At 49.7% G+C, this 41,338-nt stretch carries 33 protein-coding genes; 21 read left to right on the plus strand and 12 right to left on the minus strand.

The window, feature by feature from the left end; genetic code table 11:
- Positions 1–174: 174 nt before the first annotated feature.
- From QVO99_RS05550 to QVO99_RS05560, 3 genes are all read left to right on the plus strand, one after another.
- Entirely contained in the window at positions 175–720 is a 546-nt protein-coding gene (locus QVO99_RS05550) for an RNA polymerase sigma factor (RefSeq protein ID WP_022316611.1), read from the plus strand.
- A gap of 14 nt (positions 721–734) precedes the next feature.
- On the plus strand, positions 735–1,079 hold the full coding sequence (locus QVO99_RS05555) for a hypothetical protein (protein ID WP_022316612.1): 345 nt from the start codon (positions 735–737) through the stop codon (positions 1,077–1,079).
- A 118-nt stretch (positions 1,080–1,197) separates the two neighbouring features.
- Positions 1,198–1,644 carry a hypothetical protein gene (locus tag QVO99_RS05560; RefSeq protein ID WP_022316613.1) on the plus strand — a complete coding sequence of 149 codons (447 nt, stop codon included), beginning with the start codon at positions 1,198–1,200 and terminating at the stop codon, positions 1,642–1,644.
- A gap of 201 nt (positions 1,645–1,845) precedes the next feature.
- Here QVO99_RS05560 and QVO99_RS05565 read toward each other — a convergent pair whose 3' ends face one another.
- Positions 1,846–3,288 (minus strand): lipopolysaccharide biosynthesis protein, encoded by a 1,443-nt coding sequence (locus QVO99_RS05565; RefSeq protein ID WP_022316614.1) that lies wholly within the window; start codon positions 3,286–3,288, stop codon positions 1,846–1,848.
- A 155-nt stretch (positions 3,289–3,443) separates the two neighbouring features.
- On the opposite strand from QVO99_RS05565, the gene QVO99_RS05570 reads away from it, so the two are divergent.
- The 3 genes from QVO99_RS05570 (at position 3,444) to QVO99_RS05580 (ending at position 6,173) form a co-directional block, all read left to right on the plus strand.
- Positions 3,444–4,316 (plus strand): LicD family protein, encoded by an 873-nt coding sequence (locus QVO99_RS05570; RefSeq protein ID WP_022316615.1) that lies wholly within the window; start codon positions 3,444–3,446, stop codon positions 4,314–4,316.
- A 94-nt stretch (positions 4,317–4,410) separates the two neighbouring features.
- On the plus strand, positions 4,411–5,127 hold the full coding sequence (locus QVO99_RS05575) for an IspD/TarI family cytidylyltransferase (RefSeq protein WP_022316616.1): 717 nt from the start codon (positions 4,411–4,413) through the stop codon (positions 5,125–5,127).
- A gap of 11 nt (positions 5,128–5,138) precedes the next feature.
- Positions 5,139–6,173, plus strand: a complete 1,035-nt coding sequence (locus QVO99_RS05580) for an NAD-dependent epimerase/dehydratase family protein (protein ID WP_022316617.1) — start codon at positions 5,139–5,141, stop codon at positions 6,171–6,173.
- Positions 6,174–6,185: 12 nt separating this feature from the next.
- Here the strand turns inward: QVO99_RS05580 and QVO99_RS05585 are convergent, their stop codons facing one another.
- The 5 genes from QVO99_RS05585 to ftcD form a co-directional block, all read right to left on the minus strand.
- On the minus strand, positions 6,186–7,280 hold the full coding sequence (locus QVO99_RS05585; RefSeq protein WP_022316618.1) for a glycosyltransferase family 4 protein: 1,095 nt from the start codon (positions 7,278–7,280) through the stop codon (positions 6,186–6,188).
- A 230-nt stretch (positions 7,281–7,510) separates the two neighbouring features.
- On the minus strand, positions 7,511–8,746 hold the full coding sequence (hutI, locus tag QVO99_RS05590) for an imidazolonepropionase (RefSeq protein WP_022316619.1): 1,236 nt from the start codon (positions 8,744–8,746) through the stop codon (positions 7,511–7,513).
- A gap of 25 nt (positions 8,747–8,771) precedes the next feature.
- A complete protein-coding gene (gene hutH, locus QVO99_RS05595; RefSeq protein WP_022316620.1) occupies positions 8,772–10,247 on the minus strand; it encodes a histidine ammonia-lyase in 1,476 nt (491 codons plus the stop codon).
- A 120-nt stretch (positions 10,248–10,367) separates the two neighbouring features.
- On the minus strand, positions 10,368–12,383 hold the full coding sequence (locus tag QVO99_RS05600; protein ID WP_022316621.1) for a urocanate hydratase: 2,016 nt from the start codon (positions 12,381–12,383) through the stop codon (positions 10,368–10,370).
- Between the two features lie 91 nt (positions 12,384–12,474).
- Positions 12,475–14,187, minus strand: a complete 1,713-nt coding sequence (ftcD, locus tag QVO99_RS05605; RefSeq protein ID WP_022316622.1) for a glutamate formimidoyltransferase — start codon at positions 14,185–14,187, stop codon at positions 12,475–12,477.
- Positions 14,188–14,440: 253 nt separating this feature from the next.
- Here ftcD and QVO99_RS05610 point away from each other — a divergent pair, with 253 nt between their 5' ends.
- The 10 genes from QVO99_RS05610 (at position 14,441) to ispF (ending at position 25,512) form a co-directional block, all read left to right on the plus strand.
- Entirely contained in the window at positions 14,441–14,998 is a 558-nt protein-coding gene (locus tag QVO99_RS05610; RefSeq protein ID WP_022316623.1) for a serine acetyltransferase, read from the plus strand.
- A gap of 385 nt (positions 14,999–15,383) precedes the next feature.
- Positions 15,384–15,845 (plus strand): 50S ribosomal protein L13, encoded by a 462-nt coding sequence (gene rplM / locus QVO99_RS05615; protein WP_022316625.1) that lies wholly within the window; start codon positions 15,384–15,386, stop codon positions 15,843–15,845.
- Positions 15,846–15,856: 11 nt separating this feature from the next.
- Positions 15,857–16,243, plus strand: coding sequence for a 30S ribosomal protein S9 (gene rpsI, locus QVO99_RS05620; protein ID WP_022316626.1), 387 nt, complete (start codon positions 15,857–15,859; stop codon positions 16,241–16,243).
- A gap of 126 nt (positions 16,244–16,369) precedes the next feature.
- Entirely contained in the window at positions 16,370–17,191 is an 822-nt protein-coding gene (rpsB, locus tag QVO99_RS05625) for a 30S ribosomal protein S2 (protein ID WP_022316627.1), read from the plus strand.
- 110 nt (positions 17,192–17,301) lie between these two features.
- On the plus strand, positions 17,302–18,294 hold the full coding sequence (tsf, locus tag QVO99_RS05630) for a translation elongation factor Ts (protein WP_022316628.1): 993 nt from the start codon (positions 17,302–17,304) through the stop codon (positions 18,292–18,294).
- 114 nt (positions 18,295–18,408) lie between these two features.
- Positions 18,409–19,440: a hypothetical protein gene (locus tag QVO99_RS05635; protein WP_022316629.1), complete on the plus strand. Its 1,032-nt coding sequence runs from the start codon at positions 18,409–18,411 to the stop codon at positions 19,438–19,440.
- 27 nt (positions 19,441–19,467) lie between these two features.
- Positions 19,468–20,085 carry a fumarylacetoacetate hydrolase family protein gene (locus tag QVO99_RS05640; protein WP_022316630.1) on the plus strand — a complete coding sequence of 206 codons (618 nt, stop codon included), beginning with the start codon at positions 19,468–19,470 and terminating at the stop codon, positions 20,083–20,085.
- Positions 20,086–23,658 carry a type IX secretion system sortase PorU gene (gene porU, locus QVO99_RS05645; RefSeq protein WP_022316631.1) on the plus strand — a complete coding sequence of 1,191 codons (3,573 nt, stop codon included), beginning with the start codon at positions 20,086–20,088 and terminating at the stop codon, positions 23,656–23,658.
- A 171-nt stretch (positions 23,659–23,829) separates the two neighbouring features.
- Complete coding sequence (gene porV / locus QVO99_RS05650) at positions 23,830–25,014, plus strand: type IX secretion system outer membrane channel protein PorV (RefSeq protein WP_022316632.1); 1,185 nt, start codon at positions 23,830–23,832, stop codon at positions 25,012–25,014.
- An 18-nt stretch (positions 25,015–25,032) separates the two neighbouring features.
- Positions 25,033–25,512: a 2-C-methyl-D-erythritol 2,4-cyclodiphosphate synthase gene (gene ispF, locus QVO99_RS05655; RefSeq protein WP_022316633.1), complete on the plus strand. Its 480-nt coding sequence runs from the start codon at positions 25,033–25,035 to the stop codon at positions 25,510–25,512.
- A gap of 157 nt (positions 25,513–25,669) precedes the next feature.
- On the opposite strand, the gene QVO99_RS05660 is transcribed toward ispF, so the two are convergent.
- Positions 25,670–26,161, minus strand: coding sequence for a DUF805 domain-containing protein (locus tag QVO99_RS05660; RefSeq protein WP_022316634.1), 492 nt, complete (start codon positions 26,159–26,161; stop codon positions 25,670–25,672).
- A 191-nt stretch (positions 26,162–26,352) separates the two neighbouring features.
- Between QVO99_RS05660 and QVO99_RS05665 the strand changes: the two genes are divergently transcribed.
- The gene (locus QVO99_RS05665) at positions 26,353–27,114 is read left to right on the plus strand and encodes a four helix bundle suffix domain-containing protein (RefSeq protein WP_022316635.1); all 762 of its coding nucleotides are present in this window, start codon (positions 26,353–26,355) and stop codon (positions 27,112–27,114) included.
- 139 nt (positions 27,115–27,253) lie between these two features.
- Here QVO99_RS05665 and QVO99_RS05670 read toward each other — a convergent pair whose 3' ends face one another.
- The 4 genes from QVO99_RS05670 to QVO99_RS05685 all read right to left on the minus strand — a co-directional run bounded on the left by QVO99_RS05670 (position 27,254) and on the right by QVO99_RS05685 (position 32,828).
- On the minus strand, positions 27,254–29,146 hold the full coding sequence (locus QVO99_RS05670) for a MutS-related protein (protein WP_022316636.1): 1,893 nt from the start codon (positions 29,144–29,146) through the stop codon (positions 27,254–27,256).
- A 225-nt stretch (positions 29,147–29,371) separates the two neighbouring features.
- Positions 29,372–29,731 (minus strand): 50S ribosomal protein L19, encoded by a 360-nt coding sequence (rplS, locus tag QVO99_RS05675; RefSeq protein ID WP_022316637.1) that lies wholly within the window; start codon positions 29,729–29,731, stop codon positions 29,372–29,374.
- A 379-nt stretch (positions 29,732–30,110) separates the two neighbouring features.
- Positions 30,111–31,418, minus strand: coding sequence for an L-fucose:H+ symporter permease (gene fucP, locus QVO99_RS05680; protein WP_022316638.1), 1,308 nt, complete (start codon positions 31,416–31,418; stop codon positions 30,111–30,113).
- Between the two features lie 228 nt (positions 31,419–31,646).
- Positions 31,647–32,828 carry an iron-containing alcohol dehydrogenase gene (locus QVO99_RS05685; RefSeq protein WP_022316639.1) on the minus strand — a complete coding sequence of 394 codons (1,182 nt, stop codon included), beginning with the start codon at positions 32,826–32,828 and terminating at the stop codon, positions 31,647–31,649.
- Positions 32,829–33,169: 341 nt separating this feature from the next.
- Here QVO99_RS05685 and QVO99_RS05690 point away from each other — a divergent pair, with 341 nt between their 5' ends.
- The 4 genes from QVO99_RS05690 to QVO99_RS05705 all read left to right on the plus strand — a co-directional run bounded on the left by QVO99_RS05690 (position 33,170) and on the right by QVO99_RS05705 (position 39,912).
- Complete coding sequence (locus tag QVO99_RS05690; RefSeq protein ID WP_022316640.1) at positions 33,170–34,507, plus strand: ATP-binding protein; 1,338 nt, start codon at positions 33,170–33,172, stop codon at positions 34,505–34,507.
- Positions 34,508–35,358: 851 nt separating this feature from the next.
- The gene (gene dapF, locus QVO99_RS05695; RefSeq protein WP_022316641.1) at positions 35,359–36,204 is read left to right on the plus strand and encodes a diaminopimelate epimerase; all 846 of its coding nucleotides are present in this window, start codon (positions 35,359–35,361) and stop codon (positions 36,202–36,204) included.
- A 117-nt stretch (positions 36,205–36,321) separates the two neighbouring features.
- Positions 36,322–37,557, plus strand: a complete 1,236-nt coding sequence (locus QVO99_RS05700; RefSeq protein ID WP_022316643.1) for an LL-diaminopimelate aminotransferase — start codon at positions 36,322–36,324, stop codon at positions 37,555–37,557.
- Between the two features lie 165 nt (positions 37,558–37,722).
- Positions 37,723–39,912 (plus strand): glutamine synthetase III family protein, encoded by a 2,190-nt coding sequence (locus tag QVO99_RS05705; RefSeq protein WP_022316644.1) that lies wholly within the window; start codon positions 37,723–37,725, stop codon positions 39,910–39,912.
- 321 nt (positions 39,913–40,233) lie between these two features.
- Here QVO99_RS05705 and QVO99_RS05710 read toward each other — a convergent pair whose 3' ends face one another.
- Positions 40,234–41,067 (minus strand): hypothetical protein, encoded by an 834-nt coding sequence (locus QVO99_RS05710; protein ID WP_022316645.1) that lies wholly within the window; start codon positions 41,065–41,067, stop codon positions 40,234–40,236.
- Positions 41,068–41,338: the final 271 nt, after the last annotated feature.

The raw sequence follows: 41,338 nt of genomic DNA on the forward strand, positions 1-41,338 counted from the left end.
GGTTTCTTAGGCATATTCGGCAAAAAAAAGGATAAAAAAACGGTTTAATTACAATTTCTTATTAAACATTCCACAAGGTTGTCCGTCCTATAAACAGAAAGCCGACAAACAATACGGCAGACAAGCATCATACAGTTTATAACAACAAAACATCACTACAGGCAACAAGGCAAAATGAATATCGACAACAACGAAATAACGAGGACCATAGCCCAAGACAAGGAAAAGGGGTTCCGACTGCTGATGGCGAAATTCAGTGAGCCGCTATACTGGCACATCCGCCGTCTGGTGGTGAGTCATGATGATGCACAGGACGTCGAACAGGAGACGTTTATCAAAGCATACCGTTCCATCGACAGACTCGACAACAAGGATGCCCTGACGGCATGGATATACCGCATCGCCACGCGTCAGGCACTGACATTGTTGGAACGGAACAAGAAGACAACACTGATGAGCGAAGCGCTCGGCGAACAGGATGCCATGGCAGATATGACTGCCGACAGCTACGTTGACTTCTCCGACCTCGAAGCCGTAAGGCTGCAAAAGGCGATACTCTCGCTGCCACGCAAGCAGCAGCTGGCATTCAACCTGAGATACTACGACGAGATGGACTACGACCAGATAGCCCAAGTGGCGGAGACTACTGCCACGACGGCGAGAGTGAACTACCATCTGGCTAAGGAAAAGATAAAAAGATATATGCAACAAGAACTCTAAAAGGAATTTGAGATATGGAAAAGAACTTTGATTTCAAGACCGTAGGAAAGAGAATGCCCTACGTCATGCCGGAAGGATTCCTTGCGGATATGGAAAACAGGGTGATGGAGAGCTTAGAGGCGAAGACCGCCTCAAGAGGCAAGTGCCGCATCTACAATCTGTTCCGCAGCATGGTGGCAGCGGCAGCAGTGGCAACACTCTTCATAGTATGCCACAGCGCACTACAGCCCAGAAACATGAATGTATATTCTGATCTGGACCAGGCGTTCGACAATCTGAGCTACGATGACCAACAGTTCATGATCGACGCCTACGACAACGACGTATTTCTGTCGGACACATATAATTCAAACCTATAGATAGCGCTATAACATAAAAAATAACAAACCGAAGTTCCGGATGTCCACGAATGTTGCCGGCAGACGATTCGACAAATGACAAGAAGGAACTTCAAAATCTAAAAGAAAGGAAAAAAATATGAAGACAACAAGAACGATAATCCTGACGCTGATGCTGGTGTTCACAGCCTTCGGCACACAGGCGCAGAATGCAAAGCAGCGTATGTCGAGAGAGCAGATGGCGGAAACGCAGGCCAAGCACATCGCTGCCGACCTGAACCTCACGGGCAAGACCTACGACCGCTTTGTGGAGACATACGAGAACTACAAGAAGGAGTTATGGCAGACCGCACCCAAGTGCCGCAAGAAGAACTGCCGCAACAGCGAGACTGAAGAGCAGGCTGCCGAGAAAATGCGCAAGCGCTTCGAGAGAAGCCAGAAGGTGCTCGACATCAGGAACAAATACTATCAGGAGTTCAGCAAATTCCTCACTCAGAAGCAGATAGAGCAGATGTATGAGAAGGAGCGCAAGATGATGAAGAGACTGAGCGAGCGCCGCAGGGCCAACCACGGCAAAAGGAGATGACAGCAAGTTTACAACGGCCTAATGACCGTTTGGGGGTGAACGGCCTAATGACCGTCTTCGGGTTAAAATAAAGCAATAAGAACAAGCGATTTTATATAGAATAAGTGTTGGTTTTTTTCTGGAGGTTGGCATCCGTGAGGATGTCAGCCTCTCGTTTTTTTTCATCGGTCATCAGAACTTGTGCGGACTTCGTCGGGGAGCTTATTTCTTCTTCCTTACAAACCGCAGACACTCGTTGAGAATCTCCACCTTTGCTATCTTCATTATGGCGAGATAGAGAAGCGAGGCGATGATGATGCGGGAGAGAAGGAGGAGGGCAAGGTTAGGAATACAGCGTGTGGCGAAATGGGTCACCGCCATCACCGCTGCTGCCGAAAGCATGAACGGCATGGTGTCGGCAAATACTTCAGCGATGCGGATGCCGATAAGGCGATGCGCCTGCCACTGCCACACGGCAAGCCACAACACGGTGAAGATGGTGTATGCCACCACCATGACATATATGCCATAGCTGCAAGTGAGCAGTATCAGCAATATCTGCATCACAATCTGTGCGATGTTGCACCACATGTATATGTCTGACCGTCCGCCACTGATGGCGAGCTGCTGGTACATGGTGTTGAACGAGAAGAAGGCACCACCCACACACAGCACCTGGAGCAACGGAATGCAGTCGGTCCATTTCTCCCCTATCGTGAGCAATATGAACTCATTGGAGACGAGCGACAGTCCGAACATGGCAGGGAAAGACAGGAACGCCGTGAAGCGCATCAGCTTGCGGAACACCCGTTTCTCCCTCTCGCTGTCGTCGGCAATCTGCGCCAGCACGGGCTGTGCCACCTGGTCTATGGTGCCGGATATCGTGCTGTATGCCATGGTGTTCCATTTATTTGCCTGGGTGAAGTTTCCCACTGCCGCCATCGGGAACTTATGTCCGATGATGAAGGTGAGTACATTGCCGTTGATGGTGTTTACGATAGAGGTGATGAGAATCTTGACGCTGAACGAGAACATCCGCCTTATCGGACTGAAGTCGATATGGAATGTGGGGTGCCATTTGCGGAAGGTGTAGTAGTAGCGGCAGATGTTCTGTATGAAGACGAAGAGCACCGACTGCCATGCGAGGCTCCAGTATGCCATGCCATTGCATGCCATCACCACTCCGCAGATGCCTGAGAGGGAGAGGGCGATGAGTCCTGTCATGGTGCGCTCCTTTGCCATGATGTTCTTGAACATATAGGCGTGGTGGGCGATGCCGAACGACGACAGGAAGAAGGCGAGAAACACGAAGCGCGACAGCTTGGTGAGCACCGGCGAATGGAAATACCAGGCGATGAGGGGCGCCGAGAAGAAGAGGATAACGTAGAGGATGGCACTGGCGATGATATTGAACCAGAACACGGCATTGTAGTCGTTTGCCGTTGGATTTTTGATATTCGTGAGCCCCTGGGTGAAACCGCTGCTCTGCAGATTGCCGGCAATGAGAGTGAAGATGGTGAGCACGCCCACCACGCCGTAGTCGCCAGGCGAGAGCTGCTTGGCAAGCACGATGCCGAACACGAGGTTAAGCATCTGTATCGTACCACTGTTCACCGCTCCCCAAAAGAGCCCCTTGGCTGTCTTCTCCTTCAATGATTCCGTCATCGTTTCGCTGTTTCTTTTCGTTGTTTCATAATGCGACCGCCACTAAAGTCTGCACGGGGTTTCGCATGTGGCGGTCTTAAGATTATGCAAAAATACAACTAAATGTTTTCTTTCCTTGTCTCTTTCGCTTTTTTTTAACTACCTTTGTAAATGGTATGGACATAAAAGATATAAAAAAAGAGTGGAACGCCAAGATTCTGGATATTCTGAAGGCGTTGACACGCATCTGCGAGGATCACGGACTTACCTTCTACTGCTGTGCAGGAACGGCAATCGGTGCGGTGAGACATCATGGCATCATCCCTTGGGACGACGACATCGACGTGATAATGCCGCGCCCCGACTACGACCGTCTGCTGGAGATAGCCAAGAAGGAGGATTTCGGGAAGTATGAACTTGTGACGCCCTACGACAATGAGGCGTACCCTCTGTATTTCTCAAAGTTGTCTGACAAGACGACGACTCTCGTGGAGGAGCGCGAGCGCCCGTGTGTCATCGGTCTGTTCGTGGACATCTTCCCCCTCGACGCCACCGACGATGACATAGACAAGGCGCACAGGCTGAAAGACAGATACACGAAGATCATCAACCGTCTCAATGCCATATCCACACGCAACACCTTCGGCGAATACATGCAGCTGCTGACAAGCACAAAAACGTGGGGACGCTTCGCCATAAAGACTCTGGCATTCTTCTGCCGGTCGGCGATCCGCCGCAGACTGATACGACAGATGGACGGGATGAGCCATCTCTACGACTATGAGAAGGCGAAGAACGTGCAGGTGTATACCGGGTCTTACGGCTACCGCGAGGTGTTCCCCAAGGAATGGCTCGGCAAGGGAAAGACGTTCCCCTTTGAAGACACCACAGTGTTGCTGCCCGAGAGATACGACGAATATCTGCGGCATTTCTTCGGCGACTACATGCAGCTGCCGCCTGTGGAACAGCGGATAGAGAAGCACAACAGGGCTTATCTGAACATGAACGCCAGAGAACCGATAGAGGAAGTAAAGAAAAAGCTGGGATAAACGATCTCATCGAGACAACAATCCTCTTCGAGACAAAAATCCTCTTCGAGACAAAAATTCCATAACAATAAAGACAAGAATAAATACAGATACTATGAACTATGCACTCATAATAGCCGGTGGTTCCGGCAACAGAATGGGACAAGACATCCCAAAGCAATTCATGCACGTGGACAACTGTCCGATAATCATCCACACGCTGCTCGCCTTCCAGCGTCATCCCGACATCGACGGCATCGCCGTGGTGTGTCTCGACGGATGGCAGACGGTATTGCAGTCGTATGCCAACCAGTTCTCGGTGACTAAGCTGAAATGGATTTTCATGGGCGGAGACAACGGACAGCATTCGATACGCAACGGTGTGTATGGACTGAAGGAGAACGGTGTGAATGATGATGACCTCGTGTTGGTCCACGATGCCGTGAGACCTCTGCTGTCGCAGGACATCATATCATCCAACATCGCCACATGCAAGAAATACGGATATGCCATAACGGGAATAAAATGCCGCGAGGCGATACTTGAGAGCGAGGACGGATTCAGTACACGCACCAGCATTCCGCGCGACAAGCTGATACGCACGCAGACGCCACAGACTTTCAGACTGAAGAACCTCGTGGCTGCCCATGAGGAGGCTAAGGAGAAGGGCATCACCAACTCCGTGGCTTCTTGTACGCTGATGGCGGAACTGGGCGGCAGGGAGATGCATATCGTGCCGGGATCGGAGAAGAACATCAAGGTGACGACTGTGGAGGATCTGGAAATTCTGAAGGCTCTCATGCATGTGCACAAGGAGTCTTGGCTGAAATAACGACATCTATCATGACAGAATACAGAAAGGACATTATCAACGCCGCTGCCGCTGCGCTGCCCTGGGAGAAGCTGGAAGACAGGAACATTCTCGTGACGGGGGCCACGGGCCTCATCGGGGGGTGTCTTGTTGAAATACTGATGGCTCACCGGGAGCGCTCATACCATGTATTTGCCGCCGGACGCGACGAGAAGAGGGCGCATGCACGCTTTGCCCGCTACTGGCACGACGAGCGGTTCCACTTCATAAAATTCGATGTCAGCGAACCGCTTGCCGGTGACGCTGTGTTCCACTATATCATCCACGCCGCGAGCAACGCCAGTCCGGTGTTCTTCGCCAAGAGTCCGGTGGAGATAATAAAGTCTAATGTTTATGGCACCGCCAATCTGATAGACTACGGCAGGAACCACGGCATGGAGAGATTCCTTTATGTCTCGTCGGGCGAAATCTACGGACAGGGCACCGGCGAAAAGGCGTTTACCGAGACAGACAGCGGATATGTGGACTGTGCCACGCCGAGGGCTTGTTACCCGTCGTCGAAGCGTGCGGCAGAGACTCTCTGTGTGGCGTATGCCGAGGAGTATGGCGTGGATGCGGTGATAGTGAGACCGTCGCACACCTACGGTCCGCATTTCACAGGCAGCGACAACCGTGTATTCTGTCAGTTCATCCGCAACGTGCTGCGCGGTGAGGACATAGTGATGAAGAGCGACGGCAGTCAGATGCGGTCGTGGTGTTATGTGGCTGACTGTGCCCTGGCGATGCTATACGTGCTACTGAATGGCGAACGGGGAAATGCCTACAACATCGCCGACACATCATCGGTGTTCTCCATCAGGGAGATGGCAGAGACGCTGGCTCACCAGGCTGGCAGGAAGGTGGTGTTCGCCATCCCTGAAGATGCCGAGAAGAAGGTTTTCACGAAGATTTCCTATGCCGTGTTTGCCACCGACAAGCTGGAGGCGCTGGGATGGAAACCCCTTGCCGGCGACTGGCAGCAGAAGCTGCAGACCACGATACGGGAGGAAATGGAGAAGGCAAATTAAATGCCTCAACGACTACCCAAGATAAAGCTTCTCATATTTCCGCTGCATCTGTTCCACGCCGAAGCGGACTGCAACGAACTGGCGGGCTTGCTGCGACAGCATCGTGCGGTCGGCATTGGGGATAACGCTGCGGAAGATATGGAAATACTGTTCGTGGCTGTTGTCGTGGGCCACGAGAGGCCAGTCTTTGGGGACGGTCTCATTGAGTCCCTTGCAGTCGCTGCATACCACCGGCAGACCGGCAAACGCCGCTTCTACCGACATCAGCGGAAGGCCTTCGAATTCGGAAGGCATAAACATATAATCAAAGGAGGCGAGATAGCCGGAGATGCCATACAGGGGCGGACGGACGGTGACGTTTGGCAGTCCGCCGAGCTCTCTGTCCACCATTTCCTGTAGTCTGCCGCCGCCGATGACATGGAAATGATACTGCGGCATATCCTGCAGACCTTTTATCACGGCAACGAGATGCACGATGCCCTTCTGGTCATCAAACCGTCCGGCAAAGAGGATGTTCGTCTTTCCGGCTTTCAACCCGTCATACGCTTTTTGTTCCACCTCCGGCACACCATTGTATATTATCGGCGGCCGACTGCCGTATTCCCTCGTATAGCAATCGAGCACCGACTGCGAGATAGCGACATTGGCATCATGGCGCTGATAGAAGCGCTCCACCTTTCTGCCAAACCGTTTCAGTCCGGTCCAGAGACAGGTGTTATGGATGGTGCGCACGAGCTTTACGCGACGCAGTATCCATGGAAAGACGCGCGAGATTGCCCACACGCACATATCCGGCACTTCGGTATGGGCATGCACCACATCGGGTCTGTATCTGAGCCAGAGCAGCAGAAAGCGAAAGGGAAAGAGCATGGCGGCGATACGTTCGGCGATGAAATGAAAATGGAAAGCGGGCATGACAGACCGGTGACAGGTAACGCCGGCAGACTGCAGTTCATCGAGGAACCCATGGGTGAATGAGGAATCGCCACGCAACACCTCCACCACATGATATTCAAAGTCGTCGTTTCCTGACTTGGCGATGTTGGCGGCAACCCGTTCCGCACCGCCAAGGTCGAATTTGGATATTATATGGAATACTCTTTTCATGATATTTCCCTTTTTCTTTAGTTATGCATATATGCCAGGGCATGCCTGATTACATACGCCATACTATAACATATTGCAAAAGTACGGCATTTTTCCCACTAATCAATGAAGGCATGTGAAAATATTGGTAAGTTATTTTTTCACCGTCACTAAAGAAAAAAACTAAAGCGCTGCCCGCAACAATATGCAAAGGCAGCGCTACATGAAAAGGTATTACTATTGAGAAGTCATCAACACTCTTTTCCGCCCAGGAACACACGCTCTACGATAGGTGTGGTGTAGGCGTATGGCACGAAGCTGACCGACGGTATAGGACGGGTGATGAAGAAGTTCGCCACCTTGCCCTTGGCAATGGAACCATACTGCTGGCTTTCGCCCATGGCGCAAGCACCGTTGAGCGTTGCGGCATTGATAGCTTCCTCAGGCAGGAGCCTCAACTTGATGCATGCCAACGACACCACGAACTTCATGTCGCCCGACGGTGTGGAACCGGGGTTATAATCACTCGCCACGGCAACCGGGAGTCCGGCGTCTACCATCTGGCGCGCCTTGCCATAAGGCAGGTTGAGGAAGAACGATGTGCCTGGCAGCACGGTAGGCATGGTAACGGTGTCTCTGAGAATCTCTATCTCCTCCACTGTCATGCTTTCGAGATGGTCTACAGAGAGTGCGCCATGGGCCACACCCACTTCTACTCCACCCGACGATGCCAGTTCATCGGCATGAATCTTCGGTTTCATACCCCATTTGTCGGCAGCCTCCAGGATGCGTGCCGTCTCTGCAGGAGTGAAGAATCCTTCATCGCAGAACACGTCAACGAAATCGGCAAGTTTCTCCTTGCCCACCTCCGGTATCATCTCGTTGACCACCAGGTCAACATAGTCAGGCTGCGTCATTCCCCTGCCCACAGCATGGGCGCCGAGGAAGGTGGACTTCACGCGCAGCGGTGAATTCTCCTTTATTCTCTTTATCACGTGGAGCATCTTCAGCTCGTCGGCGGTGTTGAGTCCGTAGCCGCTCTTTATCTCCACACAGCCGGTTCCCTTGCGCATCACTTCTTCCATGCGCACCATGGCCTGCCGGTAAAGCTCGTCTTCAGAAAGCGTATGCAGCAAGTCGGCGGAATTGAGGATACCGCCTCCGCGCTTGGCAATCTCGGCATAGCTGAGACCGCGGATCTTGTCAACGAATTCCGCCTCACGGCTTCCGGCAAAAACGATATGGGTATGCGAGTCGCACCATGATGGCAACACAGCACCTCCTCCGGCATCCACATGCTCATCGGCTGCTATTCCCTCTGCCGGCATCTCAGCTCTCGTGCCCCATGCCGCAAAGCGCCCGTCCTCAACGAGGAGCCATGCGTCATTCAATATGCCGAGGCTCTGCATCTCTTTGCCACAGAGCCTCTGCTTGCCATGAGAATCGATGCCAGCGAGAATCCCGATGTTTTCTATCAATACTCTCATCTGTCAGTCGGATATGTGGTATGGATTATTTTCTAAGAAACTCTATAGAATGCTGTATGTGGGGATACATCACCTCGTCGTTCACGATGAACGGAACCACCTTGCGATAGTCCTCGAACAGTTTCTCCACTGCAGGAGAAGACTTCAACGGACGACGGAACTCCAATGCCTGTGCCGCATTGAAAAGCTCGATGGCGAGCACGCGCTCCACATTGAGCACCACCTTATAGAGCTTGATGGCAGCGTTGGCTCCCATGCTCACATGGTCTTCCTGTCCCTGGCTTGAAGGTATGCTGTCTACAGACGCCGGTGTGCAGAGGCTCTTGTTCAAGCTTACTACTGAAGCGGCGGTATACTGGGTGATCATGAATCCGCTGTTCACGCCAGGTGTGGCAACGAGGAAGCTTGGCAGGTCTCTTGTGCCTGACACGAGTTTGTATGTTCTGCGCTCGGAGATATTGGCGAGCTCGCTCATTCCGATAGCGAGGAAGTCCATTGGCAATGCTATAGGCTCGCCATGGAAGTTGCCGGCAGAGATGATGAGGTCTTCATCTGGACAAACGGTAGGATTGTCGGTTGCTGAGTTTATCTCGGTGTCGATAACAGACTTCACGTATGCGAGTGTGTCCTTGGCAGCTCCATGCACCTGTGGGATGCATCTGAAAGAGTATGGGTCCTGGACATAAGGTTTCGGTCTGGCTGCTATCTCGCTGCCCTGAAGCAGTTCGAGCATTCTTGCTGCGGTGTCGAGCTGTCCCTTGTGAGGACGCACCACATGAACGGCCTTGGTGAATGGAGAGAGCAGTCCGTAGTAAGCGTCGAGAGACATTGCGGCAATCCTGTCTGCCCAGTCGCTCAACCGCTCGCTCTGAAGCAGAGACCAAACGGCGAAAGCACTCATGTTCTGAGTACCGTTGAGCAGAGCGAGACCCTCTTTAGAACCCAACTGTATAGGCTGCCAGTTCATCTCCTTCAGTACTTCAGCACCTGTCATCACCTTGCCTTTATATTCCACTTCGCCGAGTCCGACGAGAGGCAATGTGAGGTGTGCCAGCGGCACGAGGTCGCCGGAAGCTCCGAGCGAGCCCTGCATATATACTATAGGATAGATGTCGTTGTTGAAGAAGTCGACGAGGCGCTCCACGGTGTCGAGCTTCGAACCTGAATATCCGTAGCTCAGCGACTGTATCTTGAGCAGCAGCATAATCTTCACGATTTCGTTTGGCACACGGTCGCCGACACCGCAGGCATGCGACATCATGAGGTTGATCTGCAGCTGTGCCAGTTGGTCGGCGCCAACGGATACGTTACAAAGAGAACCGAATCCTGTGGTCACTCCATAAACGGGAGCTGTGGTCTCGGCAATCTTCCTGTCGAGGTATTCTCTACATTTGATTATGCGCCGACGTGCGTCGTCGCTAAGTTCGAGTTTGTAACCTTTCTCAATGATTTCGCCGATACGCTCAATCGTAAGATGTTCTGCTGAAATTTTGTGTATCATAGTAGTGTACGATTAATTAAAAAATCGGAAAAGCCCTGAGGACCCAAAAGACCTATGAATATAATACGCCTCCGTTGAGGCTAACAGAGTTCACTCAGGACTTTCCGACTATATTGTGTATTATAAAATGTTATTGATTATCTCGTCGTCAACGATGCTCGGCATCGTAACCTGCAGACCTGGAGTGCGCAGCATCTCGCGCTCGATGCTCGTCATCGAACCAGAGTTGCGTGCCCAACTTCGGCGGGCGATACCGTTGTTCACATCCCACAGGAGCATCTCGCGAATATGACGGTCTGAGTCGGCATCACCGTTGATCACCATACCGAAGCCACCGTTGATGACCTCTCCCCAGCCTACTCCGCCGCCGTTGTGGATAGACACCCATGTAGCACCGCGGAATGAGTCGCCGATGACATTCTGTACCGCCATGTCGGCACAGAACTGCGAACCGTCATAGATATTGCTTGTCTCACGGAATGGAGAGTCGGTACCCGACACGTCGTGATGGTCTCTGCCCAACACTACAGGCTTTGAAATCTCGCCCTTCTTTATCGCCTCGTTGAAGGCGAGGGCTATCTTGGTGCGTCCCTCGCAGTCGGCATAGAGAATACGTGCCTGGGAACCCACAACGAGGTGGTTCTTACCGGCCTCCTTGATCCAGTGGATATTGTCGTCCATCTGGCCCTGTATCTCCTCTGGCGCCTCTGCCTTGATCTGCTCCATCACTTCGGCAGCGATGCGGTCTGTTGTGGCGAGGTCTTTCGGATCGCCGGATGTACAAACCCAGCGGAAAGGTCCGAAACCATAATCGAAGAACATCGGTCCCATTATGTCCTGCACGTAAGACGGATAGCGGAACTTTCCGTCGGGCATCACGATATCGGCTCCGGCACGCTTGGCCTGCAGCAGGAAGGCATTGCCGTAGTCGAAGAAGTACATGCCCTTTGCGGTGAGCTTGTTGATGGCTGCCACCTGACGGCGCAGCGACTCCTGCACGAGGTCGCGGAATTTTTCCGGTTCCTCTGCCATCAGCCGTTTCGACTCCTCAAGCGATACGCCTACCGGATAGTAGCCGCCTGCCCATGGGTTGTGGAGCGATGTCTGGTCGGAACCCAGATCCACATGCATATTCTCGTCAGCGAGGCGTTCCCACAGGTCAACGACGTTGCCCACATAAGCCATGCTCACCGTGCGTTTCTCTTCCATCGCCTTGCGAACGGCAGGAATCAGTTCGTCGAGACTGTAGTGCAGCTCGTCTACCCATCCCTGTGCATGGCGTTTCTCGGCAGCCAGCGGATTGATTTCAGCAACGATGCTCACCACTCCGGCAATGTTGCCTGCCTTTGGCTGAGCTCCCGACATGCCTCCGAGACCAGAGGATACGAAGAGCATTCCGTGGATGTCAGTAGGACCGCCAGGTTTCTTCATCTGCTTGCGGGCAGCGTTGAGCACGGTGATGGTAGTGCCGTGTACGATTCCCTGCGGACCGATATACATATATGATCCGGCGGTCATCTGTCCATACTGGCTCACTCCGAGTGCGTTCATGCGCTCCCAGTCGTCTGGCTTGGAGTAGTTCGGAATCACCATACCGTTTGTCACCACTACACGTGGCGCATTCTTGTGAGACGGGAAGAGACCGAGCGGATGCCCGGAATACATCACGAGCGTCTGCTCGTCTGTCATCTCGCTGAGGTATTTCATCACGAGTCGATACTGTGCCCAGTTCTGGAACACGGCACCATTGCCTCCGTATGTTATCAGTTCGTGAGGATGCTGTGCCACTGCCGGGTCAAGGTTGTTCTGAATCATCAGCATGATGGCGGCTGCCTGCTCAGAGCGGTGTGGATAGTCGCTTATCGAACGGGCATACATCTCGTAGTCAGGACGGTAGCGATACATGTATATTCTACCGTATTCGTGAAGTTCTTCGAGGAACTCAGGTGCGAGTTTCGCGTGAAGATGTTTCGGGAAATAGCGCAACGCATTGCGCAGGGCGAGTTTCTTCTCTTCGTCGGTGAGAATCTCCTTGCGCTTGGGCGCATGGTTTATCTCTTTATCGTATGCCTTCGGTTCCGGCAGAGTGTCGGGGATTCCGATGCGTATCTCCTCTTGGAATTGTTCTTTTGTCATAGTTACTTCGATTTAGACATTTTTATATGATATATGACCGAAAAAGGTGAGGGAGAAAAACGTAATTTCTTCACCCTCACCTTTCGTCATTTTATTTTCTTATCATCTCTTCGACAGTCTGCGTGATTTCCTTCTCCTCAGCATTTGCCTTCTCCACGAGAGCGTCGGCCTCGGCGATGAGCGCTTCTGCCTTCTCACGGTCTTTCAGCGATGCTGCGTTGATCTTCACGTTCATGCCTGCTCCGATTACGGCAGCTCTTGCTGCGAGCGCACCCACTCCTGCATCCGACACGCTGTTAGGATTTCCTGTGGTCACCATCTGGCGGCATACCTCAAATACCTTGTATGATGTCTTCATGGTCTCCAGCGGCACCTCCGTGGCGAAGAGCGTTGCTGCCTGTATGGCATCAGTGCGCAACTGTTTCTCCTCATCGGTGTTCTTAGGCATTCCGAAGGCAGCCATGATGCGGTTGAACGCCTCGGTGTCTTCGTCAACGAGATGCAGAAGCTCTTCCTGCAGCTCCATGCCGCGCTCCGCCCATTGGGCGAACTCGCTCCAACGCTCGTCCCATCCCGGTTTGTGGCTTGAGAGGTTTGCCACCATAGTGGCGAGCGAAGCTCCCAGTGCTCCCATATATGCAGACACGGAACCGCCTCCAGGAGCCGGGCTCTCGCGGCTTGTCTCCTCGGCAAATCCCTTCACCGTGAGGTCTACGAGCTTGTTGCCGCCCTTCTCGCCTGCTGCGAGCAGATATTCGATAACCTTCTCCTCGGGGTTGAACGGACGCAGGTCTTCGAGTCCCATTGACTTGATGGCAATCTTCAGTATGTCTTCCTTAGGAATACCTGCCGAGCGCTGCTGCTTGGCGAGGAAATACTTGCCGGCGTCGAGGAGCGCACACTCTGGGATGAGTCCTACGATCTCCGTTCCGGTAACGCGCAGTCCGCGGTTCTGGGCACAGCGGCACACCTCGTCGAAGGCTTTGTGCAGCGGTGTCTCGTTGATATTGGTGATGTTCATTGACACCTGGGCGATGCCGTATTCGTCGATGAACCATCCGATTGCCTTTGTTCCCTTGAGCGTACCCGGCTGCATCACGACCTTTCCGTTCTCGTCGAGCTTTTTCTTTCCGGTGATAGGATTGCCCTCACGAACCGGGCGGCCCTTCTCTCTCACGTCGAACGCAATGGCGTTGGCGCGGCGTGTAGAAGTGGAGTTGAGGTTGAAGTTCACGGCGATGAGGAAGTCGCGGGCTCCCACTACCGTGCAACCGGTGCGTGCCACCTTCTCGTCGTATGGCCTTGCACCGAAGTCTGGCTTCTCGTTCTCGTCCATAATGCGCTCAGCGATACCCTCATACTCACCTCTGCGCACAACGGCAAGGTTGCGGCGCTTTGGTGTGCGGGCTGCTGCCTCATAGCAATATGTAGGAATCTGCAGTTCGTCGGCGATGCGCTCAGCGAGTTTCTGTGCCAGTTCGGCGCATTCTTCGAGTGTGATGCCGCTTACAGGTACGATTGGCAACACATCGGTAGCACCGATACGTGGGTGTGCTCCGTGATGCTTGCGCATATCGATGAGTTCGCCTGCCTTTGCCACAGCACGGAAAGCTGCGTCTACAACGGCCTCCGGCTCTCCTACGAAGGTTACAACCGTACGGTTGGTGGCTTCGCCCGGATCCACGTCGAGGAGCTTTACTCCCGATGTCTTCTCAATCTCACTGGTTATCTGCTTGATAACGTTCATGTCGCGACCCTCGCTGAAATTGGGCACGCACTCAACAATCTGCTTTTTCTTTGCCATTGCTATGTTTTTTATAGTATCGTTATTTTGTTAGTCAAATTACTTTCCTTGCGGATGTTTTTCAATAGATGTTGCAAATCTACATAAAAAAATTTAATGTTGTAAGGATAAATCAAAAAAAGTTGGATATATTTATCCTTCTTTCATAACTCTTCATTAGATTTGCAGAAAGAAAACGAAAATTAAGCATCTTGATGTAACAATAGGCGCATCATCTAAATAATACAGGTAATACATAAATTAATGTAGGAATATGAATCCCGTCACTCAAACCATAATATTGTCGGCATCCACACTGAGGATGCTGCCGCACATAGCCATTTATCTGCTCCACCGGAAGGATATCGATGCCGACCTGACCCAGGTGCAGGACCGCCGGGCTGGGGTCTTGAACTTCATCAAGGCGTGTACCAGGGAGCGCACGTTCAGGAATCTATTCTACTATCGCATCGGGGAATACCTTTCGGCTCCCATACGCTGGATGCTGCCTGGAGAGAGGACTCTGAACATCTGGTGTCCGAGCATCGGCAAGGGAGCGCATCTGGAGCATGCCTATGCCACGTATCTGAATGCCGAGGGGATAGGCGAACGGTTCTATTGCCTGCAGATGGTGACGCTGGGTAATGGCAAAGGCGGTCGCCCCACGCTTGGCGACGATGTGGAAATATATACCGGCGCCACGGTGTTCGGAGGCGTGAGGATTGGCAACAACGTGACGATAGGTGCCGGAGCGGTGGTGTTCACCGATGTGCCGGACAACTGCACGGCAGTGGGAAACCCGGCAAGGATTATCCCCAAACGGCGGGGTTAAACGCTAACCGTCATCAGTCAGTAGAAATCTCAACCCAATTCACCTCAAATGCCATACTGCCATACAGACAATCCTGCAATATGGCATTCCTGCAAATTACAGTTAAATATTCATAAAAATAAAATTCTAACGAGTCTTGTATTATAAATATAAAGGAAAAATTCATACCTTTGCAATCCGATTATTAAACGGGGAAAGACTTAGAACCCCACGAACGTAGTGTTAATAGTTGTACTTTTGGCCGAGTGCGACGGTTAGTGAATCGACGTTCAAACGGTTTTCATAAACCTCTAACCTTATATTATAAATAGGACAGACGGAATATGAAAAGCGTGAAGAAAGTAATAAAAAAAACGTTTTTTAGTAGTAAAATTAAAACATCAGAATGAACACTTTAAGTTACAAGACTATTTCCGCAAACAAGGAAACAGTCAACAAAGAGTGGGTTGTTATCGACGCCACAGACCAGGTAGTAGGTCGTCTTTGCTCTAAGGTAGCAAAATTGTTGCGCGGTAAGTACAAGCCAAACTTCACTCCTCACGTAGATTGCGGAGACAACGTAATCATCATCAACGCCAGCAAGGCATATTTCACTGGCAAGAAGGAGACCGACAAGGTCTACACACGTTATACTGGCTATCCAGGCGGACAACGCTTCAACACTCCAGCCGAGCTTCGCACTCGCAAGGGCGGTGTTGACAAGATTATCCGTCATGCTGTGAAGGGTATGCTTCCAAAGGGTCCTCTCGGACGCCACATCATGGACAACCTTTATGTATATGAGGGAACAGAGCACAACCACGAGGCTCAGAAACCTAAAGCAATCGATATTAACCAGTATAAATAATTCACACGATAATGGAAGTAATTAACGCAATTGGTCGCCGCAAGAGTGCTGTTGCACGTGTTTACATGAGCGAGGGTACCGGCAAGATAACCATTAACAAGAAAGATATTACTGAGTATTTCCCATCAGCAATCGTACAGTATGTTGTAAAGCAGCCTCTGATGGCTCTCGACGCTGTTGAGAAGTATGACATCAAGGCTAACCTCGACGGTGGTGGCTTCACAGGCCAGAGCCAGGCTCTCCGCCTCGCTATCGCACGCGCACTCGTTAAGGTGAACGCTGAGGACAAGAAGACTTTGAAGGATCACGGATTCATGACTCGCGACTCTCGTGCCGTTGAGCGTAAGAAGCCAGGTCAGCCAAAGGCTCGTCGTCGTTTCCAGTTCAGCAAGCGTTAATCCTCTGGATAGCTGGACAATGTTTAGCATCTAAACCGGCAAGACTCGAATTGCGATTACTCGCCGGCTGATTCTAACAAAAGAATAAAAAAGAAAGTAAACAAACAATTTTAAAAAGAAAAAGAAATGTCAAGAACAAATTTTGATATGCTTCTGAAGGCCGGATGTCATTTCGGTCACCTCACACGCAAGTGGAATCCTGCAATGGCTCCTTATATCTTCATGGAGCGTAACGGTATTCATATCATCGACCTGTATAAGACCGCAGCCAAGATCGACGAGGCTGCAGAGGCTCTTAAGCAGATCGCAAAGTCAGGCAAGAAGATTCTGTTCGTTGCTACTAAAAAACAGGCTAAGGACGTTGTTGCTGACAAGGCAGCTTCTGTAAACATGCCATACGTTATCGAGCGCTGGCCAGGTGGTATGCTCACCAACTTCCCAACAATCCGCAAGGCTGTGAAGAAGATGGCTAACATCGATAAGCTGATGAACGACGGAACATACTCTAACCTCTCTAAGCGTGAGATCCTGCAGATCACACGTCAGCGCGCCAAGCTGGAGAAGAACCTCGGTTCTATCGCCGACCTGACCCGTCTGCCATCTGCACTCTTCGTTGTTGATGTTATGAAAGAGGCCATCGCCGTTAAGGAAGCTAAGCGTCTTGGTATTCCTGTATTCGCTATCGTGGATACTAACTCTAACCCTAAGGACGTAGACTTCATGATCCCAGCCAATGACGACGCAAAGGACAGCATCGACGTTATCCTGTCTGCATGCTGCGAGGCTATCAACGAGGGTCTTGAGGAGCGCAAGGTAGAGAAGGCTGACGAGAAGGCTGCAAAGGAGCAGGCTGAGACAGCTGAGGACAAGCCAAAGCGCGCACGTAAGGCTGCACGCAAGGACGCACCTGCAGAGGCTGCCGCAGAGGAGGCACCAGCAGAGGCTTAATCAATGACAGTATAAAGAGATTAGGAACGTTGAATTAATGACTTACAGAATACTTAATTCAATGTTCCTTTTTCAATATTAATCCAAAACCTAATTCAATATTTAAGACTATGGCTGTATCAATAGCTGATATTCAGAAGCTGCGCAAGATGACTGGCGCCGGTCTTTCTGATTGCAAGAAGGCTCTCACTGAAACAGAGGGCAATTTCGACAAGGCAGTAGAGATTATCCGTGAGAAGGGACAGGCTATCGCTGCTAAGCGTTCTGACCGCGAGACTTCTAACGGTTGTGTTCTCGTTAAATACGCTGACAACTTCGGCGCTATCGTAGCATTGAAGTGTGAGACTGACTTCGTGGCTAACGGAGCTGACTATATCAAACTGACACAGGATATCCTCGACGCTGCTGTAGCTGCAAAGGCTAAGAGCCTCGACGAGGTTAAGGAACTGACATTGGCTGACGGAACAAAGGTTCTCGACGCTGTTGTCGCTCGCTCTGGTATCACCGGCGAGAAGATGGAGCTCGACGGCTACAACTTCATCGAGGGTGAGAACATTTCTACATACGACCACATGGGCAAGCACACTCTCTGCACAATGGTTCAGACCAACAAGGCAGCTGAGGAGCAGGCTCACGCTATAGCAATGCAGGTGGCTGCCATGAAGCCTATGTTCCTTGACGAGGCTTCTGTTTCTCAGGAGTTCATCGAGGAGGAGAAGAAGGTTGCTGCTGAGAAGACAAAGCAGGAGCTGGTACAGAAGGCTGTTGACGCTGCCCTGAAGAAGGCTGGCATCAACCCTGCACACGTTGACTCTGAGGAGCACATGGAGTCTAATATGGGCAAGGGATGGATCACAGCTGAGGATGTTGCCAAGGCTAAGGAGATCATCGCTACTGTATCTGCAGAGAAGGCTGCAAACCTCCCTGCTCAGATGATCGAGAACATCGTGAAGGGTCGTATCAACCGCATCTACAAGGAGAACTGTCTGCTCAACCAGGAGTTCATCCAGGACAGCAAGCTCTCTGTTGCTGACTACCTGAAGGCTGCCGACAAGGACCTCACAGTAGTTGACTACAAGCGCTTCTCTCTGAGCGCTGACTAATCCTGAGGATTAATCACAAACTTAAATATATCAGCCAGGCAAGGGATTCAAGAAATCGTTTGCTTGGCTTTTACTATTTTTTATCTGCCTGTAACCAATAACATTATACTTCGTATGAAAAATCTGAATAATATCATAAAATCACTGCTGCCGGCAATTGTTTCAGTGATATGCCAATGTGCATACAGCCAAATCACTGTGGTTGACGCAAACGACAAGCTGCCTGTCATCTCGGCAAGCATATATAACGGCAACGGAACAGACGTTATAGGCATTACCGACTACGACGGGAAACTACCCAAAACTGCAGAACAGCTACAAAGCATACACATCCAACACATAAACTACATGCCGGCAAACATAAACCTGCAGTCGCTGAAAGACTCTACGATTCTCCTGACGCCCCGCACACACAGGCTTCCTGAAGTGAAAATCTCGAAGCAGGAAGACGCAATGCTCAGGATGAAAGTATATATCAGACACATGACAGTTCTGAACAGCAAGCCTGCAGCAGTAAGCGAAAGCATGGCCTATCTGTATTTCAAAGAAAACAATGACGACGGCAAACCAAATTCATACAAAATACTGTCGGAAGACAAGTTCAAGGACGAAAAGGCTTATGAGGGTGAAAGCAAGATGCTGAAATCACTAGCAGACTTCAGCAATCCTACAGCTTTAGCATTCTTCGACGGATACAAACACTATAACACATTGAAAGGCTCGAGGAGAATGGGAACCAGTTGGAAAAGGGCTGGAGGAATATATTATATGAACGAAGACTCCATAAACAAACGCTGCGAAATAGTAAGAGACAGTTTGTTTTCTGACAAGCCCTTCAAGGTTCCACTCTTCGGATTCGCATTCAGTAACATATACAACAGCGAGACATACAGCACGGAATTGGGTGCTCCGCGATTATACAATCTGATAAACATGACAGACAGATACCGCGTCTACCAGACAAAGACAATGGGTTACGTGGACATGGTTACGGAAATGTATATCCTTGGCATCGACTATGCCTCTAAGGAAGAAATGAAAGCGGACAAGAAACTCAAACTTTCACCTTTTGAAAGACCTGAAGGCATAGTGGCGGCAGGCGACTGGCTCACAACTACTATAAAGGGCATGCAAAGGATAAAATAACAGAACATTAAACAAAACAATTATACAATGAAGATTTTCGCAGTAGGATTGAACTATCCTCAACACAATAAAGAGCTTAACGAAACGTTATACAAGGGAGAAGTCCCCGTGATTTTCACCAAGGCGGACTCGTCGCTGCTGAAGGACGGAAAACCGTTCTTCGTTCCTGACGACATGGGACGCATTGACTATGAAACGGAAATCGTAGTGCGCATCTGCCGACTGGGAAAGGCTATACCTGCACGCTTCGCCCATAGGTATTATGATGCCGTGACTGTGGGCATCGACTTCACAGCTCGCGAACTGCAGGCGGAACTGAGAAAAAAAGGTCTGCCGTGGGAGATGTGTAAGGGATTCGACGGTGCTGCTGCAATTGGTGAATGGGTGAGCGTGGAGAAATTCAGAGACGTGCAGGCTCTGCAGTTCCATCTCGACATCAATGGCAAGACCGTGCAGGAGGGCCGCACAAGCGACATGCTCTTCAAGATTGACGAGATTATTGAATACATCAGCAAGTACTTCACGCTGAAAACCGGCGACATCATCTATACTGGTACTCCTGTGGGCGTGGGACCTGTGAACATCAACGACCACCTCACTGGATATATAGAAGACAGGAAAGTGCTTGAATTTAATATAAAATAAATGATAAGAAATATACTCCTCACCATAGCAGTACTTCTTGCCGGCATGACCGCCAATGCACAGAAGTTCTTCAATCTGACTGCCGACGAAGTAAGAATAGACTCCGTCATACCTTCATTCGGATATTCCAAAGACCTGGGGTCTGCCTACGCAGACTCCACATACACCGTAACGATAGAATATCCGGAATTCATCGACATGCAGAAGGGCGACGTGGAGAAACTGAAGAAAATCAGCAACGTCACCTACCCTGCCCTGCCGGAGATAACGACAAAGACAGTGGTGGAAAGGAAGAAAGGCAGACTGGAAGTATATTTCTCACCTATCGTGATGCGCGACGGAAAATACCAGAAGCTCGTAAGCTTCATGCTGCGCATCACGGCCAAGCCTAAATCGAAATCAACAAGAAAGGCAAATGCCAGGGCTGACAAGACGAAGAGCGAGCGCTGGGCTAAGAACTCGGTGCTGGCAACGGGCAACTGGGCCAAGATACGTGTGCCGTCAACGGGTGTTTACCAGATTACTGACGCCCTGATACGTCAGGCGGGATTCAACGACCTGAGCAAGGTGAAGGTATATGGATATGGCGGAGCGCTACATTCGGAACAGCTGCTCGACAAGAAAATCGCAGAATATGACGACCTGAAAGAGGTTCCGACAGTCACCGTGAATGGCAAGAAGCTTTTCCGTGCCATAGGTCCGGTGTCGTGGGACAGCGCTACAAAGACTTCACGCATACGCAACCCTTATTCTGACTACGGATATTATTTCATCACACAAAGCGAGGGCGAACCGCTGAGCGTGGACTCGGCTGCCTTCGTGTCATCTTTCTATCCTGCCAACGACGACTACCACACGCTATACGAGGTGGATGACTACGCCTGGTTCCAGGGAGGAAGGAACTTGTTTGACACCACTCCGATAAACCCAGGGGCAAGTCTGACATACGAATTGACCACTCCGGCACAGAAGACCGGCGAAGGGACTCTGTTCGTAAGGCTCACCTCATCGTCTGCATCTACGAGCGAGATTGCCATCAACGACTCGGTGGTGGGAACGATAACGACGAAGAATGGCGGCGAATACGACACTGGCGTATTGGCTGAAGGTTCGTTCTATCTGAAGGACATGCTCGCAAGCAGTTCGGCTAAGACAAACAAGGTGAAAATAACAAACAAGTCGAGCAACACGGTGAGACTCGACTACATCACCCTTACCTTCAATGATCCGCGACCGGAGCCACAACTCTCGAAGGCGACGTTCGCCACACCGGAATATGTGTACAACATAACAAACCAGAACCTGCACGGGGATAAGAATTACGATATGGTGATGATAATCCCGGCAAGTCAGAAACTGCTGAAACAGGCTGAGCGTCTGAAGGCTTATCATGAGGAACACGACAAGATGAGCGTTCGTATCGTGCCTGCCGATGAACTGTATAACGAGTTCTCGAGCGGTACGCCGGAGGCTGATGCCTATCGTCTGTATATGAAGATGATGTATGACAGGGCGGAAGACGAGGCGTCGATGCCGAAATATCTGCTGCTCTTCGGCGACTGTAAATGGGACAACAGAATGAAGGTCAGCGCTCTGAGGAACTATAGCCCTGACGACTTCCTGCTCTGTTTCGAGAGCGACAACTCTTTCAGTTACGTGAACAGTTTCATCGACGACTGCTACTTCACCGCTCTCGACGACGGTGAGGGTGCAAACGCATCGGCTTATTCCACCAAATCGGACAAATACGACATCGCTGTGGGAAGATTTCCGGTGAAGACTGCTGACGAAGCGAAGATAATGGTGGACAAGAGCATCAGCTATATGGAGAACAAGATGGCGGGGGCATGGCAGAACGTGGCTCTCTTCCTCGGTGACGACGGCAACAACAACGCTCACGTGACGTCGGTGGACAACACCGCCAAGGCTGTGGAGCAACTCGTTCCGGCAATACAGGCAAAGCGTGTGTTCTGGGACATGTATACAAGGGTATCGTCGGCAACGGGAAACACATACCCTGAGGTGACGAGTCTGTTGAAAAAGCAGCAAGCTGAAGGTGCGCTGCTCTTCGACTATGCCGGACACGGACGCCCGGACATGCTGTCTCACGAGCTTGTATTGTCGTCTGCCGACTTTGCCGCATTCAAGAACAAGGTGCTGCCTCTGTGGATTACGGCATCATGCGACATCATGCCTTACGACGGAACGGTGAGCAACATCGGAGTGAACTCCGTGCTTAATCCTAACGGTGGCACCTTCGCCTTCTACGGCACGGCACGAACGGTGTATATCACGCAGAACCAATATCTCAATGCTGAATACGTGAAGGCGCTGTTCACCAAGACAAACGGCAAGTTCAATTCCGTTGGCGAGGCACAGAGAGTGGCAAAGAACAGAATCATCAGCGATGGCACCGACAGAACGGTGAACAAGCTGCACTATGCCCTGCTCGGCGATCCGGCGATAAGTCTGAAGATAGCGGAGAGCAACGTAGTGATAGACAGCATCAACGGCATATGTCTGGCTGAAGCCACCGAACTGCCACAGATAAAGGCGGGAGCGAAGGTGAACGTGAAGGGACATATCAAGAATGCCGACGGCACCACCGACGAATCTTTCACAGGAACGGTGAACATCGACGTTAAGGACTCCAAGGAGAAACGTGTGGGCAAGTTGAACAGCAAGGATACGGGATATGCATACACCTTCTTCGACTACACCAAGACGATATTCAACGGCAACGACAGCATACGCTCAGGAAAGTTCGACATCACCTTTGCCGTGACGAAAGACATCAACTATACTGACGAGAACGGAAGGATAAATGCCTTTGCAGTGAGCAGTACCGACAACAGGACGATGAACGGATATACGGAGAACTTCATCGTGGGTGGAACGGAAATCGTATCCAACGACTCCAACGGTCCGTCGATATACTGCTATCTTAACTCTCCAATCTTCAGCAACGGAGGCAACGTGAACTCTACGCCTTACTTCGTGGCGGAGATATCTGACAAGGACGGACTGAACACTTCGGGCAGCGGCATCGGCCATGACCTGACACTGGTAGTCGACGACGACCCGATGATGACATTCACTCTGAACGACAACTTCTCGTTCAACTTCGGTTCGTATACCGAGGGAACGACATGGTATAACATCCCGGAACTGGAGAACGGACCGCACAAGCTGAAATTCACCGCATGGGATATCCTCAACAACCCTTCGACAACGACGCTGAAATTCAACGTGGTGAAAGGTCTGACTCCAAACATCACAAACGTCTATTGCTCCAACAATCCGGCAAAGACGAACACTACGTTCATCGTCAGCCACGACAGAAGCGGCAGCAACGTGGAGATGACCATCGAAGTGTTTGACATCAGCGGCAGACTGCTGTGGAATCATACGGAGAACACTCTGGCTGAGTCGGCAACATTCACATACGACTGGGATCTCACCACCGACAGCGGCGGCAGGTTGCAGTCTGGAGTATATCTGTATCGTGTGCGCCTGACAAGCGAGGGAAAGAACGAGGCAACGAAAGCCAAGAAACTGATAGTACTCAACTGAGAATGTAACTCTTTGACTGTCGTCACACAATAATATAACACAAAAAGAGTTATATAGAGGCGTGACGAAGTTTTCATGTAATGTAGGCTGAAATGACAGACTGGCATTGAAGAATTGAGGACCATCACGCAATACATCATAACGAGGATAAAAACAAAAGACAAGATATAAATGAAGAACAGAATAAGAATCATTGCGGCAGTATTGCTCACCGTAATAGCAACTAACGTCAAGGCTCAAGACAAGCGCGAGATGTTTAACCCTATTCATACGGCTCTCGTTTCACAGACCATCGCACCGGATGCACGCGCTGCCGGTATGGGTGACGTGGGTGCCGCCACCGACCCTGACGTGAACTCCCAATACTGGAACCCGGCAAAATATCCTTTCTGTATCAGCCGTGCAGGTCTTGCCCTGAACTACACGCCTTGGCTGCGCTCACTGGTAAGCGACATGGACATCGCCTATCTCGCCGGATACTACCGCATCGGTGACTATAGCGCCGTTTCGGCATCATTGAGATATTTCTCTCTCGGTGAGGTTTACACGAACTACGACGGTACGGGCGACATATCAAACGCACAGACCATCAACCCATACGAGATGTCGTTTGATGTGGCTTATTCTCTGATGCTGAGCGAGAAATTCTCTCTCGCTGCCGGCGTGCGTTTTCTCATGTCCGACATGCAGTACAGTTCTACAGAGGAGCGCTCAGCTTCTAACGCCTTCGCTGCCGACCTCGCCTGCTACTATAACGACTATATCAACATCGGTTCTCGCGAATGTCAGCTCGGCATCGGTCTGAACATCAGCAACATCGGTAGTAAGATAACATTCGGCGGCAGTGACTACAGTGAGTTTATTCCAACAAACATGAGATTGGGTGCTGCCCTAATGGTGCCGATCGACGAATTTAACCGCTTCACGATATCTGCCGACGCAAACAAGCTGCTCGTTCCTTCTTATCCTCAGCAGGAAGAGGGGGAAACGACAGAGGACTACCAGCAGCGTGTGGAGGATGAATACTACAACACGAGCAGCATCTCCGGAATGTTCAAGAGTTTCGGCGACGCTCCTGGAGGTTTCAAGGAGGAACTTGAGGAGATAAACTGGAGTGTCGGTGCTGAATATGTATACAACGACAAGTTCAGCGTTCGCGCCGGTTATCACCATGAGTCGGAGAACAAGGGTAACAGAAAATACTTCACTGTCGGTGCGGGCTTCCGCATGAGCGCCTTCACCCTCGACTGCGGTTATGTCATCGCTACTGCAAAGAGCAACCCTCTCGACCAGACTCTCCGCTTCACTCTGGGCTTCGATATGGACGGACTGAAGGATTTGTTCAAGAGAAGATAATTAAAATGGTAAAAAGTTATGAAGGTACGCGTAGGCTTCGGTTTTGACGTTCATAAGCTCGTTGAAGGACGTGACTTGTGGTTGGGCGGAATAAAGATTCCACACACTCTCGGTCTGCTTGGCCATAGCGATGCTGATGTACTGATACATGCCATCTGCGACGCATTGCTCGGAGCGGCAAACATGAGAGACATCGGTTATCACTTTCCCGACACATCGGCTGACACTCTCGACATAGACAGTAAGATACTGTTGAAGAAGACCATCGACCTGATTGCCACAAAGGGATACAGACTCGGAAACATTGACGCCACGGTTTGTGCCGAGCGCCCTAAGATAAATCCGCATGTTGAAAAGATGAAGGAATGTCTCGCCACAGTGATGAATGCCGATGTTGACGACATCTCCATCAAAGCTACAACAACAGAGAAACTCGGTTTCACTGGCAGAGAAGAGGGCATGAGTGCGTATGCCACGGTGCTGATATACAAAGACTGAGAATCTGAATAAAAATAAGAAATCCTGAGAAAGACAGGAAATCTATACAGGAAACCTAAACAAAGACAGGAAATCCGAATAGAGACTGGAAAATTGAATAAAGGAAAAAAATCTAAATAAATACCCGGAACATTCTATATGATGCTCCGGGTATTTTTTATATCATATTTGCCATCAAAGCTGTATCAGTCATTATGCTTTTCTGTTTCACTTTACTGAAATTACCAATAGTCTTATAGGCAATTAAATCAATCTGTAGGGCATGGTCCGTAAAGGTGTCCATCGGCACACTTGGTGATGCCAAGAAAACCAGAAGGATGATGGGACCGGCAATAGGAATCAGAGACCACCAATAGTGCCAACCTGAACGGCCGGTATCATGAAGACGGCGCACCAGAACCGAAATAGTCGGAACAATGGCAACCAAGCTGTAAATTAGAGACAATACAAGTCCGATTCCCGATCCTGCCAATACACTTCCTGCATCACCGCCGCCGAAAATGCTACCGAGTACTGAACCTATAATCCCGAACACAAGCCATGCCAGACTATTAAACAAATAGAACCACCAAAATTCTGATCGTGATGCACGGCCACTGAATGTGGCAAACTTACTAAACACTGTCTTAACTGATTCTGTAAATCCCATAGTTTTTTGTTTTTATGTGTTAATAATAATTGAAAAAGCGTTCCTTTTTATAAATATTTCGCAACAAAGATATTGATTATTTCAATATAAACAAACTATTTGCTATGAATTATTAAAAATATTAGGTAATTTTGTTCACTGAATGCAAAATGGAATGTTTTTGTTCACTGAATGTAAAAAAACAGAATATTATGACAGACACCGGAAATGACAAAATCAACGTGCTTGGCAAACAAACGAACTGGGAAGATCTGTACTTCTATCAGAAGGCAGACATCGTATACCAGATGTCATTTGCCTTTTGCAACAGATTCATACATCCTTATAAAGACCGCACTCGCGACCAGATAATACAGGCTGCACGGTCATGCAAGCAAAACATTGTAGAAGGTCTTGCCGACGGTGTTACGTCATCTGAGATGCAGATGAAACTGCTCAACGTGGCACGCGCCTCCCTAAAAGAATTACGTGAAGATTTCGAAGACTATCTCAAATCACGGCATCTACAGTATTACATCGCCGGCGAAGAACGGTATAACGTGATGCTCGACTACTGTCGCCATCACAACAGACTTCCTGACTACGAACCATTCTTTGACAAATGGAATGATGAACAGATGTGCAACTATGGACTCACTCTATGCCACATGATAGACAAGATGATGATGTCTTTTATGAAGCGCCTCGAACAAGAGTTCATCACCGAAGGCGGCATCAAGGAGCGAATGCACAAAGCACGTACCGGCTACCGCCAACAACAAGACACACGACTTAAAGAGCTTGAAACCCGCCTTCCTGAACTTGAAAGCGAACTTTTCAAGGTTAACGCCGAAATGATGAAATGGAAATCATCGTATGAAGACCTCCGTCAACGTGCCCTCAAATCCTACTATAAACAACAAGAAGAAATCAGCAGGCTGAAAGCACTAATCGAAGAGATGAAAAAGAAATAACAGTCTATTTCAGCTAGAAATACTAGAAAATCTAGATAGTCTAGAAGGTCTAGATAGTCTAGAAAGTCTAGAAAGTCTAGAAAAACTAGATAGTCTAGAAAAACCTATATAAATAGAAAAGAACCAGAAGCCCCACTCATCATTCCTCTTTCAATATTCCCTTCAAGAGATATGTGGCATTCTGGTTTCTTGCCACGCCGGGAGAAATCTTGTAAGTATAAGTGATGGCATCTGAGAGTTTTATCTCGAAACAGAAGTTATGGAAGCGGGCAGGATATTCATCTGCCATCTTCGACAGTTCCAGGTCGTGGGTGGCAATGATGCCGCTGACAGGCAGTTTGGCAATCGCCTCAAGGAACATACGTGATCCGTTGAGCTTGTCAAGAGAGTTTGTGCCCTTTAATATCTCGTCGAGAATGATGAGAGTATGCGATGCCTGCCGCACATTGTCAAGAAGCTGACGAAGACGAAGCAGTTCTGCATTGAAATAGCTGATGCCATGCGTCAGGTCATCACTGGTGCGCATACTGCTGAAAAGATTGAAGACCGAAACACGCAAGCTCTCTGCAAATACCGGCATACCACACATCGCGAGGATATAGTTCACTCCTATAGACCTCAAGAACGTACTTTTGCCCGCCATATTGGCCCCCGTCACGATATAATAATTACTATCCTGTATAGTAAAATCATTTTTCACCGCTTTCTCTCCGAGGAAAGGATGATACAGTCCTTTAGCCTCAAAAACGACCTCCTCAGAATCTGTAACCACCGGCATGACAGCCTGCGGTTCGTTACAGCGCATTGTCGCCATCGACACCATGGCATCCATCAGGCTCACGGCATCAACCCACCTCTCAAACGAAGCCACATTATCCCGCTGCCAACGCAGATAACGCCTTACGAGAAAGAAGTCACTATATCCCAAAGCATTGAAGATGACAAGACCAAGCACATTTGCCCGTCTGTCGAGAGCATCGAGGATAGCCTTCAGTTCCTTCAATGAATTGAGAGCCTCTGCCCCATTGTTGCCTTTAAGGACAGATGCCACCAGCTTGTTGTCTTCCTCCCGGAATTGCGCTTCGGTGATTATATGCAGCAACGAGACAAACCGTTTTGTGCTGACACTTATTTTCTCCACACTTTTGCTAATCATCTTTATCGCCTTCGCCGATGCTCCGATGCTGACGGCAAGCTGAGCAACAGTCCACAGACAAACGAAGTCGGCCGGGAGCGGCGTGAACACCGTGAGGATAAGTAACACGACGAATATCGCCATCGAAGAAACCACCATTGTCAGCCCTTTCCGAGACAATGCCGCTTCAGGGATTCCCGCCTCTTTCGCCTCATGCAGCGCCTTTAGTATAGCCCCGGTATCGATATTTCCTTTGTAGGCAGCTGAAAGGAAATCAGTTCGCCACTCCTCCATCTCTGCCAATTCCGATATAGCTTTCTGCCTTCTGTCTATTTCTGAAGGAAGAGCAGGAACAGATGTTCCGCAACGCGACGACGGTTTGTCTTGAGAAGCAACAGAACGGTCTGCGGCAGCAGTACGGCATGCAGCACTATCCAGAATCCCGGCAAGCCTGTCTGCCCCACCCGTAGTGACAATACGACAAAGGCGGTTATACAAAGATCCCTTGCCGAAGACGTCCATATCGAAGGAATATTGATGGAATGGATTCTCATATCTCTTGCCATCGTCAAATTGTGAGAAGTCGCCTTCCATATAGCGGATGTTCTGTCTGTAGACATCAATCCTCGCCTCCATCCTGTCAATGGCTACAGAATTCTGTCTGTCGAAAACCTTCACGCCCACAAACGAAGCCAGTGCGATACAGAAAGCCGGAATGAACACTGCCACTGATACATATCCACACAGATATACCACCGCCACGGCAACAGCCACGACAAACAACAGAATCTCTGCCGTTATGATATATTTCACCTTTGCCTTGCGGCTCTGAAGGACTTCATCCAGTCCTGTCATTCTGTCCGTATAATATTCCAACAGTTCTTTCTTGTTTCTCATATCTGTAGTTATGCTTTCCTTTTCAATTGACATATTATTAAATGCGAAACGGCAATTATGCCGTTTAACCCCAACCCTCTCTTCCAAGTGACGGTAAAATACAGAAATCCAAGCAAGTCTTAATGGTAGATTGGGATAACAAAACAAAATGGGCAGCCAATTCAATCTGAACGGACTGCCACATTTATAACTTTTCGTTGTTCTTTAGAACCAAGCAAAGAGTCATTACTTCTTGATGATGACTCTCTTCTCAGCGATACGAGCCTTCTTACCAGTGAGCTTGCGCAGGTAGTACAGCTTAGCGCGACGCACCTTACCAACCTTGTTAAGCTCGATGCTTGCGATGTTTGGAGACTCCATTGGGAAGATACGCTCTACACCAACAGTTCCAGACATCTTGCGTACAGTGAAACGCTTCTTTGTACCCTCACCGTTGATCTTGATAACAACACCACGGTAGAGCTGGATACGCTCCTTAGAACCCTCGATAATTTTGTAGGCTACAGTAACAGTGTCACCAGCCTTGAACTCAGGATACTGCTTCTCGATTGCAAATGCTTCCTCAGCAACTTTAATTAAATCCATTGTAATTTAACTGTTTAAAATTGTTTATCGTTCCAACGCAACATAACAGGCCACTCTTCTTCCTGCCAGCGATTACGCCGAAAAGCGGTGCAAAGGTAGTCATTATTCCCGTAACTGCCAAATAATTCAGCAGTTATCAAACTATTTTAACCCAAAACGGTCATTAGGCCGTTCAATGTAGTATTTTAATAACTGCTTGCAGTCTTTTGCTTTTTATAAGGCGTCTTTTGTCTGTTTTTAATTCGCAATAGCTCGCTATTACTCATTAAAAGTCAAACAAAATCCACTCTTCTAAAATATCAAAACCAAGCAAGCCCTAACGACCGATTTGGGTTTAATTCAAATCAAAGTCTTGATGACCGCTTTGGGGTTAAGAATTTCATTTCGGCCTCCTCATCGTGCGATAGCCGTATACGGATATCACGACAAAGCAAACGAGAGGCAACACGAACGACACGTTCACCGCCGGCATTCCCATCACCTCGTGCATGTCGATGATGCTTGCCTGCATTGCCGGCATCACGCTGCCTCCGAGGATTGCCATTATCAGACCTGCCGCTCCGAACTTGGCATCGTCGCCGAGTCCTTCGAGGGCGATGCCATAGATAGTAGGGAACATCAGCGACATACATGCGCTGACTGCAACGAGACAGTATACTCCCCACACATTCTGCAGCATTATCACTCCCACCACGAGGCATCCGCCCACGATGGCAAGTATCATAAGCAGCTGTCCAGCATTGAGATAGCGCAGCAGGAAGGTACACACGAACCGCGAACAGCAGAAAATGACCATCGCCACGATATTATACTGCTGCGATAGCACCTCTGCATCTATCTCCGTCATCCCCTCGTTCATAAACACCCGCGTGCCGTATTGTATGATGAAGGTCCAGCACATTATCTGCACTCCCACGTAGAAGAACTGTGCCACCACTCCCTCTCTGTAGTGCGGGATGTGGAGGATGCGCTTCAGCGTGGGGATTACGTTGAGAGACTTGTCGTTGTCTCCGTTCTTCGGCATCTTCACCATGCTTATTATGAGAAGCATCGCCAATATCACCGCTCCGATGGCGAGATATGGCATTATGAGCACCGAGAGGTCGTGTTCCTTCAGCACCTCAAACTGCTGGTCGGAGAGCCGTGCCCTCTCTGCCGTGCTCATCGGGTTGAGCTTAGCCTGGATGAAGTTCATCGCCACATACATGCCGAGCAGCGATCCCATAGGGTTAAACGACTGCGCCAGGTTCAGGCGTCGCGTAGCCGACCCCTGCGGTCCCATCGTCAGGATATACGGACTGCATGATGTCTCAAGAAACGACAGTCCGCAAGTGAGTATGAAATACGCCATCAGGAACATGGCATACTCCCCGGTCATCTTTGCCGGGAAGAAGAGAAAGGCTCCCAGGGCATAGAGTGCGAGACCGAGCATCACTCCTGCCTTATACGAAAAACGCCGTATGAACATCGCTGCCGGGAATGCCATCGCGAAGTATCCTCCATAGAAAGCCACCTGCACCAGCGCGCCGTCTGTTGCCGACATGCGGAATATCTTCGAGAAAGCCTTCACCATCGGGTTCGTGATGTCGTTGGCGAATCCCCATAGGGCGAAACACGACGTTATCAGCACGAATGGCAAGACATAGCTCACGCCGTCTTTGCCAAAAATGGAATTGTTGTTTTTCATTATATCAGTCTATAGTTTTACATTTACCTGCAATAATATATTTGTCTATAGTATTTTATTTGTCTGCAATATCATATCTGCCTGCAGCATCATATCTGTCTATAGCAACAGACACCTTTTATTATAATATAGTATTATGACTCCTTCCCCACGCCGCAACAACCGGCGTGGGAAAGGGAAGCATAGTTTTCGTCTTTCTATCATCCGTCATCTCCACAGGATTGGCGCTTATCTTGCCATCTTGTAGATTTCCTCCATGTCATGACGGTCGAGTTTCTTGAATCCTCCGATGGTGCGTCCGTCGTCGTGGCTGCATTTGCGCGCCAGCTCCTTTATCTCGTCGTCGGTGATTTCTCTTCCTATCAGTTCATGGATGTTTGTAGGCATACCGATGGCCCTGTAGAATTTCTCCACAGCCTCAACTCCAGCCATTGCCGTAGCCTTGGTGTCGGTGAAATCGTTGGGCACTCCCATCACGTTCACTGCGAAGCGTGCGAATCTCGACACATTCTCGTCCATCACGTATCTCGCCCACGACGGCCATACTGCGGCAAGTCCGGCTCCGTGTGCCACGTCGAACATGGCGCTCAGCTCGTGCTCTATCTGGTGTGTCGCGAAGTCAGCATAAGAGCGGTCGCCTGTCAGGTCGTTGTGTCCCAGACTCGACGCCCACATTATGCAAGCGCGGTTACGGTAGTCTTCCGGATTCTTGAGCACATGGAACACGCTGTCTTTCACCGTTCTCATGAGCGCCTCGGCGATATTGTCTATCAGTGTCATGTCATCCACCTTTCCGAAGTATCTCTCCATGGTGTGCATCATGATGTCGGTGGCTCCGCATGCTGTCTGATATGGAGGCAGTGTGAATGTGCGCACCGGGTTCATGATTGCGAATTTCGGTCGGCAGATATTATTGGAGTATCCAATCTTCAGGTCGCCGTCTTCTTTCGTTATCACGCTCGAGTCACTCATCTCGCTTCCTGCTGCCGGTATGGTCAGAATCACTCCCACAGGGAGCATCTCCGTGGGCACATATTTCCTTGCGTAGATGTCCCACACGTCACCGTCGTATTTCACTCCGTATCCGATAGCCTTCGACGAGTCTATCACGCTACCGCCGCCTACGGCGAGTATGAAGTCAACATTCTCCTTGCGGCAGAGTTCTATTCCTTCGTGAACGAGTGTGAGGCGCGGGTTGGGCTTCACGCCGCCCAGTTCCACGAACGCTATTTCTGCGGCATTGAGCTTTTCGCGCACTGAGGCGAGCAGTCCTGACCGCTCAGCGCTATGGCCGCCGTAGTGTACGAGCACTTTCTTGCCGCCATACTTGTTTATCATTTCCACAAGATGCTCTTCGGCATCCTTTCCGAACACCACTTCGGTTGGTGCATAATACTTGAAGTCTTGCATTTCTGATTTTATTTAAATAACAGACCGCTAATGTAGTCATTATTTTTGTATTCTTCAAGCATTTCATGAATTTAGTGACGGTAATATAACAACTTGGTGCAATTTGAGTGAGGAATGTAACATACCTATATAGTGTCAGACCATAAAATCAAAGAAAAAGATTTCGGTGTCAAGCTATAAAAACACGAAAAAGATTTTGGTATTAGGCTATAAAATCAAAGAAGAGATTTCGGTGTCAGGCTATAAAAATACGAAAAAGATTTCGGTGTCAGGCTATAAAATCGAGAAATAAATTTTGGTATCAGGCGATTTTCCTGTATATTTGCATCAAAAACAAGTATATGTCGGAAAGGATATTCAAGCGCAAGATCTACAGCAAACTTAAAGAATGGAAGGAGAACTCAAATGGCAAGAGCGCATTGCTGTTAGAGGGAGCAAGACGTATCGGCAAATCAACCGTCGTTGAAGAGTTCGGACAGAAGGAATACCGTTCTTATATTCTTATTGATTTCAACGAAGCCTCAAAAGGAGTCAAAGACCTGTTTGACGACTTGATGGATATGGACTATATCTTTCTGTATCTCCAGAATGTCTTCAAAACCACACTGTATGAGAGGGAGTCTGTTATTATCTTCGATGAAGTCCAGCAATGCCCCAAAGCTCGCCAAGCAATAAAATACCTTGTCAAAGACGGCAGGTATGACTATATAGAAACCGGGTCGTTCATCAGCATCAGAAAGAACACAAAAGACATCAGCATCCCCAGCGAGGAACACAGACTCGAAATGTTCCCCATGGATTATGAAGAATTCAGATGGGCGATGGGCGATGACACCACGATGCCTATGACACAGAAATTTCTGGAAAAGAAGATGGTATTAGGCGACAGTCTGAACCGCCAGATGATGCGCGACTTGAGACTGTATATGCTGGTGGGAGGTATGCCACAGGCCATCAACGCATACATAGAGTCCAACAACCTGCAGCAGGTTGACATGGTAAAACGCCAAATCATCCAGCTATATGCGGATGATTTCCGCAAAATCGACGCCACAGGTAGAATATCCAAGTTATTCATGGCGATTCCTTCCCAACTAAGCCGCAATCTGCTGCGTTACCGACCCACTACGGTGGTAGGCAATGTGGGAAGCAGCAAGATCGACGAAATGATTCTTTGTCTGGAAGACAGCAAGACTGTAAACGTGGCATATCATGCCGACGACCCTAATGTCGGTATGCCGCTAACTGCTGATTTCGGCAAATACAGACTATATATCGGTGACACAGGACTGTTCATAACACTGGCATTCTGGGACAAGGATTTTACGGAGAACATAATATACCAGAAATTGCTCAACGACAAACTCACCGCCAATCTTGGATATGTATATGAGAACCTGATAGCCCAGATGCTCAGGGCATCAGGCAACAAATTGTTCTACTATACATTCCCTAAAGACGAGACTCATTCATACGAAGTGGATTTCCTATTGTCAAGAGGCAACAAACTCTGTCCTATCGAAGTGAAGTCATCGGGCTATAAGACTCACGCTTCCCTGGATGCCTTCTGCAAGAAATACTCCGACAGAATCAGCCAACCATACCTGTTATACACAAAAGACCTGCATAAGGATGGCAATGTATTGATGTTGCCTGCTTTTATGACTCCTCTGATATGAATTTCAAGAAGCAGCCGTATTGACAAGGAAACCTGAGAAACGTCATCTCATAATTGGAGAAGATATAGTCGCAATGTTGCACCTTACCGGTCGGCATTGCGACTATCGTATTATCTACCCGTTGGCGGAACTAATTTCTTAATTCTAATGACGGATTCGGGCTAAAATTGGGCACGCTGCTTGCCCAACTGGGGCAACGTGCTTACCCATCATGGGCAACGTGCTTGCCCCTGTTGGGCAGATTTGATGTCAGACGGATGCCCAATAAGCTGATGTTGTAATACTCATATTCCTGATTTCAGGATTCTGCCAACGCATGCCATTCCTGCAGTCTGAATTACTCACAGCTGACATTCCTTTCATCTGACAATTCCTCACACCTGACAATTCCTTTCATCAGCCAAACCATCCAGACAATCGGCTGACAATCGCCAGGCAGTCAACTATCTGTTTGTCAGGATGTTACAGCCAAAAACCAGACAATCTGACAGTTTTTTCGGCAATTCTTGGTTTTACTGAAAATCAGCGATATGGGCAACTTTTACTCATATCGACCAAATTAAATAAATTCCACCAACGGGCTATTATCTACGTGGCGACATCCGGAAAACATATAAGTGAAAAACATCATTACAATAACGGAAAGCATTTTTCTGTCCTCAAACTCTTACAATTCGTTATTTAGATTAAAAAAATACGCAAAAATGTATCGGTATTTGCAGCAACATAAATCAATTTGTTGTACATTTGCAGCCGAAGCAAACAAATTAAGCCTAAATCGGTCATTAGAGATACCAAAACGGTATAATGACCGATTGTGGGATTAAACCTAACAACAAACAAAACGCAAGATGTCAGACAAGAAGATTCATTTCACCAAGATGCACGGTGCTGGCAATGACTACATATACGTCAACACATTATTATATGATGTAAACGACCCCAATTCGGCTTCCGTCAGATGGAGCGACCGCCACAAGGGTATCGGAGGCGACGGACTGGTGCTCATCTGCCGACCCACCACCGACGCTGCCGACTACAGAATGAGGATTTTCAATGCCGACGGGTCTGAGGCGATGATGTGCGGAAACGCATCGCGCTGCATCGGGAAATATCTCTATGAGCGTGGACTCACCGACAAGACGGAGATAAAACTGGAAACCCTCTCCGGCATAAAGACGCTGATGCTGCATCTCGACAACGAGGGAAAGACTGTGGAGAGCGTCACCGTTGACATGCTCGAACCGCTGACGGAGAACCACCGTCAGTATGCCGACCTCAGCGGAGGCATACTCTTGGCTGAGGGCAGACGGTTTGAGGGAACTTTCGTATGTATGGGAAATCCACACTTCGTGACTTTCCTCAACGACATCGACACGATAGACATCGCAAGATACGGTGCCGTGATGGAGCGCGACAGCAATTTCCCTGAGCGCTGCAACATCGAGTTCGCACAGATATTGTCCGACGGAGCCATCCGCACCCGTGTGTGGGAACGCGGCAGCGGCATAACGATGGCTTGCGGCACGGGGGCTTGTGCCACGGCGGTGGCGGCGGCACTCACCGGACGAGCATCGCGCCGGAGCGAAATCCGCATGGACGGCGGCACGCTGCAGATTGAATGGCGAACAACTGACAACCATGTATATATGACCGGACCGGCGGAAATCGTCTTCGACGGGGAAATCGGAGAATGACCTGCCGGCAGACAGAGACACAGATGAAAGAGGAAACGACAACGACACTTACAACAAGCGACAACGCTCACATAACAAACAACAACGACACTTACAACAAATAAAAAGAATTTCAATATGGCATTAGTAAACGAACATTACCTGAAACTTCAGAAGAACTACCTTTTTGCCGACATCGCCAAGAAGGTGAATGCCTACAAGGTGGCTAATCCCAAGGCCAGAGTCATCAGCCTCGGCATCGGCGACGTGACGCGTCCGCTTGTGCCTGCCGTCATCGACGCCATGCACAAGGCAGTTGACGACATGGCACACAAGGAGACGTTCCATGGATACGGACCGGAGCAGGGCTATCTGTGGCTCCGCGAGGCAATAGTGAAAAACGACTTCCTGCCGCGAGGCATCCGTCTCGACCCGAGCGAGGTGTTCGTAAACGACGGAGCGAAGAGCGACACTGGAAACATCGGCGAACTGGTGAGATGGGACAACAGTCTGGGAGTGACCGACCCTATATATCCGGTATACATCGACTCCAACGTGATGTGCGGCAGGGCGGGAGTGCTCGAAAACGGAAAATGGAGCAACGTCACCTATATGCCATGCCTGGAGACCAACGACTTCGTGCCGCAGATTCCCGACCATCGCGTAGACATGATATACCTCTGCTATCCCAACAACCCTACGGGCACGGTGATAACGAAGGAGGAACTCAAGAAATGGGTGAACTACGCTCTAAAGAACGATACGCTGATTCTCTACGATGCCGCATACGAGGCATACATCACGGAACCTCACATCCCCCACTCCATCTATGAGATAAAGGGAGCGCGCAAGGTGGCGATAGAATTCCACAGCTATTCAAAGACGGCCGGCTTCACCGGCGTGCGCTGCGGATACACCGTGATACCGAAGGAACTCACCGCCGTGACCATCGACGGCAAGGAGCGCATCGCCCTGAACACGCTCTGGTTCCGCAGACAATGCACCAAGTTCAACGGCACAAGCTATATCAGCCAGCGGGCTGCCGAGGCGATATACTCTCCTGAGGGAAAGGAGCAGACCAAGGCGGTGATTGACTATTATATGGGCAACGCCAGACTGATGTACGACGCACTGAAGAAGCTCGGCTTCAGAGTATATGGCGGAGTGAACGCCCCATACCTGTGGGTGAAGACTCCCGACGGTGTGGACAGCTGGAAATTCTTTGAGCAGCTGCTCTACGGAGCACAGATAGTATGCACTCCCGGTGTCGGCTTCGGACCGAGCGGAGAGGGCTTCGTCAGATTCACTTCCTTCGGCGAGCGCGAAGACTGCGAGGAGGCAATGCAACGCCTTGCCAAATGGATGAAAGCATAAAATACAGCAGGCGCAAAGAACAATATTCATGACATTTATCAATAATAGACTACAAAAAGATATTAAACGCCGCAAATATTATTACAAAAAGGTATACGGAAACAAGAAAAAGCATTACCTTTGCAAACTGAAAACAGAACATCAATAAAATCGACTTAAAAAACAATGGCTAATTTAAGATTCCAGGTTGTAGAAGAGGCGTTCAAGAAACGCCCTGAAGAAGTTATAGCACCGGTGGAACGTCCGTCAGAGTATTTCGGAAAATACGTTTTCAACCGTGCCAAAATGTACAAATACCTGCCAGCCGACGTCTACGACAAGCTTATAGACGTAATTGACAATGGAGCCACACTCGACCGCAGCATCGCCAATGCCGTGGCTAACGGCATGAAGCAATGGGCTGAGGAGAATGGCGTGACACACTACACACACTGGTTCCAGCCGCTCACCGGCGGAACAGCAGAGAAGCACGATGCCTTCATCGAGCACGACGGCAAGGGAGGAATGATTGAGGAATTCTCCGGCAAGCTGCTCGTGCAGCAGGAGCCTGATGCCAGCTCGTTCCCAAGCGGCGGAATCCGCAATACCTTCGAGGCGCGCGGATATTCGGCATGGGACCCTACATCGCCTGTCTTCATTATCGACGACACTCTCTGTATCCCTACCGTATTCATATCATACACCGGAGAGGCGCTCGACTACAAGGCTCCGTTGCTCCGCGCGCTGCACGCCGTAAACGTGGCTGCAACGAACGTATGCCATTATTTCGACCCTAAGGTGTCAAAGGTGACTTCCAACCTGGGATGGGAGCAGGAATACTTCCTCGTGGATGCCGACCTATATAGTGCCCGCCCTGACCTCATGCTCACCGGCCGCACACTCATGGGACACGACTCTGCAAAGAACCAACAAATGGACGACCACTACTTCGGAACGATTCCTGACCGTGTGCAGGCGTTCATGAAGGATCTTGAGATACAGGCTCTCGAACTATCTATCCCATGCAAGACACGCCACAACGAGGTGGCACCAAACCAGTTTGAGATAGCTCCCATCTTTGAGGAGACAAACCTCGCCGTAGACCACAACATGCTGCTTATGTCGCTCATGAAGAAGGTGGCTCGCAAACATGGATTCATAGTATTGCTTCACGAGAAACCGTTCGCCGGCATCAACGGCAGCGGAAAGCACAACAACTGGAGCTTGTCTACCGACACCGGCGTGCTGCTCCATGCTCCCGGCAAGACTCCGGAGGCAAACCTGCGCTTCGTGACATTCATCGTGGAAACACTGATGGGTGTATACCGCCACAACGGACTGCTCAAGGCGTCTATCATGAGCGCCACAAACGCTCACCGTCTGGGTGCCAACGAAGCTCCTCCAGCAATCATATCGTCATTCCTCGGTTCGCAGCTCACCCAGCTGCTCGACAAGATAGAAAACAGTGACAGCGAGGATGTGTTCAACATGGCGGGCAAACAGGGAATGAAGATGGACATTCCGGAAATTCCAGAACTGCTCATCGACAACACCGACCGCAACCGCACATCGCCTTTCGCATTCACCGGAAACCGCTTCGAGTTCCGTGCCGTGGGTTCTGAGGCTAACTGTGCAGCAGCGATGATCGCTCTGAACTCTGCCGTGGCAGAGGCTCTGGTTGACTTCAAGACTCGTGTTGACGCTCTCATCGAGAAGGGCGAGGACAAGGTAAAAGCTATCATCGACGTTCTGCGCCAGGACATCAAGACCTGCAAGCCTATACGCTTCGACGGCAACGGCTATTCTGACGAATGGGTAGAGGAGGCAAAGAAGCGCGGACTGGACTGCGAGACAAGCTGTCCGGTGATTTTCGACAACTATCTGAGCGACTCTTCCGTAGAGATGTTCACAAAGCTGGGCGTGATGACAAAGAAGGAGCTTGAGGCGCGCAACGAGGTGAAATGGGAGACCTACACCAAGAAGATTCAGATAGAGGCACGTGTGATGGGCGACCTCACGATGAACCACATCATTCCTGTTGCCACCCACTATCAGAGCATGCTGCTGAAAAACGTTCAGAACATGCGTCTGGTGTTCCCGGAGGAAAAGGCTGAAAAGCTGAGCTCGAGAAACATCAAGATTATCGAGGACATCGCCGAGCGCACACAGATTATCGAGAAGGGTGTGGAGGAACTGGTCAACGCACGCAAGGTGGCAAACAAGCTTACCGACGAGCGTGCCAAGGCTGTGGCATACCACGACACGGTGGCTCCTAAGATGGAGCAGATTCGCTACCACATCGACAAGCTGGAGCTCACGGTGAGCGACGAGCTGTGGACGCTGCCTAAGTATCGCGAACTGTTGTTCATCAGATAACGGCGGCTAACAGAAAAAGAGTTTGAAAAGACGTCATGGGGATTTTAGATTGGTCCCTCTGATATGACTACACATATTTATATGTACAATCTATTTCTTTTATTGGTTGTTTAAGTTTGGGGCTGCCTGGTTGTGAAACCGTGCAGTCCTTTTTTATTACCAAGAAAAGAGAAAACAAAAAAAACGATTTGTGAATATTTTGGACACAGTTTTGGGCACCACCGTGCCCACTTGTGGCAACGGTGGTGCCCATTTCCTGAAGAATTGCTATCCTTTCCAATGATTGTGATTTGGCTGTTTGACTCCCTGTAAAACCGGGAATCATCTCACCATCACCTTGCGTGTCGTTCCGTCGCTGAGTTTCACGATGTTCAGCCCCTTCTGCTTGCCGTTGATGAGTTGTCCGGCAGCGTTGTAGCGTGCCACCTCAACGGCATTGCCACTTGCAGTGACGCTCTCAACCGATGAACCTACGGGAAAGTCGCCCTCTACAAGCACTTGGATACTAAGGTTTTTTCCGCCTGCGTCGAACTGGTTCCATGAATAGTTCGTACCGTTATACAAACACCAGTACCATATAGGAATGCTGCCATCTCCTTCTTTTACAAACGAGAGCGGAAACGAGTGGTCTTCTTGATCACCATACTGTGTGTATTCGAAAACTGCTGCAAGTTCTTCGCCTTCCTTTATGACGTAAGGCTTAGGAAAATCCTCCTGATTCCAGCCGGTTTTGCCATACTGAACGTAGTTAGAGGTAACTACCTGACCTGGAATACCATCAACAATTCGGTGAAGGTATACGCCAGACTGACCGATATCCTCACAGAGTCCGAAGCGGATGCCTACAATCTTCATACCGATATAAGGTTCAAGAATCGACTCCGTAAGGTATATGCCAACCTTGTTCTCGCCTGGATATGACGGAACTCCCATGCCATCGTCAGGGTCTGCGAGAGCATCCGAAGAGTAATAGCCCACCCAGCGCTGGTTGCTTGCTATCTTCTTCGGTGCTTTTGCCACTACCTGACTGTGCTGACGTTGAGTCATGTTCGGATTATTCTCTATCACGCTGATATTCTGCTGCGTTACGCTCACCTGTGCATTGACTGCAATTGCCAGTGCGAAGGAGGCGATGGTAAGTAAAATCTTCTTCATAATTGTAGTTTTTTTATTGGTTAGTAAACGAGTTGACGAGTTGACAAGTAGACAAGGGGATTTGCTTTCCTATACAATCATTGTTTAAGTTTATAAACAAGTGATGCAAATCTCCTTGCCTACCCGTTATCTTGTCTACTTGATCGGATGCTTACGTGTATCGCTACCAGCCTGCACGAAGTAGTTCGAACCGTTGGCAGACTTGGTGAGAGTGCAATACTGCACGAAGCGCTTGCCGCCTTCCTTGGTGATGATAGCGATAGGAAGAGCG

The sequence above is a fragment of the Prevotella sp. CAG:592 genome (assembly GCF_000436015.1).
Classification (GTDB): Bacteria; Bacteroidota; Bacteroidia; order Bacteroidales; family Bacteroidaceae; genus Prevotella; species Prevotella pectinovora.

Excerpts from the sequence above, each read along its gene's own strand:
- QVO99_RS05550 (WP_022316611.1), top strand. The coding sequence starts at position 175 with ATGAATATCGACAACAACGAAATAACGAGGACCATAGCCCAAGACAAG.
- QVO99_RS05555 (WP_022316612.1), top strand. The coding sequence starts at position 735 with ATGGAAAAGAACTTTGATTTCAAGACCGTAGGAAAGAGAATGCCCTAC.
- QVO99_RS05560 (WP_022316613.1), top strand. The coding sequence starts at position 1,198 with ATGAAGACAACAAGAACGATAATCCTGACGCTGATGCTGGTGTTCACA.
- QVO99_RS05565 (WP_022316614.1), bottom strand. The coding sequence starts at position 3,288 with ATGACGGAATCATTGAAGGAGAAGACAGCCAAGGGGCTCTTTTGGGGA.
- QVO99_RS05570 (WP_022316615.1), top strand. The coding sequence starts at position 3,444 with ATGGACATAAAAGATATAAAAAAAGAGTGGAACGCCAAGATTCTGGAT.
- QVO99_RS05575 (WP_022316616.1), top strand. The coding sequence starts at position 4,411 with ATGAACTATGCACTCATAATAGCCGGTGGTTCCGGCAACAGAATGGGA.
- QVO99_RS05580 (WP_022316617.1), top strand. The coding sequence starts at position 5,139 with ATGACAGAATACAGAAAGGACATTATCAACGCCGCTGCCGCTGCGCTG.
- QVO99_RS05585 (WP_022316618.1), bottom strand. The coding sequence starts at position 7,280 with ATGAAAAGAGTATTCCATATAATATCCAAATTCGACCTTGGCGGTGCG.
- hutI (WP_022316619.1), bottom strand. The coding sequence starts at position 8,746 with ATGAGAGTATTGATAGAAAACATCGGGATTCTCGCTGGCATCGATTCT.
- hutH (WP_022316620.1), bottom strand. The coding sequence starts at position 10,247 with ATGATACACAAAATTTCAGCAGAACATCTTACGATTGAGCGTATCGGC.
- QVO99_RS05600 (WP_022316621.1), bottom strand. The coding sequence starts at position 12,383 with ATGACAAAAGAACAATTCCAAGAGGAGATACGCATCGGAATCCCCGAC.
- ftcD (WP_022316622.1), bottom strand. The coding sequence starts at position 14,187 with ATGGCAAAGAAAAAGCAGATTGTTGAGTGCGTGCCCAATTTCAGCGAG.
- QVO99_RS05610 (WP_022316623.1), top strand. The coding sequence starts at position 14,441 with ATGAATCCCGTCACTCAAACCATAATATTGTCGGCATCCACACTGAGG.
- rplM (WP_022316625.1), top strand. The coding sequence starts at position 15,384 with ATGAACACTTTAAGTTACAAGACTATTTCCGCAAACAAGGAAACAGTC.
- rpsI (WP_022316626.1), top strand. The coding sequence starts at position 15,857 with ATGGAAGTAATTAACGCAATTGGTCGCCGCAAGAGTGCTGTTGCACGT.
- rpsB (WP_022316627.1), top strand. The coding sequence starts at position 16,370 with ATGTCAAGAACAAATTTTGATATGCTTCTGAAGGCCGGATGTCATTTC.
- tsf (WP_022316628.1), top strand. The coding sequence starts at position 17,302 with ATGGCTGTATCAATAGCTGATATTCAGAAGCTGCGCAAGATGACTGGC.
- QVO99_RS05635 (WP_022316629.1), top strand. The coding sequence starts at position 18,409 with ATGAAAAATCTGAATAATATCATAAAATCACTGCTGCCGGCAATTGTT.
- QVO99_RS05640 (WP_022316630.1), top strand. The coding sequence starts at position 19,468 with ATGAAGATTTTCGCAGTAGGATTGAACTATCCTCAACACAATAAAGAG.
- porU (WP_022316631.1), top strand. The coding sequence starts at position 20,086 with ATGATAAGAAATATACTCCTCACCATAGCAGTACTTCTTGCCGGCATG.
- porV (WP_022316632.1), top strand. The coding sequence starts at position 23,830 with ATGAAGAACAGAATAAGAATCATTGCGGCAGTATTGCTCACCGTAATA.
- ispF (WP_022316633.1), top strand. The coding sequence starts at position 25,033 with ATGAAGGTACGCGTAGGCTTCGGTTTTGACGTTCATAAGCTCGTTGAA.
- QVO99_RS05660 (WP_022316634.1), bottom strand. The coding sequence starts at position 26,161 with ATGGGATTTACAGAATCAGTTAAGACAGTGTTTAGTAAGTTTGCCACA.
- QVO99_RS05665 (WP_022316635.1), top strand. The coding sequence starts at position 26,353 with ATGACAGACACCGGAAATGACAAAATCAACGTGCTTGGCAAACAAACG.
- QVO99_RS05670 (WP_022316636.1), bottom strand. The coding sequence starts at position 29,146 with ATGAGAAACAAGAAAGAACTGTTGGAATATTATACGGACAGAATGACA.
- rplS (WP_022316637.1), bottom strand. The coding sequence starts at position 29,731 with ATGGATTTAATTAAAGTTGCTGAGGAAGCATTTGCAATCGAGAAGCAG.
- fucP (WP_022316638.1), bottom strand. The coding sequence starts at position 31,418 with ATGAAAAACAACAATTCCATTTTTGGCAAAGACGGCGTGAGCTATGTC.
- QVO99_RS05685 (WP_022316639.1), bottom strand. The coding sequence starts at position 32,828 with ATGCAAGACTTCAAGTATTATGCACCAACCGAAGTGGTGTTCGGAAAG.
- QVO99_RS05690 (WP_022316640.1), top strand. The coding sequence starts at position 33,170 with ATGTCGGAAAGGATATTCAAGCGCAAGATCTACAGCAAACTTAAAGAA.
- dapF (WP_022316641.1), top strand. The coding sequence starts at position 35,359 with ATGTCAGACAAGAAGATTCATTTCACCAAGATGCACGGTGCTGGCAAT.
- QVO99_RS05700 (WP_022316643.1), top strand. The coding sequence starts at position 36,322 with ATGGCATTAGTAAACGAACATTACCTGAAACTTCAGAAGAACTACCTT.
- QVO99_RS05705 (WP_022316644.1), top strand. The coding sequence starts at position 37,723 with ATGGCTAATTTAAGATTCCAGGTTGTAGAAGAGGCGTTCAAGAAACGC.
- QVO99_RS05710 (WP_022316645.1), bottom strand. The coding sequence starts at position 41,067 with ATGAAGAAGATTTTACTTACCATCGCCTCCTTCGCACTGGCAATTGCA.